The organism is Vibrio sp. Vb0349 (genome assembly GCF_033338975.1).
In genome coordinates, this window is the sequence record NZ_JAWOTS010000004.1 from 227,630 (window position 1) to 285,300 (window position 57,671).

General features: G+C 44.3%; 38 protein-coding genes and 1 tRNA gene (2 of these 39 running past the window's edge). 25 read left to right on the plus strand and 14 right to left on the minus strand.

Features of this window, described 5'->3' with window-relative positions; all coding sequences use genetic code 11:
* A protein-coding gene (locus R7Q47_RS07415) for a slipin family protein (protein WP_005373196.1) crosses the window boundary here: on the minus strand, positions 1–224 show its 5' end (the start). Its footprint begins 559 nt before the window's first position; 224 of the gene's 783 nt are visible here — the first part of the coding sequence; it begins with the start codon at positions 222–224; its stop codon lies off the left edge, out of view.
* Positions 225–234: 10 nt separating this feature from the next.
* Positions 235–1,611 (minus strand): NfeD family protein, encoded by a 1,377-nt coding sequence (locus R7Q47_RS07420; RefSeq protein WP_262627203.1) that lies wholly within the window; start codon positions 1,609–1,611, stop codon positions 235–237.
* 486 nt (positions 1,612–2,097) lie between these two features.
* Between R7Q47_RS07420 and R7Q47_RS07425 the strand changes: the two genes are divergently transcribed.
* The 3 genes from R7Q47_RS07425 to R7Q47_RS07435 all read left to right on the plus strand — a co-directional run bounded on the left by R7Q47_RS07425 (position 2,098) and on the right by R7Q47_RS07435 (position 5,983).
* On the plus strand, positions 2,098–3,066 hold the full coding sequence (locus R7Q47_RS07425) for a cytochrome-c peroxidase (RefSeq protein ID WP_017820324.1): 969 nt from the start codon (positions 2,098–2,100) through the stop codon (positions 3,064–3,066).
* Positions 3,059–5,416, plus strand: coding sequence for an ATP-binding protein (locus tag R7Q47_RS07430; RefSeq protein ID WP_262627202.1), 2,358 nt, complete (start codon positions 3,059–3,061; stop codon positions 5,414–5,416). Before R7Q47_RS07425 ends, R7Q47_RS07430 begins: the two co-directional genes overlap by 8 nt.
* A 99-nt stretch (positions 5,417–5,515) precedes the next feature.
* Positions 5,516–5,983: an OsmC family protein gene (locus R7Q47_RS07435; protein ID WP_025767882.1), complete on the plus strand. Its 468-nt coding sequence runs from the start codon at positions 5,516–5,518 to the stop codon at positions 5,981–5,983.
* Positions 5,984–6,058: 75 nt separating this feature from the next.
* Here the strand turns inward: R7Q47_RS07435 and gdhA are convergent, their stop codons facing one another.
* On the minus strand, positions 6,059–7,411 hold the full coding sequence (gene gdhA / locus R7Q47_RS07440; RefSeq protein WP_104980582.1) for an NADP-specific glutamate dehydrogenase: 1,353 nt from the start codon (positions 7,409–7,411) through the stop codon (positions 6,059–6,061).
* Positions 7,412–7,716: 305 nt separating this feature from the next.
* On the opposite strand from gdhA, the gene R7Q47_RS07445 reads away from it, so the two are divergent.
* Positions 7,717–8,727, plus strand: a complete 1,011-nt coding sequence (locus tag R7Q47_RS07445) for a DUF2804 domain-containing protein (RefSeq protein ID WP_053307607.1) — start codon at positions 7,717–7,719, stop codon at positions 8,725–8,727.
* A 7-nt stretch (positions 8,728–8,734) separates the two neighbouring features.
* The gene (locus R7Q47_RS07450; protein WP_025998538.1) at positions 8,735–9,592 is read left to right on the plus strand and encodes a sterol desaturase family protein; all 858 of its coding nucleotides are present in this window, start codon (positions 8,735–8,737) and stop codon (positions 9,590–9,592) included.
* A 16-nt stretch (positions 9,593–9,608) separates the two neighbouring features.
* On the opposite strand, the gene R7Q47_RS07455 is transcribed toward R7Q47_RS07450, so the two are convergent.
* A tRNA-Gly gene (locus R7Q47_RS07455) sits at positions 9,609–9,683 on the minus strand.
* A gap of 371 nt (positions 9,684–10,054) precedes the next feature.
* Between R7Q47_RS07455 and R7Q47_RS07460 the strand changes: the two genes are divergently transcribed.
* The 3 genes from R7Q47_RS07460 (at position 10,055) to R7Q47_RS07470 (ending at position 11,829) form a co-directional block, all read left to right on the plus strand.
* A complete protein-coding gene (locus R7Q47_RS07460) occupies positions 10,055–10,573 on the plus strand; it encodes a DUF4136 domain-containing protein (protein ID WP_053304498.1) in 519 nt (172 codons plus the stop codon).
* Between the two features lie 87 nt (positions 10,574–10,660).
* The gene (locus tag R7Q47_RS07465) at positions 10,661–11,098 is read left to right on the plus strand and encodes a hypothetical protein (RefSeq protein ID WP_241670003.1); all 438 of its coding nucleotides are present in this window, start codon (positions 10,661–10,663) and stop codon (positions 11,096–11,098) included.
* A 50-nt stretch (positions 11,099–11,148) separates the two neighbouring features.
* Positions 11,149–11,829, plus strand: coding sequence for a DedA family protein (locus R7Q47_RS07470; protein WP_115386592.1), 681 nt, complete (start codon positions 11,149–11,151; stop codon positions 11,827–11,829).
* 124 nt (positions 11,830–11,953) lie between these two features.
* Here the strand turns inward: R7Q47_RS07470 and R7Q47_RS07475 are convergent, their stop codons facing one another.
* The 3 genes from R7Q47_RS07475 to R7Q47_RS07485 form a co-directional block, all read right to left on the minus strand.
* Positions 11,954–12,277, minus strand: a complete 324-nt coding sequence (locus tag R7Q47_RS07475) for a hypothetical protein (protein ID WP_005373158.1) — start codon at positions 12,275–12,277, stop codon at positions 11,954–11,956.
* Positions 12,278–12,363: 86 nt separating this feature from the next.
* Entirely contained in the window at positions 12,364–12,822 is a 459-nt protein-coding gene (locus tag R7Q47_RS07480; RefSeq protein ID WP_017633653.1) for a hypothetical protein, read from the minus strand.
* Positions 12,823–13,150: 328 nt separating this feature from the next.
* Positions 13,151–13,792 carry a murein L,D-transpeptidase catalytic domain family protein gene (locus R7Q47_RS07485; RefSeq protein WP_017633652.1) on the minus strand — a complete coding sequence of 214 codons (642 nt, stop codon included), beginning with the start codon at positions 13,790–13,792 and terminating at the stop codon, positions 13,151–13,153.
* An 863-nt stretch (positions 13,793–14,655) separates the two neighbouring features.
* On the opposite strand from R7Q47_RS07485, the gene R7Q47_RS07490 reads away from it, so the two are divergent.
* Positions 14,656–15,231 carry an imm11 family protein gene (locus tag R7Q47_RS07490; protein WP_154204297.1) on the plus strand — a complete coding sequence of 192 codons (576 nt, stop codon included), beginning with the start codon at positions 14,656–14,658 and terminating at the stop codon, positions 15,229–15,231.
* 139 nt (positions 15,232–15,370) lie between these two features.
* Here the strand turns inward: R7Q47_RS07490 and R7Q47_RS07495 are convergent, their stop codons facing one another.
* The gene (locus R7Q47_RS07495) at positions 15,371–17,731 is read right to left on the minus strand and encodes an EAL domain-containing protein (RefSeq protein ID WP_154204298.1); all 2,361 of its coding nucleotides are present in this window, start codon (positions 17,729–17,731) and stop codon (positions 15,371–15,373) included.
* A gap of 473 nt (positions 17,732–18,204) precedes the next feature.
* Between R7Q47_RS07495 and rbsD the strand changes: the two genes are divergently transcribed.
* From rbsD to vctC, 13 genes are all read left to right on the plus strand, one after another.
* Positions 18,205–18,624 carry a D-ribose pyranase gene (gene rbsD, locus R7Q47_RS07500; RefSeq protein ID WP_005382620.1) on the plus strand — a complete coding sequence of 140 codons (420 nt, stop codon included), beginning with the start codon at positions 18,205–18,207 and terminating at the stop codon, positions 18,622–18,624.
* Between the two features lie 23 nt (positions 18,625–18,647).
* On the plus strand, positions 18,648–20,153 hold the full coding sequence (gene rbsA, locus R7Q47_RS07505) for a ribose ABC transporter ATP-binding protein RbsA (RefSeq protein ID WP_318088841.1): 1,506 nt from the start codon (positions 18,648–18,650) through the stop codon (positions 20,151–20,153).
* Positions 20,150–21,133 (plus strand): ribose ABC transporter permease, encoded by a 984-nt coding sequence (gene rbsC, locus R7Q47_RS07510; protein WP_005382618.1) that lies wholly within the window; start codon positions 20,150–20,152, stop codon positions 21,131–21,133. The genes rbsA and rbsC overlap by 4 nt, the downstream gene beginning before the upstream one ends.
* 87 nt (positions 21,134–21,220) lie before the next feature.
* Positions 21,221–22,099, plus strand: coding sequence for a ribose ABC transporter substrate-binding protein RbsB (gene rbsB / locus R7Q47_RS07515; RefSeq protein WP_005373143.1), 879 nt, complete (start codon positions 21,221–21,223; stop codon positions 22,097–22,099).
* 223 nt (positions 22,100–22,322) lie between these two features.
* Entirely contained in the window at positions 22,323–23,240 is a 918-nt protein-coding gene (gene rbsK, locus R7Q47_RS07520; protein ID WP_149192074.1) for a ribokinase, read from the plus strand.
* A 35-nt stretch (positions 23,241–23,275) separates the two neighbouring features.
* Positions 23,276–24,298, plus strand: a complete 1,023-nt coding sequence (locus R7Q47_RS07525; protein ID WP_222712103.1) for a substrate-binding domain-containing protein — start codon at positions 23,276–23,278, stop codon at positions 24,296–24,298.
* 499 nt (positions 24,299–24,797) lie between these two features.
* Positions 24,798–25,529 (plus strand): nicotinamide riboside transporter PnuC, encoded by a 732-nt coding sequence (gene pnuC, locus R7Q47_RS07530; RefSeq protein WP_025767870.1) that lies wholly within the window; start codon positions 24,798–24,800, stop codon positions 25,527–25,529.
* Between the two features lie 10 nt (positions 25,530–25,539).
* Positions 25,540–26,271: a nucleoside phosphorylase gene (locus tag R7Q47_RS07535; protein ID WP_213904449.1), complete on the plus strand. Its 732-nt coding sequence runs from the start codon at positions 25,540–25,542 to the stop codon at positions 26,269–26,271.
* A gap of 134 nt (positions 26,272–26,405) precedes the next feature.
* Positions 26,406–27,086: a Crp/Fnr family transcriptional regulator gene (locus R7Q47_RS07540; protein ID WP_213904450.1), complete on the plus strand. Its 681-nt coding sequence runs from the start codon at positions 26,406–26,408 to the stop codon at positions 27,084–27,086.
* A gap of 163 nt (positions 27,087–27,249) precedes the next feature.
* Positions 27,250–28,158, plus strand: coding sequence for a siderophore ABC transporter substrate-binding protein (locus R7Q47_RS07545; RefSeq protein ID WP_213904451.1), 909 nt, complete (start codon positions 27,250–27,252; stop codon positions 28,156–28,158).
* 22 nt (positions 28,159–28,180) lie between these two features.
* Positions 28,181–29,116, plus strand: coding sequence for an iron chelate uptake ABC transporter permease subunit VctD (vctD, locus tag R7Q47_RS07550; protein WP_130546284.1), 936 nt, complete (start codon positions 28,181–28,183; stop codon positions 29,114–29,116).
* Positions 29,109–30,059: an iron chelate uptake ABC transporter permease subunit VctG gene (gene vctG / locus R7Q47_RS07555; RefSeq protein WP_005376631.1), complete on the plus strand. Its 951-nt coding sequence runs from the start codon at positions 29,109–29,111 to the stop codon at positions 30,057–30,059. The genes vctD and vctG overlap by 8 nt, the downstream gene beginning before the upstream one ends.
* Before the next feature lie 2 nt (positions 30,060–30,061).
* Positions 30,062–30,817, plus strand: coding sequence for an iron chelate ABC transporter ATP-binding protein VctC (gene vctC / locus R7Q47_RS07560; RefSeq protein ID WP_017635379.1), 756 nt, complete (start codon positions 30,062–30,064; stop codon positions 30,815–30,817).
* A 42-nt stretch (positions 30,818–30,859) separates the two neighbouring features.
* Here vctC and cueR read toward each other — a convergent pair whose 3' ends face one another.
* Together cueR and R7Q47_RS07570 are read right to left on the minus strand one after the other, a co-directional pair.
* Complete coding sequence (cueR, locus tag R7Q47_RS07565; RefSeq protein ID WP_005376627.1) at positions 30,860–31,246, minus strand: Cu(I)-responsive transcriptional regulator; 387 nt, start codon at positions 31,244–31,246, stop codon at positions 30,860–30,862.
* Between the two features lie 87 nt (positions 31,247–31,333).
* Positions 31,334–32,302 (minus strand): helix-turn-helix domain-containing protein, encoded by a 969-nt coding sequence (locus R7Q47_RS07570; RefSeq protein WP_005376626.1) that lies wholly within the window; start codon positions 32,300–32,302, stop codon positions 31,334–31,336.
* Between the two features lie 116 nt (positions 32,303–32,418).
* Between R7Q47_RS07570 and R7Q47_RS07575 the strand changes: the two genes are divergently transcribed.
* Both R7Q47_RS07575 and R7Q47_RS07580 read left to right on the plus strand, forming a co-directional pair.
* The gene (locus tag R7Q47_RS07575; RefSeq protein WP_318088848.1) at positions 32,419–34,425 is read left to right on the plus strand and encodes a TonB-dependent siderophore receptor; all 2,007 of its coding nucleotides are present in this window, start codon (positions 32,419–32,421) and stop codon (positions 34,423–34,425) included.
* A gap of 41 nt (positions 34,426–34,466) precedes the next feature.
* Entirely contained in the window at positions 34,467–34,748 is a 282-nt protein-coding gene (locus R7Q47_RS07580) for a DUF2218 domain-containing protein (RefSeq protein WP_005376622.1), read from the plus strand.
* 88 nt (positions 34,749–34,836) lie between these two features.
* Here R7Q47_RS07580 and R7Q47_RS07585 read toward each other — a convergent pair whose 3' ends face one another.
* A complete protein-coding gene (locus R7Q47_RS07585; protein WP_130546280.1) occupies positions 34,837–35,088 on the minus strand; it encodes a YgjV family protein in 252 nt (83 codons plus the stop codon).
* 861 nt (positions 35,089–35,949) lie between these two features.
* Here R7Q47_RS07585 and R7Q47_RS07590 point away from each other — a divergent pair.
* Entirely contained in the window at positions 35,950–54,570 is an 18,621-nt protein-coding gene (locus R7Q47_RS07590) for a retention module-containing protein (protein WP_318088851.1), read from the plus strand.
* Between the two features lie 184 nt (positions 54,571–54,754).
* Here the strand turns inward: R7Q47_RS07590 and R7Q47_RS07595 are convergent, their stop codons facing one another.
* The 3 genes from R7Q47_RS07595 to yccS all read right to left on the minus strand — a co-directional run.
* Positions 54,755–55,057 carry a hypothetical protein gene (locus R7Q47_RS07595; protein WP_248486392.1) on the minus strand — a complete coding sequence of 101 codons (303 nt, stop codon included), beginning with the start codon at positions 55,055–55,057 and terminating at the stop codon, positions 54,755–54,757.
* A gap of 80 nt (positions 55,058–55,137) precedes the next feature.
* Positions 55,138–55,368, minus strand: a complete 231-nt coding sequence (locus R7Q47_RS07600; RefSeq protein ID WP_248486594.1) for a hypothetical protein — start codon at positions 55,366–55,368, stop codon at positions 55,138–55,140.
* Between the two features lie 189 nt (positions 55,369–55,557).
* A protein-coding gene (gene yccS / locus R7Q47_RS07605) for a YccS family putative transporter (protein WP_005376573.1) crosses the window boundary here: on the minus strand, positions 55,558–57,671 show its 3' portion. 40 nt of this gene lie beyond the right edge of the window; only the last 2,114 of its 2,154 coding nucleotides appear in the window; the start codon falls outside the window, past its right edge; its stop codon occupies positions 55,558–55,560.

The following is a 57,671-nucleotide window of genomic DNA, read 5'->3' on the forward strand; positions in this document are numbered from 1 at the left end:
GTAATTAAATCTTGTGTCGGCACATCCAAAACGACAGTACGTAAATCAACCCTCACCATTTGCTGAATAAATGGGATAAGGATGATCAAACCAGGTCCTTTGACTTCTTGAAATCGACCAAGAAAGAACACAACCCCACGTTCGTATTCTCTCAAAACCTTGAACATTTGGGTCGCTAGTGCGAACAGCAGCACCACGATCACCGCAACGGTATAGAGCATCATAAAGCGCCTCCTATTTATTTTGGCGGTCATCAGGCATCACAGTTAAGGTCAGCCCTTTAACATTAACAATGGTGACGTGATCACCTTGTTTGAATTGTTGATGGTCTTTGGCTTTAGCTCGCCATAACGCACCGTTGAGTTGAACGCGTCCTTCGCCATCGATAAAGTCATCGCTTACCACGGCGACCTTCCCAGGGTATGTTTCTAAACCCGTCGTTACACGCCGGCGACGAATTTTGAGCAGCAGGCCGACGGTCAGCACGATTAGAGCCACGGAAAATATGGCAATACCAAAAATCAAAGGAAGGGCGATCTGGAATCCTGGTAACTCACTGTCCATGAGAAATATCGAACCGAGTACAAAGGCGACAACGCCGCCTAAGCCCAAAATACCAAAGCTCGGGCTGAATGCTTCCGCTATCATTAGTGCAATACCGAGTAACAGCAGACCAAGACCTGCGTAGTTGACGGGCATCATTTGTAGTGCGTACATGGCCAGAAGCAGACAAATCCCACCTAGCACACCGGGTAAGCCAATTCCTGGGTTGTAAAATTCAAGAAGTAAACCGTAGATGCCGATGAGCATTAGAATGTAGGCAACGTTTGGATTGGTGATAACGGCTAGCATTTCTGCTCGCCAATCGGGTGTTCTTTCAATCCATACGGGATTTTCCAGTGACAATGTCGCATCACGATTGTTAACTTTAACAGTTTGTCCATTAATGGCTTTGACTAAATCCTCTAGTGAGTTGGCTATATAATCAATAACGTTTAATTCCAATGCCTCTGTGGCGTCCAAACTCGCTGCTTCGCTCACTGCTTTCTCTGCCCACTCTGCATTTCGGCCATGAAGCTTTGCTAAGCCTTTAATATAGGCTCTAGCATCATTAATCACCTTTTTCTCCATTGCGGTTTTCGCGGGAACTTTCTCTGAACCTTCGTTGGTTCCTTCTGACGTTTCTTCCGCGTTTTGATCTTTGCCATCATCCGATGAAGGGGGCTGAGGGGCACCACCTAACGCGACGGGCGTTGCCGCGCCAAGGTTGGTGGCTTCAGCCATTGCGGCAACGTGGCTGGCGAGTAAAATGTATGTCCCTGCGCTAGCCGCTCTAGATCCTGACGGGCCAACCCAAGTCGCAATTGGAGTGGAGGAGGTGGTAATCGCGTGAATAATATCTCTCATTGCACTGTCTAAGCCGCCTGGTGTGTCCATCTCTAAGATCACTAAACTGACACCGTTTAGTTGAGCTTCTTCTATTTCACGAGATAAATAGTCGCTAGTAGCAGGCCCTATAGCGCCTTTGACAGGAACAATCCAAACGGTATTCGCCAGTGCTTGACTGGCCATCAAGAGTAAAGGTAAGAACCATATCCATAGTCGTTTCATGCAGTCCTCCTTGTGTGGTCACAGGGACTTTTTGAAATCCTAATTCAAGTATATCCAAATAACTTAGAGATGCTTGAGTATAGGTTCTAATGAATAAGTTGCCGAGGCTAATTAGGAGACTACTTTTTTATATATAAACGCTGTGTGAGATAGTAAACTAAAGCAAATTATTGGTAATTGTGATGTTTATGTTTATTGTTCAGCGTTTGATTAAGTTGGCCGTTATCTGTGCCGTATTCTTTACTATTTTCGATCTGATCTCGTATGGAGAGGTGACTTGGTTTCAACGGTTTTTGGCTTTTCTACACTAAACTCAGATTTCAATACGTTAGCTACTCATAAGGCGATCGATTTCTTCCTATTCGCCTTATTACTCCCTCTTCAACCAAAGCAATACTTAACTCGTTTTTTCAACTTCCTGTCGGTGGAAAAAACGCCAAAATGCAACTAAATTCATATCAATGACAAGTTTAAGGTATGTAGTTGATGAGGCAATTCAGCGCAATCGCACTAGCTGTTGTAACACTCATTTTGAGCCAAACAACAACCGCAAGAAACGCGAAGATGTTAGGTGATATCTCCCTAGTTCAGCCCATACAGGGTGATCCTAATGTGGATATTAAGCTAGCGAGAATTGGCTGGCATCTCTTCCGCGATCCTCAATTATCGTCAAATGGTAATGTCAGCTGCGCGACATGCCACAATCTGCAAACCAATGGCGCTGAAAATACACCAGTCTCTACGGGGGTGAAAGGTGATGGAATTAGAAATTCTATAACAGTGTTTAATGCAGCGTTAAATTATCGTTTTTTATGGGATGGTACGGAAAACACCTTGATGGCTCAGATTGATGGTCCAATCCATAATCCAATGGAAATGGACTCAAACTGGCAAACAATAGAGCAATATGTAAAAGAGAGTGAACATTATCAAGCGCTATTTAATCGTGACGGTGAATTGCCGATTAACGTTCATAATATCAAGTCCGCTATTGTGGAGTTTGTTGAAGGGCTGCAGACGCCTGGCGCACCATTCGATGCTTACTTATTGGGTTACACGCATGTATTGAGTGAACAGCAAATCAGAGGTTGGAAAACATTTCAGACTTCAGGTTGTGTGCAGTGTCATCAGGGCAAAAATATCGGCGGAGCGATGATCCAAAGGTTCGCCTATTTCAAGGATAAGCCAGTAGTAGAGGACTCGGGCAGGCAACTCGTTACGATAGAAGATGAAGAGCGATTCTATTTTAGAGTAGCCAGTTTACGCAATGTCGCGCTAACGAGTCCTTATTTTCATAATGGGCAAGTCGATAAGTTATCCGACGCGATACAAATCATGGCTAAAACCCAGCTCGGTATAACGATGAACGATGAGAATGTCGCGGACATTGAAGCATTCTTGCAGTCGTTGACAGCACCTAGACCCATAATTTTAGAGGTGTTGGAAAATGAATAAATTCAAACTGATCAACTTTTGCTTTTTTATTGGGATACTGACGTGCTGCACACTGGCGTATATGTCGTATATGAATTCAAAAAACGCTCAAGAATTTCATGCAGGGCTAATGAATATCGGACATGAGTTGATTGAAGAGCGTGATGTTATCGTGAACCGATATGCCGTTGAAGATAGGAAAAACTATGAGTTAACAACATCTTTAGTAGAGATAGAAATCGCAGCACAGGCACTGTTGGAATCATCAAAGGCATCAGTTTGGTTTCCCGTGACACCCAATCGTATAAAAGTTAGGGATACGCTTGAACAGTTTAAGGAGCGAGTGCTTCAAACAACGTTGAAGCTTGATATGTTAATTGGTGTTCAGGTAGAAAATCGGTATGCATTACTCATGTTGTTCAATTTATATCAGCAAGATGTTTCTACCGAGCGCGGCCAATCATTGGGTGGCAGTCGTTATTTTGAATTTCTCAACCAGTTGCTTCTAACACAAACTGAAGTTGAGAGTGAAAAGGAAGCGAACTTCCTTAAACGGCTTCAAACGAGTGATAAAAGAATTGAATTGCTGACGAATGAACTGCTTGATCACACTTATATTGAGTTTGTCGAAAGCTCAGAGCATCGGTTACTCAATATTGCTCAAAGTGAGGCGCGTTTTACGTGGTTGTTTGTATTTATCGCGGTGATGTTTCTAGTTAGCGCGTTTGTTTATCAGTCACATCACCGAATGCATAACTTAAAACAGTTGAATCTTGAAATTGAAGAGGCGAGAAACAAAGCCGAGCGAGCGGCAAAAGCGAAATCAAATTTTCTCGCTGCAATGAGTCACGAACTAAGGACGCCGATGAATGGTGTACTAGGGCTTTCTCAAATGATTGCAGAAGAGACCAAAGAGCCGACGACGAAAGAGCATATTAGGGTTATTCTTGATTCTGGCCAGCATCTGATGACTATCCTCAACGATATTTTGGATTTTTCTAAAGTTGAAGAAAACAAACTGGAATTTGAGCAAGCTAAGTTTAAGCTCGATCAAGTGCTTTCTCCGGTGTGTAGCGCAATAAAACCACTTGTTGATGAAAAAAATATCGAGTTAATCTTGGAAAACGAGGTTTCTGAATATACTGAATTTACTGGGGATTGTGCGCGTTTACGACAGATCTTATTTAATCTCGCCGGTAACGCGGTGAAGTTTACCAATGAAGGGCATGTGCTGGTTAGAACCGAGTTAGATGAATCGAATCAGTTGTTGGTCATGCGCGTGAGCGACACCGGTATTGGTATTGCGCCAGACAAGCACGAGCATATTTTTAACTCGTTTGAGCAAGCAGACTCATCAACGACTCGAAGGTTCGGCGGAACAGGGCTTGGGTTAGCCATCGTCAAAAAACTAACCGATTTGATGGGTGGCCATATTACTCTGAAGAGTATAGAAGGTGTTGGAAGTCAATTTATCGTTGAGTTGCCGATTCCTTGGGTAGAATCTGCTCCGAAAAAGCAGCAAGAAGCACCGAAACCTCGCGCAAAATCACACCATTTAAAGATACTACTTGCTGATGATAACCGTGTGAATGCCATTGTGGCAAAGGGGTTTTGCGAAAAGCTTGGGCATGAAGTGGATGTTGCAGAAAATGGATTAATCGCGGTTAAAAAGGCGAAAGAGAACGAGTACGACCTGATCTTGATGGACAACCATATGCCCGAGATGAATGGCGTTGAGGCGACACGCGTTATCCGACAAGAGTTAGGTATCAAGACATTACTCTTTGCGTACACGGCAGACGTATTTCGTGAAGCCCATGATAGCTTTATTGAAGTAGGAGCAGACCATGTGCTTACAAAACCGCTACAGCATGAGAGCTTTTCAGACGCTCTCAAACAGTTTGCCGCCAGACTCGAACCGAAACAGAATCCGCCACTAACGAGTGACAGCAATGTGCTTCAGTTGCAACGTAAGCCAATCGAGAACTTAAGGTTAACAGAGGAAGAACTCTCCCGCTCAGGCATGTTTGCTTCTTTACGAGATGAGCCAGAAGCGCTCGACGAGCTGCTAAAAAGCATTATTGTCGATTTTGAGACATCTGTTGATGAGCTTATTGAATACTTTATGGCTGAAGACTTTGTTTCATTAGAGCTGACGTTGCACAAAACGAAAGGGATGGCACTGAACCTAAGTTTACCTATTTTGGCGAGCCAAACGGAGGCCCTGGAAACTCAACTTAAAGCCAACCAAAGTCCCGAGATTGAGCAGTTGCAGATGCTGATCAATCGGTTACAGGTCAACATCCATCAGTCTCATAGACTTTTGGATGATATCCAGAAGAACAATGCCGATCCTCAACATATTTTATAGTCCCTGTGAGTGCGATGCTTTCCTTAACTCATTTTGTTGTGGTTTACTGTGGCAAGGACGGATAGTGTTGATTCGTCGTCGGAAAATCAGGGAGTTAGAATGAGTAAGCATTCCGCTTTAATCAAATGGCATCGTAAAGCTGGCGAAGAGTTTAAGGATAATAAGTATAGTAGGGCACACATTTGGCAATTTGATGGAGGGTTGCAAGTCCCAGCATCTCCATCTCCCCACGTAGTACCATTACCACTATCCGTAGAAGAAAACGTTGATCCAGAAGAAGCGTTTGTCGCGGCACTTTCTAGTTGTCATATGCTCGTTTTCCTGTCTATTGCAGCAAAGCGGCGTTACGTTGTGGACAGTTACTTCGATGAAGCGGTAGGGGAGCTTGAAAAAGGCGAAAACGGAAAAGAGTGGGTATCAAAGGTAACGTTAAACCCTAAGATAACATTTTCAGGTGAAAAACAACCGACACCATCTCAATTAGAAAAACTGCACCACATGGCCCATGAGAATTGCTTTATCGCCAACTCCGTTAAAACAGAAGTGACAACGCTTATTGCGAATTAAGTGGAGCTCTTTATCAAAAGCGCGGCCTATTACAGAGTTATATTAAGCCAGCAGTCATCCTGCTGGCTCGTTCATCTAGACGACACCTTGCTCAATCATTGCATCAGCGACTTTTCTAAAGCCTGCAATGTTGGCGCCTAAAACTAAATTTCCAGGTTGGCCAAACTCTTTACTGGTTTCGTTTGCATTGATGAAAATATTTTTCATGATGGTTTGCAACTGACTATCCACTTGTTCAAAAGTCCAGTTTTGCATGCTGGCGTTTTGCGCCATTTCAAGTTGACTGGTTGCAACACCGCCTGCATTGGCTGCTTTGGCAGGCCCATAAGCTATGTCTGAGTCCACGATAATATTGGCAGCATCACGGGTGGTTGGCATGTTCGCCCCTTCACTAATCAAAATACATCCGTTTTCGATAAGAGCCAGTGCGTCGTCTGACGTTAATTCATTTTGAGTCGCACAAGGGAAGGCAGCATCAGCCTGATATCGCCAAACAGCATGTCCTTCATTAGGATAGTCGCCCTCTGGTGTGTATTCTGCTTCAGGGTAAGTTTCTAAATATTCTTCTAAGCTTGCTCTTTTCACTTCTTTCAGTTGTTTGAGGAGCTTAAGATCAATACCGTGCTCATGATAGATCGTACCTCGAGAGTCGCTGCATGTAACCGGCGTTGCTCCCATATGGTACAGTTTTTCAATGGCGTAGATAGCCACGTTGCCAGCACCAGAAACGAGGCAAGTTTTCCCTTTCAATGAATCGTTGCGGTCGTTGAGCATGCATTCTGCAAAATAGACGGCGCCATATCCTGTCGCTTCTTTTCTGGCGAGTGATCCACCCCAAAGAAGACTCTTGCCTGTAAGCACACCTTCGTAGCGCCCCGTCAATCGTTTGTATTGACCAAACATATAGCCAATTTCGCGCGCCCCGACACCGATATCGCCTGCGGGCACATCGGTGACAGGACCGATGTGACGGTACAACTCGTTCATAAATGATTGGCAAAATCGCATGATCTCGCCGTCGGATTTTCCTTTAGGATCGAAGTTTGAACCGCCTTTGCCGCCACCGATAGGAAGGCCAGTCAGTGCGTTTTTAAAGATTTGCTCAAAGCCGAGAAATTTTATGATGCTCGCATTGACTGAGTGATGGAATCTCAATCCTCCTTTGTACGGCCCCAAAGCAGAGTTGAATTCAACTCGATAACCTTTGTTTACTTGTACATTTCCAGCATCATCAACCCAAGGAACTCGAAACATGATTTGACGTTCTGGCTCGACGATCCTTTGGATAATCGCTTGGTCCTTATATTTATTATTGCCTTCTATTACCGGCGCGAGAGAAGTTAATACTTCTTCTACCGCTTGGTAAAATTCTTTTTGCGCAGGGCTACTGTGTTGCAACGCAACAATAGTATCGTGTATGTATGACATAGATTTCTTCCTTGATGTGAATAAGCAATCAGTTTATATGAATGTATTTCCATTAAATAGTGATTTTGACCAAGATTCAATGGTTGTAGTGGTCTTTCCTGCGGATGAGAATGTGCAGCTTCTAACCCAGGCAGTGTTGGTTGAGATAGGTAGGGCGAGCTAAGTAAGCGGGTGGTTGAGTGATCAGTTTCACATATAACAAGCAGAAATCACTTTAGTCGATGTTGTTGTGCAGTTACGCAAATTGTTTATGTTAACGTCATGTTAAAGTTTTTGTGTGTGATAACTTGTGAAAAGACAACTATATGGATGAGCTTAAGGTTCTGAACTCGTTTATTCAGCAGAATGGCCTACCAGCGTTTGGCCACCTTGATGGAATTCCAACATCGTTACAGCTAGATAAATTTACTTACCTCGATGAGATGGATAAGCCAGTGTCTAAGTGGCGCCGTTACCGCGATTATAAGCAGTTTCAGTTCGTCAATTTGGTCACACCTGATTACGTCATTGGAGTAGCGATTGCTGATATACGGTATTTAGCATCCGGCTTTTGCTACCTGTTTGATATTAAAAAGAATAAGTTGATTGAGCAACAATGGTTGAAACCTTTTAATATAGGTTATCAAACTCAGCCTTCCAGTTGGTGCAGTCTTGCCCATCTTGCTAACAAAAGAGTTCAGTTTTCTATTAAGGATGGTATTTGGCACGTCCACTTTGTGACAGAGTCAGTCAATGCGGATCTCTATTTACGTCCAGAAAATATGAGTTTGCCATTAATGTTGTGTACGCCAACAGGTTATGCGGGTTGGACATATACTCAGAAGCACAATGCGTTAGCAGTAGACGGTAACTTGTTCATATTAGGAAAAGAGCAAGATCTTTCAGAGGTGGCTGCTGGTTACGATTTTTCCGCTGGGTACATGCGGCGAGAAACAAGTTGGCGCTGGGCGAGTATCAATTGCTTTGAGGATGACAGGCGTCTGGGGTTGAACTTGGCAGCTGGCGTTAATGAAACTGGCTATTGCGAAAATGTATTGTGGATTAATGGTCAGCGTCACTTTTTGCAACCTGTGCAGTTTCAGTTTTCACGAAGTGATGAAGGGCAAAAGTGGCATATTACGTCGGAAGATAAACGAGTTAACTTACAGTTCACGCCTTTGAATCGACGCTCAGAGAAGAAAAATTTTTGGCTTCTCAAAAGTAACTTTCGTCAGTACATCGGTTATTTCTCTGGCTATCTTATCGATGGAAATGGCATCAAACATCAGTTAGAAGAAGTTATGGGTCTTACTGAAGATCACTATGCAAAATGGTAGAAACACAATGGATTGGACGCAATTGATGGACCGCCCAGAATTACTTCTGATGATTCTGGCTCCAGTTTTCTTTTTCTGCATGCTTGCCGAATATTGGTTCGGACAAAGAAGGGGACGCTTGCCTGAAAGCGCGACGTATTACTTCCCTGAAGTAGCGTGTAATTTTGTTCTTGCGGGCTTACACCAAGCGACAGACATACTCACGGGTTTACTGATTGCTCAGTTGTATTTGTGGTGGTTTGATTGGCGTTTGTTTGATATCGAAATGAGCGTCTCAGCTTTTCTTTTACTTGTTGTCCTGCAAGATTTTTTCTATTACTGGTTTCATCGGGCTAGCCATCGTATTCGTTGGATGTGGGCCGCGCACGTTGTTCATCACAGTTCGGAAAGAATGAACTTCAGTACCGCATTTCGTCAAAGTTTAATGTATCCGCTAGCGGGGATGTGGATTTTTTGGTTGCCCTTGGTGATTATTGGTTTTGAGCCAAAATGGGTTGTCTTCGTTGTGTTGTTTAATCTGGGCTTACAGTTTTTTGTTCACACCCAATCAATTCGTTCGCTCGGGCCGCTAGAGTGGGTATTTAACACGCCGTCTCATCATCGCGTTCATCATGGTGTGAACCGTCAGTACATCGACAAAAATTATGCGGGTGTATTAATTATTTGGGATCGAATGTTCGGAACGTTTGAACCAGAGGTGGAAACGGTTCGATATGGGGTTTCTAAACCTGTAAACAGCTTTAATCCCATCCGCGTGACGTTTGCAGAATGGAAAGACATGTTTCATGACGTAACTCGACCAAACTTATCATGGAAACAACGCTGCCGCCGTTTGTTCGCTCCGCCATCGGATTTTTATGAGTAAATTGAGATAAAGAGATTGGAGCGGGCAGCGGGAATCGAACCCGCATCATCAGCTTGGAAGGCTGAGGTAATAGCCATTATACGATGCCCGCGCATCGATAGGACTCAGTTAATATGCCACACTGGACGAAAAAGAAAAGTCTTTTCTCATCAAATGTTTGTCAGTTGCCTAAAAAAGTAGCGGACTGATGTTAAAGTGTTCATTGTCTCTGGTTTTTTGTGGCACTCGCGATTCCGCTACTAAGCCTAGGGGCTTCCAATTAGGTCGTAAACACCGAATTCTTAGGTGTTTAGATGTTGATGATATTCAAGATTTTCTGTGTAAAGGTTAATCTCGTTTATTGAACAGTCACGTTTCATGGTCAAGACTAGATATTGAAATGATTACTTTTTACTGTTGATGCGTATGTATAACACAGGGTAATTCTGCTGAAACAGTCAGCTTAACCAAAGGAGATTTAACATGATGAGAGGTTTGATATTAGGGCTGGTGGTGATGCTGGTATCTGCTTGTACTACCGTTACAACCGATGTAGATAAACAAGCCGACTTTTCAGCTTACAGAACGTTTGACTTCGGTGCTCAGGCGGAAGCTCCTACCAGTATTGATGGTCGACGTATTGAGCAAGGGCTTGCTGAACAGCTTGAGGGTAAGGGTTTAAACAAGGTAAATAGCGGCGGTGACCTTTACGTACATCATGATATCGTAGAAGAATCCGAGCTTGTTTCTTCAGGATCGTCGGTGAGCTTTGGCTATGGCTGGAATAGCTTTGGTGTGATCACTTCAAGCCCGGAAAGATATAAAGAACGTAAGTATGGGAAGTTGGTGGTTGAACTGGTTGATGCAAAGGCTAATCAAGTCGTTTGGAAAGGCGTTTCAAGTCGTAAACTGTCTGAGTCAATGAGCTCTGAGAAAAGAGAATCTCTCATCCAAGAAGAAATCGCGAAGATGTTTGAAAGCTACCCTTACGGTGAAAAATAATTAGTATTCTTAACGATTAAGAATACTAATTGCCAATAGTTACGCACAGGGTTAAAAGAACTTATTATTTTAGTTTTGGTTACCTTTGTGCGTACGATTCTGATTGCTTTACTCGGACTACTTTTCTGCTTGTTGGCTCCGAGCATGAGCCTGGCGCACTCACACCCAAATTTTCTTTCCTTTCATAACCAGAATATCGCTGTTGACGCTAAGTCGAAGCACTTTTCAGAACATCCTGTCTCTCCAATACAACAAGACTATCCGAGTTTAAACAGCCGGAATATATTGAGGGTTATCCATGCTAAGGAAATGAGCTCGAACGACGATGTAGAACCCGAATGGTTTGAAATGCTTGATGTAGCATGGTGGGCGCATCGCTCGGCAATTTACTCGATGAAGCGGCTAAAACGCATCGGTAATGAGGCTTTAGGTTGTTGTATTGAAAGTATTTTTACTCACTCTAAATACAGAATCGGCGTGAGAAAAGAGTCGAATTTCATATACCGCTTTATACATGCTCGCTAACACATTCCATGTTTTTGCAACTTTTGGTTAATTATGCTTAGGAGCGGTTTATGTTTGATTCGATCATTCAGGTCTTGAGTGCTTTTTGGCATCAAGATTTCACGGCGTTAATGGCGCCAGGCAGTGCAGGTTTGGTTTATTTTGTTGTTGCTGTGATTATCTTTTTGGAAAGTGGTTTTATTCCTGCTGCACCTTTCCCATGCGACAGTGTCGTCGTATTATCCGGTACGCTGGCGGCGGTTGGCGTCCTTGACCCAATTATGATCATGTTGGTAATAGCTGTTAGTGCGGGGTTGGGAAGTTGGGCGGCTTATTTACAAGGCAAGTGGCTAAATCGCTTACCTAAGGTCCAAGGCTGGGTGAGTGCGGTTCCTCAAAAGCGTTTGGAACAAGTCGACGTATTACTCAGTAAACATGGATTGGTTGCGCTTTTGTGCGCGCGGTTTATTCCGGTTGTTCGTTCCCTATTGCCATTAATGATGGGGTTGCGAGTGAAACGTATTAGTAAATTCCATTACTTTGCGTGGCTGAGTGCGATTTTATGGACGCTGATATTATGCGGTTTTGGTTCATTACTTCCTTTGCTACCGGAAAATATGAGCAAAGCAATCACAATGCTATTAATGGCGGCACCAATAATTACTCTTGTGATTGGAGTGCTTAGTTTCTTGTTTGTTAAAGCACGTCGAGCGTTCTGTAAACCCAAGGATGTGTCTGAGTTTTCTCAGTAAGTTTACTTGATTTGCACTTTTAAGCTTGTATGCAGATTAGACATCTAATCGACAGGTTTTTATCAGTAAAAAGAAAGGCGCATACATTGCGCCTTTCTTTTTGAGTGTCGTTAGGGTTTCGAATTTAATAGCCAATGCTATATAAGTATTCGCCAACTTCTTTGCACTGAGACTTGTAGATGTTCTCTACTTCAGACTCATTCTTATCTGCTGCTTTAAATTCAAGTTCGGCAGACGATAGCTGGTCAAAGCTGTAGTCTCTCTCAGACATTAAGTAGTGTCTGAACATCGCTCTGTGTTCCGGAACTGCAATACGTGCGTTAGAAACGTTGGCACACTCTAACAGAGTGTCGTTACTCATTTCTTCTGGCTTAGTTTCTGTGTTTGCTAAGGTTGAGCCCGCTGCAAATAGTAATGCTAGTGCGATGGTTGTAGCGATTCTTGTCATTATATGGACCTCAAATTGGTTCTAGTAACAATGAGCATATTGGTTCTTATCGTTACATTTTCGTGTTCTCTGTATGTCATAAAAAGTTAAACAACAGAGAAGGCGTTGCGACCATGAGTAAAGACGTACATTAAGTTCGCTTCCTTTCTTCCTGAGAGGCGATAAAGAGAGCGTTGACTCATGAGTCCGCCATAACTGTCTAGAGGTAAGCGAGATGCTTGTTTTGCCAACTCCAGTAGTGGTGGAGAAGAGAAAGCAATAAGTAAAAAATAATCAGGAGTAAAATCTGATGATAAAACGCCATCAGTAGCTGATGTTCGGCGACAGGAGACAAGCCCGAACAACTCGCGCTTTATATGTAGGTAGTAACTTTCTGAACCCCAAGAGCTCAGAGAAGCTGAGGCATGAAAATCAGTGTGTGCTAGCTCAAAATCGTCTTGTTGAGAGAGTTTAAGTAGGCGCTCGGAAGTGTAATGTTTGGTGTGGTGCCACTCATGCGCATATGAAGCTGTGATGAGCCCTGAAAGCAGGGACAAAGAAAGCATCAATAATATACGGTGTAGATAACGCAAGAAGTAACCCTAAACATATAAAGCCACAGTTACCCACCATGATTAAGGAATCTTAGTGGAACTATGATAACGATGAAAGCCAGTGTCTGATGAACTCAGCGTATACTAACGAGATGGAAGGGGGATGAACAGAGTTTTCTGATCGCACTTAGGTATATCAGCGAATAACACAATAATTTTTCGCTTTCGAGTAAGCGAAAATGGAAAGAGAGTCGTTGCACAAGGACGATTAAGCTAACAGGATTATTACTGGGGAAGAAATAGAATCTTCTTTTTCTTCCCCATATTCGTCGCATCGATATTATGCGCTTGCGTAAATAACGCTGCCGCCTTTTATGGTGTCAATGATCTCGCGAGACAACTTCTCTGGCAAAGCAGGGCAACCCCAGCTGCGTCCGAGGTATCCATTCTTCTTGATGAAGGAAGGGTTTGCGTAATCGGCACCGTGCACGACAATGTAACGCTCGCGAGCTTTGTCGTTTAATCCAGAGCTTAGCCCATCTAATCGAAGTGAATAGCCATTTGAGCCGTAGTAAGTGGTATCAGTCAAAAAAGTGCCCAATGATGTTTTTCGCGAGTTCACGACATTTGAAAACTGTGTCGCTGTTTTCTTTCCGCTGTTCACGCCGTGAGAAACATACGTATTGTAGATTAGCTTCTTTTTATCTAAATCAACCACATAAAAACGCTTTTCAGTTGATGGTTTACTATAGTCGATGATCGTTAGTACCGACTTCTTTCTATCGGGTGTCTTCTGATAAGCGATGTAAGCGTCACTGAACAACTTAAAGTCTACTATGCCATCTAGCTTGGCTTGTTTAAACACATGTTCAACTTGCTTTGGTCGTAAATGATCCCTGGGTTCGTTATCTGATTGTTTTGCAAAAGCAAAAGGTGATACAGACAACAGCGCACATGTAAATAATATAATTAATTTTTTCATCTTGGCTAAATAAAACTCTATGGTGTTACAAATTTACCGATTGCTTCATGCATTCGTTAAAACAACATGCACATCAATATAATTCTATTCCCAATGTTTCTTATTGCACGCTTAGGTGCTTGATATTGGGTTGACGATAAGTTTTCGAGTTAAAAACTAACTGATTGAAACTTATATAAAATATGAAGTTTAACGATGGTTTCTATAAACTTCGGCGTAAATAATATCTGATATATGTAATTAATAAAACTGTGTTTAAGGATATTTGTGAAGTTGCTAATTTATAAAAACGGCGTTTTATTTTTCGTACTTTAGAAACTCTTTTTATTTCAATGTGTTTTCTTTTTCTACACTTTATCCAATACCTCAAAAGTTTGTGACTTAACTCGTAACAAATCGTAACGCCGAATCGTTATGTGTATAAGTGCATTTATAATGTATGAATAAACAACAGGGTGGTAAGAAAAGGCAGTAAAACAGCGGTGAATCGGTTGTTTTTAATTCACGATTGACAAAGCTAAGTCTAAGTCGTTCAAAAATTTAACTTGTGAATGTATCATTTAAGTGAGAGTGATGAGCTCAACAAAAGTGAAGTGACGCGTGCTACTGTTTATTTTCTAATTTATTCGATTACATAAGGAAGGGTACATAGTAAAAATTGAAAAAATAATTCTATCGTGTGGATTAAAATATATAAATAATAAAACTTCGAAATTAAAAGATAAGAACGCCAGATCTTAATTCATTAAATTTTTGAACATGAAATTAAACTCTATCTATTATGCTTGGTTTGGTTTGGTTTGGTTTGGTGTGAAAGCGCTCATCTCATTAAGAAAAGCGCTAGAATTTATTTAAGGACGGTTATGACAGCATTTAATAAAGTGTTTATTGTCTCTCCCAATGTTAATGATTTTGCAATGTTGCAAGAGTCGCCATTGGAAATGTCTCTTCAAGTAACGGCAAGCAAACCTATCCAACTCTATGGAGAGTCTGTTAAAGCCAGTTGGAAAAGTATTGATATTGAATGGTTAGACGTTAAGGGTGAAAAGCCATTACCCAGGCCTGATATTGCAGCATGGGGATCTTTTACTCTTGCTGTATCCGCTTCTATTGCGGATAAGCTCGATGTGTTGAGCGAGAATGTCGAATTTTTACCATTAAATTTACAAGGAAAGCCTTGGCGAGCATTAAACATTGTCACTCAAATTGATGCCATTGATACCTCTGCTACCGAGTATAATCTTCGTCATGGTAAGCTAAGTCGTGCTAGACCGTTTAAGAAACTCGTTTTGAATAGAGAAGCCGTTAATGAATCTGACTTGTTCAGAGTAAAAGGTGCTGGGCTCAGAACGTTTTGCACGGACAAAAAAGGTGGCTTGTACGATAGCGTCAAAGCGCTGAATTTGACCGGTTTGGATTTCAAGGAAGTGCTGGTTTAAAAACGAATAAATAGTAATTTACTCAACTAAAGTCATAGATATAGGTATGGGGGAACAAAAGCTGAGCATCTATCAATGAAGCTCATATACAACTAAATACAGCCGCCACAGCTGTGACTGCTGTACTTCTCCCCTTAACTTATGTTCTTGAAACCCTAATTGAGCTGACCATGGACGCATCAAATCGACTGTCGTCATTTGCCGATTGCCACCACAAGCTCAATTGTTCTTTAGTCATTGGTTTGCCAAATAAATAGCCTTGCATATAGTCGCAGCGGTATGCCGATAGCCATTCATGCATCATATTGTGTTCAATACCTTCTGCTGTAACCGTTTTATTTTGGGCATGGCATAGCTCAATAATAGGTTTGATCACATGGCCGTTGTTAGTGTTCATCAATGTAACGAGGAACTCTCGGTCAAATTTGATTTTTTGAACCGGATACTGAACGAGCTGAGTTAACGATGTGTAACCAGAACCAAAGTCATCAATTGCAAGACGGTAGCCACGTTTTGATAGCTCATCAAGTAGAGCCGTGCCTTGTTGTTCTGCGGCAAAGGTTTCGGTTATTTCTATCTCAATACATTCTGGTTTAACACTGTGCAGTGTCGCTTGTTCATGGATGTAGTTTGCCATTTCTATCGAGTTTAGCTCTGCTGATGAAAGATTGACCGAAAGAACAATATCCTTACCGAAAATATTCCTTAATTGATGGTATTCCGCCGTTGCATTGGCGAAAACCCAGCGGTCAATTTTATCAAATAATCCGGCTTGCTCTGCAATTGGAATAAACTCCTTTGGAGGGATAGGGCCGATACCTTCGGCTTCCCAGCGCAACAAGACTTCTAACCCCTCAATTTCGTTGCTTCGATTGTTCATATAGGGTTGAAAAACAAGGTGAAATTCTTCCTCTACATTGCTTTTTCGGAGCGCACGTTCAAGCTGACTTCGTCTTTGAGACTCAATATTGAGAGCGGCTGAATAATAGGCGTATTGATTTTTCCCTGCCCGTTTTGCTTGATACATAGCCGCATCGGCACTGGAGAGTAACTTCGCGATGTCAGTACCGTCTTGAGGATATTGTGCAATACCTACGCTTGCCGTAACGGGAAATGAATTACTCCAAGATGAACTGAGATTACTAATCGGTTTTAGTAACTCTGATGCAAGCAAATCAGGCAAGCGTTTTACCTCTTGATTTGAGCTCAGCAAAATTGCAAATTCGTCACCAGATAACCTGGCGGCAAAGCAGGGGCTGTTGTAATCGTGCGAGAACTTTTGACAAGCATTCTTGATGTGTGATGAGAACACTTTTAATAAGTTATCTCCCAATTCATGCCCGTATTTATCATTCACGTATTTAAAGTTATCAAGATCGACGTAAACAACCCACAGAAACTGCGAAGGGGAGATAAGTTCACGAGTGGCAAGCTCATGAAAACGATGGCGATTGGCGAGTTGCGTCAGGTGATCCGTTTCAGCTAGGCGTTTTGTCTTTTTATAGATGACATTAAGTTCCTCATACATATCAAAAAAGCGTGCAGAGAGGCGCCCTATTTCATCGTTTGTTTCTAGCTTTTCAATATTGTCACGTTGATTAGATTCAAGTTCGTTCAGCTGCTTATCAAGTCGAGAGACAGGGCGCAACACATAGCGGTACAACACCAAAATGATTAATGTGATAGTGAAAAACGCCGCTACGCCAAAGGAGAAAGCAAGTTCTAGCCACACTTTATCGACTTTATTCCACATTAAATATTCGGCAGGAGAAAGCACGGCATAAAAGTGCGGCAGCAGCTCAATGGTTTGAGCGAGAGGAATATCAAGATAAATGGGTTTGTCGGCGAAAGTAATCACGCTGTGCGTGTCAAACTCGATTTCATGCTTAATCTCGTTAAAGGCTTCAAGTGATACGGAAACTACCACAAAAAACACATTTTTTGAGTCAAAGCTCAAAGGGTGAGTCCCCGTTCTTTTGTCGACGACCTCATATTGAAGAAGAATGCTTTGTCCACTGGAGTTATAAATAAAGCCAGTGTGACTGAAAGCCTCTCTCTCATTGAAACTTCGTGATATGTACTCTAACACCTTTGGGTCGACCACGCCCGATGATTCGTAATATTTGTTTTCTGTGTAGTAGAGAAGGTTTTGTTTGCCGTCGAGGATCGCCATGCTCGCATCGCCTTTGTAACCATGGCTCAATACTTCAGCGGTCTCGTCTAATCGGTTAAACAAGACTCGTTCACGATAGGGGTTGTTATGATTAACCAAATAGTCTTGTAATACATCACTTTTACTGAGCGTATAGGCATAACTATTAAGAAAAATATTCGCTTGTCGAAACTGCCCGGCGAGCTTTTCCATTTGCAACTGAATATAGCTGTCTTCCCGCTTGATGAGCGTCACTTTTTGAATGCTATAAATAATATAGCTAGATACTAACGCGCTTAATAAGATCACTGGCGCGACAAGCAAAATGACTCTATTGCTTAACTTCATTATGGTTCTTAGTTTCCGTTTGTGTCCCTACAAACGTCGCGTACCAGGTAAGGTACTGAACGGATGATGTGTTTTGGCAAATTGTAACCAGATTGTAAGGTGAGCGTTCTCCAAAATCAGGCAGCTATCTAAGAATTGTGATGACGTGAAAGGTTTCGAGCTTATTAACTAGAGGTTTTCTCAGTAGTTGGACGTCTCTTTTCCTTCCTCCCTGTATAAAACCTAACCGTAATGACAGGGAAATACCGTCATCGAAACGTTTCGATGATAAAGTGTGACTCAAGTGCACTTTTCCTATTCAATGACAATTGAATTACAGATCATTCTCACACCTTATCGATCTCACACTGGTCAAATTGCGATGACGAATTATTATTTCATCGAAACGTTTCGATGAGTTTTCTGTTAATAACGAAAACACTTTAAAACAGGCGCTCATGGTTGTATGAACGTGTAACCGAAAGGTCGATGAGATGAAAAAAAGTACCCTAATTAACTCAGATATTTCTTACTTGGTGGCGACGCTAGGCCACACCGACGAGATCACGATATGTGATGCTGGTCTACCAATCCCAGAGCATGTTCAGCGAATCGATTTGGCGCTAACGCATGGGGTACCAAGTTTTCTTGATACTGTTCGCGTAATTCTATCTGAGTCCCAAATCGAAGGGGTCATCATTGCGGAAGAGTTCTCTGATGCAAGCCCAGTTTTGCATGAAGCGTTGCTCAACGAACTGAGCAAAGAGAGTGAAGAAACGGGCAAATCTATTGAGGTGAGCTACGTGTCACATGAAGCGTTTAAAGCACGCACGGCCCAAAGTCGCGCTATCGTAAGAACGGGCGAATGCTCGCCATATGCGAACGTTATTTTCCAAGCGGGCGTGGTTTTTTAAGCCAGAGATATTGAGGACAGATTATGACTCAAGCCATTCTACAACTAAGCGAAATTGAGAAGGCGTTTCCGGGCGTAAAAGCACTCGACAAAGCAAGCCTGAATGTTTATCCAGGCCGTGTTATGGCGCTGATGGGTGAAAATGGAGCAGGCAAGTCAACGTTAATGAAGGTGTTGACAGGCATTTACCACATGGATGCGGGGAGCATTCAATATCAAGGTCAGCCGGCGGCCTTTAAAGGTCCACGCGATTCACAGGAAGCTGGTATTAGCATTATTCACCAAGAGCTGAACCTGATTCCTGAACTGACGATTGCCGAAAATATTTACTTGGGACGAGAGTTCACCGGCTCCTTAGGGCGTATCCAGTGGGGCAAAATGTATGACGAAGCTGACAAGCTTTTAAAACGTCTCAATGTAAAGCATTCATCAAAAACATTGCTTGGCGATTTAAGCCTTGGTGAACAACAAATGGTGGAAATTGCAAAGGCACTTTCGTTTGAGTCTAAAGTCATCATTATGGATGAGCCAACGGACGCATTGACCGATACGGAAACGGAATCACTATTTAAAGTGATTAATGAGCTTCGCGAGCAAGGATGCGGCATCGTATACATTTCGCATCGTCTTAAAGAAATCTTTGAAATCTGTGATGATATTACGGTGCTTCGTGATGGTAAGTTTATCGGTGAGTGCAAGGTGTCCGACACTGATGAAGATGGCCTAATTGAAATGATGGTTGGCCGAAAATTAGAAGAGCAATATCCACGTATTGATGTACAACATGGCGAAACCTGTCTTGAAGTCATTGGTTTGACTGGGTCTGGCGTTCAGGATGTGAGCTTTACTCTCAAGCGCGGTGAGATTCTCGGAATTTCTGGCTTGATGGGCGCAGGCCGCACTGAACTCATGAAAGTCATTTACGGCGCATTACCTAGTGAGCATGGTGTTATCAATCTTGATAACAAAACTATTAACCCGGTTAGCCCGCAAGATGGCTTGGCAAATGGTATCGTTTACATCTCTGAAGATCGCAAAGGCGATGGTTTGGTTTTAGGTCTTTCGGTTAAGGAGAACATGTCACTTTGTTCGCTAAACCAGCTGACCAAAGGCTTCCAGATTCAACACAGCGACGAAGTGATTGCTGTGGAAGATTTTATTAAGTTATTCAACATTAAAACCCCAACGCGAGATCAAATCATCGGCAACTTATCTGGTGGTAACCAGCAAAAAGTTGCGATAGCGAAAGGGTTAATGACGAAACCTAAAGTTCTGATTCTGGATGAGCCGACACGTGGTGTTGATGTCGGAGCAAAAAAAGAGATTTATCAGCTCATCAACAAGTTTAAGGCCGAAGGTATGAGCATCATCTTGGTTTCTTCCGAGATGCCTGAAGTGCTCGGCATGAGCGACCGTATTTTAGTGATGCATGAAGGTCGTATCACTGGCGAATTCGATGCGAAAGAAGCCGATCAAGAAAAATTACTCGCCTGTGCCGTGGGCAAAGAGATCAATGAGGAAGCAGCATGAGTACGAATACCATGAGCAAACCAACCGAAACTGGCAACAAGAAGTTGTTCACAAAAGAGTGGCTGATTGAGCAAAAATCACTGATAGCTTTGATCTTTCTGATCGTTGTTGTGTCATTTTTGAACCCGAACTTTTTTACGGTCGACAACATTCTCAACATTCTTCGTCAAACCTCCGTGAATGCCATTATCGCAGTGGGTATGACATTAGTTATTTTAACAGCAGGCATCGACTTAAGTGTTGGTTCGGTATTGGCATTGTGTGGTGCCTTTGCGGCAAGCATGATTGCGCTTGAGGTTCCGGTGCTGGTGGCGGTTCCCACTGCTTTAGTCGCGGGCGCAGCGTTAGGTGCGATCAGCGGTATCATTATTGCGAAGGGTAAGGTGCAGGCATTTATCGCTACGCTGGTTACCATGACGTTACTACGTGGTGTGACCATGGTGTACACCGAAGGTCGACCAATCTCGACAGGCTTTACTGACACCGCGGATGCGTTCGCATGGTTTGGTACTGGCTACGCGCTAGGCATTCCAGTTCCTGTTTGGTTAATGGTGGTTGTGTTCGCTGCGGCTTGGTATTTACTTAACCACACGCGCTTTGGTCGCTATGTTTACGCACTAGGCGGCAATGAGTCTGCGACTCGCCTATCAGGTATCAATGTAGACCGAGTGAAGATTGGTGTCTACGCCATCTGCGGTATGTTAGCAGCGCTTGCAGGCATTATTGTAACGTCTCGTCTTTCTTCGGCGCAGCCAACAGCAGGTATGGGCTACGAGCTAGACGCTATCGCAGCGGTTGTTCTTGGCGGTACCAGCTTGATGGGCGGTAAAGGTCGTATCATGGGTACTTTGATTGGTGCGCTGATCATCGGTTTCTTGAACAATGCACTTAACCTACTTGATGTTTCTTCCTACTACCAAATGATTGCAAAAGCAGTGGTTATCTTGCTGGCGGTATTGGTAGACAACAAAAACAAGTAATTCATAACAATCTGTATATATAAAACAGTGAATACAAACCGAGTCAGGGGACGTGTACTGGCTCACCCTACACAAAGGACTAGAACGATGAAAAAACTTGCAACTCTTATCTCTGCTGCACTTCTTTCTTCAACCGTATCGGTAGCGGCGCAAGCTCAAGATACCATGGCGATTGTGGTTTCGACGCTAAACAACCCGTTCTTCGTAACGATGAAAGACGGTGCGGAAGCAAAAGCGAAAGAATTGGGGTACGACTTAATTGTACTGGACTCGCAAAATGACCCGAGTAAAGAACTGTCGAACATCGAGGATTTAAGTATTCGCGGCGTAAAAGCAATTCTTATCAACCCAACGGATTCTGATGCAGTGTCTAATGCAATTCGTATGGCGAACCGTTCTAAGATCCCTGTGTTGACATTAGACCGTGGAGCAAGCCGTGGTGAAGTTGTGAGTCACATCGCGTCGGACAACGTAATAGGTGGTGAAATGGCAGGCCACTACATCATGGAAAAAGTCGGCGAAAAAGCAAAAGTCATTCAACTTGAAGGTATTGCGGGCACATCGGCAGCGCGTGAGCGCGGTGAAGGCTTTATGAATGCCGTGAAGGGCAGCGATATGGATCTTCTTGCTAGCCAACCAGCTGACTTTGACCGCACAAAAGGTCTAAACGTAATGGAAAACCTGCTAGCGGCTAACCCGGATGTACAAGCGGTATTTGCACAGAATGATGAAATGGCGCTAGGTGCACTTCGCGCAGTTCAAGCTTCTGGCAAAGATGTCGTTATCGTTGGTTTTGATGGTACGGAAGACGGCATTGCAGCAGTTAACCGTGGCAAACTAGCGGCAACTATTGCTCAGCAACCAGACCTTATCGGTGCTTTAGGTGTTGAAACGGCTGACAAAGTTTTGAAAGGTGAAGAAGTAGAAGAGTACATCCCAGTACCACTAAAAGTAGTCACTAAGTAAGTTTCAAGTTCCAATAAATCATCCTAATTTTTGCTCTCTCCTCCGTTTATACCTGTCGTTTAGGAGGTGAGGGCAAACTTACCCAAAATACTGCAAAGTGTGGGGTATAGATGCCTTTGGCTTTTTATCGAGACTCCTTCGTCAGGAAGAGAAGTTAAAGTCATTTAATGTATTTTCCTAAACAGTTTTTAAAAAGGGTTCATTCAGAACCGAGGATAACCGTATGAATAAGTTAGTGGTGTTAGGTAGTGTAAACGCTGACCATGTTCTTCAAGTGCCTTCTTTCCCTCGCCCAGGCGAGACGCTGCATGGTCGCAACTATCAAGTTATCCCAGGTGGAAAAGGTGCCAACCAAGCCGTCGCGGCGGCGCGATTAAATGCAGACATCGGTTTTATCGCTTGTGTGGGCGACGACTCATTCGGCATTAACATTCGCGAAAACTTCAAAATGGACGGCATCGATATCACTGGTGTGAAGATGCAGCCAAATTGCCCGACAGGTATCGCGATGATTCAAGTGTCGGACAGTGGTGAGAACAGCATTTGCATTTCAGCTGAAGCGAACGCCAAACTGACAGCAGAAGCGATTGAGCCAGATTTAGAGCGTATTCGCCAAGCAGATTACTTGCTAATGCAATTGGAAACGCCGATGTGCGGCATTGAGAAAGCTGCGCGTGTAGCGAAAGATGCCAAAACCAATGTCATTTTGAATCCTGCGCCAGCTCGTGAATTGTCAGATGAATTACTGTCTTACATTGACGTGATTACGCCAAATGAAACGGAAGCTGAAGTTCTGACAGGTATTACTGTAACAGACAACGAAAGCGCGCAAGAAGCGGCGAATGTGCTACATGGTAAAGGTATAGAAATTGTCATGATCACACTCGGTGCAAAAGGCGTTTGGCTAAGCCAAAACGGTCGAGGCGAAATCATCTCGGGTTTCCGCGTTGAAGCGACGGATACTACCGCTGCGGGCGATACATTTAATGGGGCATTCGTCACTGGTCTCCTAGAAGATTTACCTTTAGAATCAGCGATTAAGTTTGCACATGCGGCGGCTGCAATTTCTGTGACCCGCTTTGGCGCGCAAACGTCGATTCCAACCCGCGAAGAGGTGGACGCGTTTCTCGCTGAACAATAAGGCGCACAACGCCTCATTAAAATAGGAGTAGTAACATGGCGACGATGAAAGACATCGCAAAACTGGCAGGGGTTTCCACTTCAACAGTGAGCCATGTTATTAACAAGACGCGTTTTGTGAGCGAAGAGATCTCTGAACGCGTTAACAATGCCGCAAAAGAGCTTAACTACTACGCGCCCTCTGCGTTGGCGCGTAGCCTCAAAGTCAATCGTACCAAAACCATTGGTATGCTCGTGACAACCTCAACCAACCCATTCTTTGGCGAAGTCGTAAAAGGCGTCGAACGCAGCTGCTACCAAAAAGGCTACAGCCTCATTTTATGTAACACCGAGGGTGATAACGAACGTATGCGTCAATCCATTAATACGCTATTGCAAAAGCGTGTCGATGGTTTGATCTTGATGTGCTCGTCGCTAGAAGGAGAGCGTATCGATGTATTTGAGCGTTACCCAGATATCCCAGTTGTGGTAATGGACTGGGGGCCGATGCTATTTACAAGCGATAAAATCCAAGACAACTCACTTCGTGGCGGTTACTTAGCGGCGAAATACTTAATTGATTGCGGCCATACCGAAATTGGGTGCATCACTGGCCCTTTGATTAAACACCAAGCGCAAATGCGATACGAAGGTTATAAGCGAGCAATGAACGAAGCTGGCTTGGAATTTAATGCCAATTGGATCATTGAGTCTGACTTCGAATGTGAGGGTGGGTATCAAGCGTTCAAAAAAATGGCTCAGCGTGGCGCATTACCCAGCTCGATTTTCGTCTCTAACGATATGATGGCGATGGGTGTGATTAACGCCGCAAATGAGCTCGGTATTAAAGTGCCGGACGACCTATCCATTATTGGTTACGATGACATCCATATCGCGAAATTTATGTCGCCATCGCTAACTACCATTCATCAGCCTAAGTACCGTTTGGGGCAGGCTGCCGTTGAGACTCTTGTCCGAAAGTTGGATGAAAAATCAACAGAGGCACAGGTCGTACAATTAGAGCCGACTCTAGTGGAACGAAAAAGCGTCAAGAGGTTAAAGTCAAACGTCACTGAATGACGTGTGATGTTGAGCTAAAAAATTAAAAAAGTCGTTTCTCTTTATACGATAAAGCCTTACTATCGTCGTTGATTATAAATAAAACTATTAATTGTTGTCTGGCGGATTAGTTAAATGTTATCAAAAGGTTACGCTAAGTTGTCTGTAAAACACCCTTGGTTTCACCGAGTTAATGTTATTACAGTTGTATTGATTTTTTTTGTGAGCTGCTATCAGCTACTGGTTAATGAAGCATTTGAGTACGCAATTGGCTTTATTATTACACTTTTGGCGTCAGCTTTATTTGCATCAGCTTCTGCATTCAAAAAACGCTATCTAGGCTTGGATTCATAGGCACGTCTATTTCCAACATCGTTCAATAGCATCATTTATTGCTTTCAAGTAAACATTGAACTGAATTATGATCGAGTGCATCAAGAGGAGGACAAATGTCCTCCTTTTTGTTGGGGATCACGCTCTAATATAAGCGTATTCCAAACAAAATAATAAAGGACATGTTATGGACCTCTTTGCCTTACTCGATATTAATAATACTCTCGTTAACATTCCGATCGGCGACGGCTACGCAATGAGTTGGATCGAAGCTTTCGGTACAGTTTTTGGACTGCTTTGCATTTGGTTTGCCAGCCAAGAAAAAACCATCAACTACTTATTCGGTTTGCTGAATGTCACGCTTTTTGCCGTTATCTTTTTTCAAATTCAGTTATACGGATTATTGCTTCTTCAATTGTTTTTCTTCTGTGCGAACATTTACGGCTGGTATGCGTGGACCCGTCCAAACGCACAAGGTGAAACGCTGGAAGTTCGCTGGTTAAATAAACAGAAACTTATTACTACTGCCTCTATTAGCGTTGCATGTATCGCATTATTAACGATCTATATCGACCCATTTTTCTTTGCGCTAGCAAACATTGCTGTTGATAGCTTGAATCTCTTTGGTGCTGGCTTGGCTGAACCGGTGCTTGAACCTGACGCGTTTCCGTTCTGGGATGCAACCATGACAGTACTTTCTGTTGTTGCACAAATTCTGATGACACGTAAATACGTCGAAAACTGGATTCTATGGGTCGTGATTAACATTATCAGTGTGGGTATCTACGCGACGCAAGGTGTTTACGCAATGTCTGTTCAGTACGCGATTCTTATGTTCATCGCTGCCAATGGCACGCGTGAATGGGCTCGTAGCGCTAAGCGCAATGGCGATAAAACCTTAGCGCACGCTGCTGCGTAAGGAACGAAGAATGGCCAAACAACCTCATATCGGAGTGGATGAAACACAAATCGCTCCCTTCGTTATTGTATGCGGCGAGCCAGATCGAGCGAATCGTATCGCGGCATTATTTGATGATGCAGAAATGGTGTCGGAAAACCGCGAGTACCGTGTGTTTACCGGCAACTACAAAGGCAAGCCTGTTTCAGTATGTAGTACAGGTATAGGTGCGCCATCGATGATCATCGCAGTGGAAGAGCTAAAACAGTGCAGTGTGACTCATGTGGTACGCGTTGGATCGGCGGGGGCAATGCAATCAGGCATTCATCTTGGCGAGTTGATCATTGCCGAAGGCGCGGTAAGAGATGAGGGCGGCTCTAAAGCGTATGTCGATTCGTCTTATCCAGCCTACGCAAGCTTTTCACTGTTAAAGGAAGTTGAGCGTTACTTGTCGATGCAAAAAGTGCATTATCATTTTGGTGTGGTGCGTTCTCACGACAGTTTCTATACCGATGACGAAGATGCAATATGCCAACATTGGAACAAAAAAGGCATCTTAGGTGCCGATATGGAAACCTCTGCGCTGTTTACGGTCGGTCGACTACGAGGCCTTCATGTGGCTTCGATATTAAACAACGTGGTGCTGTATCAACAAGATGTGAAAGAAGGTGTTGGTCAGTACGTTGATGAAGCCAAAGTAATGATGCAAGGTGAGAAGAGCGCCGCGATTACGGCATTAGAAGCCTTGGTTGCTCAGCGTTAGCCAGTCTTTATCTCAGTAAGTCACATAAACAGAATAGATGTAAAGCGACAGGTCACTGTCGCTTTTTTATTTGGAGTTACGGGGTACAATCCACCTTAAATAGTTGTCCGTAACTTTTTCTGAGAGAGCAGAAAATGAAAATCAGCCCTTATCCGACTGGTCGCTTCAAAACATACCTTGAAGAAAAGAGTGCCACCTTTCGCGATTTGATTTATCAATGCCAAATAAATTCGCGTTACTTTGATGCTGGGGAAGCAATTCTCCGCCAAGGTGAGCAACTTCAGTACTTGTATGTTGTGCCAGTAGGTCGAGTCTCGATGAACATATTGGCCGCAAATGGACGACGTTTTCAATTAGGGGAAGCTAACTGCGACTATCATATTTATGGTGAAATGGAGTTCTTCACTCGGACTCCTTGTCAATGGAATGTGATAGCAGATGAACATATGCAGGTTGATGTTATCTGTATCCAAAAACTAACCGAAGCACTGCAAAATTATCCCCAAATGATGGTGTTCTTCGCTTCAGCATTGGCTGAGGATTATCAAGACTCCATGGATATCTACACTAGTCGTTTGTTGCATCCCATTACTTACAACATTGCCTATGATCTTCTCGTCCGTAATCAGACGGATAAGCTCCTTGGTGGCTTTGATAAAGTGAACCAAGAGGCTGAGCGGTTTGGCACCTCAGGCCGAGTCTATCGACGTGCAGTTAAGGACTTGATTGAAAAGGGATTGATTACAAAAACGGACAACGGTTTGGAGATTATTGATGAGCTGGCACTCAAAGCGTTTATTGAAGCGCATGAATGATACGCCCAGGTATTGAAACTGATGGGTTTTATAAGTCTTTGATATATCTAAGTCTTGAGTAAACGTAACTAATGTAAAGTACCTTAAATTTTGTTGAATGCATTAAAGAGTAGCGTTATATTGCGAACGCGTATGATAATAGATCTCATTAAGGCTTAACAAAATGAAAAAATTCGTCGGTGCGGCTATGCTGTCGTTATTTACTGTTTCTCCTTCTTTCGCTGCTAAAGTTGTGATTGACCACTACATGGGTCAAACAGAGCTAGAACAATCCCCAGAGCGTGTGGTTGTGATTGGCTTTGGCCCGCTAGATGCGCTGGACAACTTTGGTATCGATCCTGTTGCAGTATCTAACTCGTCTAATCTTCCTAGTTACCTTTCAAAATACAGCAAAGATAACTACACCTCTGCGGGTAGTTTGTTTGAACCTGATTTTGAAACCATCTACATGCAAAAACCGGATTTGATTTTGGTTGGTCCGCGAGCGTCTGCGAAATATGAAGAGCTGAGTGAAATTGCCCCTACAGTTGTTTTTGCGGCGGAAGAGAACCAAGGCTATTGGGAAGGCACGCAAGCGCAATGGCGCAATATTGGTAAGATCTTCAATATCGAAGAAAAAGTAGAGCAGAAAATTGAAGCGCTAGATGCTCAATTCAAAGCAATCCGTGACTACAACCAATCGAACAAAAATGATGCACTAACGATTTTGAGCATGGGTGACAACATCAGCGCGTTTGGTGCCCAGTCGCGATTTGGCGTCATTTATAACGACTTTGGCTTCTTGGAAACGGTTGAGCACGTGAAAACGGGCACTCACGGAGATGTCATTTCTTATGAGTTTATTCGTGAAGCTAACCCGAAAAATATTCTCGTGGTTGACCGAAATTCTCTGACAGGTACGCCGGATAACGATATTCGTAAATCCATGGATAACGACTTAGTCAAAGCGACCGCAGCATATAAAAATCACAAAATCACTTATTTAGATGTGGACGCGTGGTATTTGTCGATGTCTGGTGTGACAGCAACAGAAAAAATGGTCAGTGAGATAAAGCAAACCGTTGAACTGTAATCCAAGATAGCAGAGGTTAACTTTGAAGAAGTTATTGCTAACCCTTGTGGTTTTAAGCACGGTTTCGTTATTTGTTGGGGTGGCAAACATGACGCCCCAACAACTCTTTTCAGGTGATGAGAAAGCATTAGAGCTTTTCTTTACCAGCCGTATACCACGTTTATTTGCCATACTGCTTGCTGGTGCTGGCTTGAGTATTGCGGGTCTTGTCATGCAGCAAATCAGCCAGAACCGATTTGCTGCACCTTCTACAACTGGTACGATCGAATGTGCCATGCTGGGCTACGTACTGAGCGTGGTTTTCTTTGGTAACGACAATCACCTTTGGCTCGTATTCGGCATCTCGGTATTTGGGACGCTAGCGTTTGTTTTCTTTATTCAGCGCATTCAATTTAAGAGCGTGGTTTTTGTGCCTCTTGTCGGGATTATTTTCGGCAATGTCATCCAATCCATGACTACGTTTATCGCTTACAAATATGATGCACTTCAAAGTCTGAATGCTTGGACAGTAGCAAACTTCGCCAACATCTTGCGTGGTGATTTTGAACTGCTGTACATCGCGGTACCAATGGTTATCCTCAGCTATCTTTTTGCCGCAAGGATCTCTGCCGTAGGTATCGGAAAAGATTTCGCGATAAACTTGGGTTTAAATTATCAGCAGGTTGTGACGATTGGCGTGCTATTGGTATCCATCATGTCAGCAAGTGTCGTGATGATTGTTGGCCAGTTGCCATTCTTAGGGCTGATTGTGCCTAATCTCGTGAGTCACTTTTATGGCGATAACCTCAAAAAGAACATTCCGCTTACGGCCATGTATGGGGCCATTTTAGTGTTGTGTTGCGACTTGGTGAGTCGTTTAATTATTTTCCCTCATGAAATGCCAATCTCTATCGTGATTAGCATATTGGGTGGCATGGTATTCATCGCTATGTTGTTGCGAGGTAAGCAACATGCGTGATTCAACGAAAATCCTGCTGCTAGGTGGCATTGCGATTCTTTTCGCGTGTTTGTTTATTGGTATTGGGCTAACGGCTGACAACTACCAATATTTTTTGTCTCGTAGAGTTCCTAAAGTATTGGCGATAGTGCTAGCGGGTGTGGCCATTGCTCAGTCTTCACTTGTATTTCAAACCATTACGCACAACCGAATTTTAACGCCAAGTATCATGGGTTTTGATGCGCTGTATGTGTTAACCCAAATTTTGATCGTGTTGATTTTTGGTGGGTTGAGTACCTTAGTTCTTAACTTGTACGTCAATTTCGCGATTGCAGTAATTGTAATGGTGTCGTTTTCGCTACTGCTGTTTGGGTTTTACTTTTCAAAAGGAAGCAAGAACTTGATTACGTTGCTATTGGTCGGCTTGATCTTTGGTCAGCTATTTTCCAATGCGGCGTCATTCTTTTCTTTGCTGATGGACCCAAACACATATGCAATTGTTCAGTCGAAACTGTACGCCAGTTTCAATAATGTCAAAGTGAACTTGGTTTACTTTAGTGCTCCGGCTTTGATGTTTGCATGTTGGTTGTTGTTTAGGATGCATCGCACTTTAGATGTGTTTTGGCTCGACCAAGACAATGCGAAAAGCTTGGGTGTTGATGTACCTAAAGTGACGAGAAATGTGTTTATTATCTCGGCGGTTTTGATTGCTATTTCTACGGCTTTGGTAGGGCCAATCATGTTCTTTGGTTTACTAGTGACCAACTTAAGCCGAGAAATGTTCCGAAGTTACCAACATAAAACGCTATTGGTCGGATGTTCGTTTCTATCCATCAGTTCACTACTTGCTGGGCAATGGATAATTGAAAACGTGTTCAGTTTTGAGACGACGTTGAGTGTCGTAATTAACTTTATCGGCGGTGCGTATTTCTTATACCTGCTGCTGAAAAACAAAGTTGTATAAATATGATAGTAATAGACAAATTAACGAAGGCTTTTGGTTCAAACAAAGTCGTAGACGAGGCCAATACTCAGTTTGAAAAGGGCAAGGTAACATCGATTATCGGTCCAAATGGCGCGGGAAAGAGCACGCTGTTATCTATGGCCTCGCGCTTAACGGAGCGAGATGGCGGTAGTGTTATCATTGATTGCAAGGAAATCGCGGAATGGGACACAAAAGAGCTAGCGAAAAAACTGGCAGTACTTCGCCAAGCTAACTCGATTACAATGCGGTTTACCGTAAAAGAGTTAGTCTCTTTTGGTCGTTTCCCATACTCTAAAGGAAATCTGACTAAAGAAGATCATGAGGTCATAGAACAAGCGATCGACTACTTAGATTTGCAAGATATTCAAGACAAATACTTGGATGAATTAAGTGGTGGTCAGCGACAGCTTGCATTTATTGCTATGGTGATTGCACAAGATACAGATTATGTCTTTCTTGATGAACCTCTTAATAACTTAGATATCAAACACTCTCTTCAGATCATGAAAGTTGTACAGCAGTTAGCCCATGACATGAATAAAGCCATGGTGGTCGTGATTCATGATATTAATTTCGCGGCGTGTTACTCAGATGTCATATTGGCGCTTAAGAAAGGCAAGGTTGTGGCGAGTGGTGCGGTTGAAGAGGTTATTCAAGCATCTACGCTAGAGGACATCTATGAAACGCCATTTAACATCATAGAGTTAAACGGTAAGCGCATGTGTACCTATCATTAAGCGAGCTAGTTCGTTTTTAACGAGATCAATAGATAGGCGGGCTTACTTGGTGAGCTCGTCTATGATTGGGCATCGGCTCTCTGCATCTCCAGGACAAGAAGAAACCCAACCTTCAAGTTGCGTTTTGATCTCCATGAGGTGTGCAATTTTTTCTTCAACCTCTCTCAGTTTGTCCATGGTTCTTGCTTTTACTTCGCTACTTTTGCGGTTGGGGTTATGAGCAAGTTGTACGAACTCTTTGCATTCTTGCAACGAAAAGCCTGCGCTTTTTGCGCGTGATACCAAGTTAAGCTCTTGAATATGATTATCTGAATATTCGCGATAGCCAGAGTCGCTACGCGCTGGTGGAGATATGATCCCTTTGTCTTCATATAATCGAATCGACTTAGATGAAAGCCCTGTGAGCTTCGCGACAGCACCAATATTCATGTTTAACCTCCATAACGTTTAAGGCGAGTATATACCGATGTTGTGGATAAGACACTCCTAAATAACAGTCAGTTACCTAGAGTCCCCTTACTCTTTAATCACTTCATGTGGTGGCACACCAAATGCCTTTTTGAAGGCATAAGTGAAGTTAGAAGGGTGGTGGTATCCGGCTTCATAGGCGGCTTCTGTTATCGTTACTAGGCCACGTTCCAAATGTTGCCTAGCAATCTCAAGACGTCGAAAACGAATGTAGCCGTTTATGGTCATATTAAGTGATTGTTTAAATCGGCGCTGCAGGTTTGAAACACTCATTGAGAATTGGCTCGCCAACTTTTCCAAGCGTAGTTCTTGATCAAGGTGAGTTTCAATATAGCTGACAATATCCTCAATCCGACCATCAATGTGTCGTTCAATACTGCTGTTTTTAGCACTGAAATTCTTAGGAATTTGCTTGGTGGCTTGATGTAATATTTGATAGATCAAGCTTTCGACCTCTAGCTTCTCTTGGAACTCTTGCGGTGTTTCTCTATTTGTTAACGTGTCAGCCAGCTCGCATAGCGTCTGGTTAAGCTCCAACTGTTGAAACGCCTGATGAGAGTTAAAAAAGGCTCGATGACTACAATTTTGCTCAAGGCGGGCCTCTAGCCATTGGGGCTTAACCAATATGTTGATCTTATTAATGAGGTTATCTTTGAGCAGTGAACGACGAAAATTTGCAGGTTTGAGTAAGTTCACCACTACACCCTTAGGGCCGTCGCTCGCGTCTAAATCAAATTGCAAATCGTCGTAGCCAAACGAGAGTCTACCTTCTAAAAGAATAGTGACCAGCAGTGAGGCGTGTGCAGTAGAAACAATATTCGAATCAATAAGTTCTAGACAACGTCCACCATGAACAAAAATTTGATCATTATACTGATATGATAGGAACTTACCTTCGGCCAGTTGAGTTTGACAAGGTTGGCCTTGCGTGACAATCCATTGTTTCTCTGTCGCCTCTAGTCTTTGGGTTAAAGCTATCTTGGCAATTTTAGTTCGTTTTGTTGTGACTTCCTGCATTTGACACTTCCTCATAACACTTGTGCGATTTCGCATAACCAAATCGCCTTTGTATTTATAAAACTCATGCTTATTATACCTGAGAATTATTATCATTAATATTTAGGAATGAAGTTATGGAAAGCCCTGCTTGTTCACCTATCAAGCTTTCAAGCCTTTGCCTTGCAGTGGGAATGGCGCTATCAACCCCTGTTTTAGCTCAAGATACTGAGTCACATTTTGAAGAGGTCGTTGTATGGGGAACGAAAGTTTCCAGCAACACTGAGTCGATGTTTGCGGACGACATGTCACTGAAGCAAGCGGATCATATGTCTGATTTACTGCGCGATATTCCCGGTGTGGATGTTGGTGGAACACACTCTGTGAATCAACGTATTACGATTCGTGGTTTGAGCGAAACCGATTTGGACATTCGTCTTGACGGTGCTTCTCAGCATGCGAGCATGTTCCATCATATTGGTAACTTGACGTTGAACCCTGACATTCTCAAATCTGCGGACATTCAGGTAGGTAATAACTCTGTGACTCAAAACGGGTTAGGCGGTTCGGTCTACTTTGAAACGAAAGACGCTCGTGACTTACTTCGTTACGATGAAAAGTTTGGTGCGCGTGTTTATGGCGGCTATGCATCCAACGACAACCAACAAGGTTCGTTGACACTGTACGGACTTTTGTCCGAAAACATTGATGCGATGGTCTATGGCCATTACGTTACGCGTGATGATTTTGAAGATGGTGATGGCAATAAAACCTATGGTGCAGCAGGTGATGTTTACAACATTCTGGCTAAGCTAGGGTATGAACTAAATGACATCCATCGTTTTGAGCTCTCTTATGACATGTACCGAGACAGTGGAGATTACAGTCCGCGTCCTGATATGTCGGGTAGTGCAAATAATAGCCTGTCGAGCAAGTTACTTATCCCTACGGATTATGACCGCGATACCGTTACCTTGAGTTACGAGTTGCGAGGCGAACAACACCAAGGAAACGTCACTCTTTATAATACCGAGACAGAAATTAAACGTGACGAAACGGTGATGGCCCCTCGTTGGCCCTCGAACCGTTTATCAAAGAACACCGCCAAAAACCAAAACTTTGGTTTGAATGGCAAATTCCAGTCAGATGTTATGTTAGGTGAGTTTGATAATCGAGTCACTTATGGCTTCGACTACATGGATAAAACGTCTTCGAGTTACTACGGTAGTCGTAAGTTTATGGACGAATCGGCGATTTCAACCGCACTGTTTGTAGAAGATCAGTTCTTCTTCTCTGATGCCTTCTTTATTACTGCAGGTATGCGCTTTGATGATTACAAACGCAAAGCTGAGACAGGAACCAGTAATTATGATGATGTGACTTGGGCTCTAGCAGCAGAATGGGCGGTGACTCAAGATTGGACGTTGTTTGCGAGTGCACGCTCTCTATTTAAAGGTCCAGAGCTAATGGAAACCTTTATTGCTTACCAAGACGTTGCATTTTTAGAGGATGGGCTAAAGCCAGAAACGGGATTGAACACGCAGGGTGGTGTTCGCTTTGATAAAACCTTTGATAAGCATTTCTTTGGGGCGAATATTACGGTATTCCAAACGGAAATTGATGATTACATTGCAGACCAGTACCAAAACGCGACTCAAACTTACCTGATTTACAACTTAGGTGATGTTGAGATTAAAGGCTTTGAAGCAAGTGCTTCTTATGGTTACGACAAGTTTAACAGCAAACTTTCTTACTCTAAGTCGGACACCAAAAACAAGAATACTGGTGGTCCTGTTGCTGGGGGCAATGGGCGTAGCATTGATATGGGTGATAGCATTGCTCTAACTTTGGATTACCAGTCAGACGCTTTAGAAACGATCTTCGGGTGGAACTCAATGTTTGTTCTAGAGGAAGACAACGTCTTTGATGGTCAGCCAAAGAAAGCAAGTTATGATGTACATAATCTATACGCTCGATGGGTGCCGTCTGATATTGATGGACTGTCGGTGACCTTTGGTATTGATAATGTATTTGACGAGTTGTACAGCTCTCATGCGTCTCGTTCGGGTACTGCACGTGGCTTCACGCTTGATGACTACGAGCCGGGTCGCAACTTCAAGCTCTCTGCAGCTTATCAATTCTAACAAGGTTCTTCATAGGACGTTTCAAAGTAACGAGTAAGTTCATGATTAAAGAAAGCACCCGAATAGATAGTGAACACGCTGACAAATACTTAGTGACGCTTTGTCGGCATTTTGGACGAAAGGTTCCTGCTACTTGGAATGAAAATAGCGGTTTGGTGACATTTCCGACGGGAAAAGCGGAGTTTAACCTTTGTGCATCTAGCCTAACTATAACCTGTGAGGCGGATTCAGAAGAGAAACTGAATACGGTTAAGGCGATCATTTCATCGCATGTGGACATGTTTTCTCGTCGAGAAACATTAGCACTTAGCTGGGTTCGTTAGCGCTCGTTTAGGGATGCTGTGATAGAAATGGAATATTAAAAGCAAAAGCCCGCAATCTTATGATTTGCGGGCTTTTATTGTTTGAATGCTATTGCGCTTTCTCAGGCTCTAGGTTTTTTTTTTCCTGCTGCATTTTTGCTAGGAAGTAGATGTTAACGCAAGCAATAAAACCGTTAGTTAATACTACAGGCCAGGAATCAATCATTAGTCCGTAAGCGGTAAATAGCGCACAACCAATAAAGTTAAGGATACGAAGCTTAACAATATCTTTCATAGTTAGCGAAATAGCGACCATGATTGAAGCTGCATAACCTAAAATCTCAACCATATTCATGTCCATTTTTTGACCCTCTTAAAATCTGCCGAATTTTGTCGGTACCAATTCTTCTCATCTTGAGATTAATGAGGAAGCTCCATGCCTCGAATGGTCTTTTTTTGTTGTATGGACGCACTATATCAATGGAAAAACCGTGATAAAAGCCTCAAATCAAGGTTAAGAGAAGGTTAGCGATTACGCAAACGTTTAGGACTGGAATTACTGATAATTTTACTTATTGTGTTGATTGATAATAACGATGACATTAATAGCTCAAACACCATTGAAAGTAAGGGAATATTTACATATGATTGAAAATGATAATTATTTTCAAGTGCTGTGTTTATGTATTTTATTATTAGCTTGGTCGTGTTTTTTTTGCTGTATATCAGAACAAAACCGAACTCGTGGTGTGCGGGGATTCATATCGTAAGCCACATTTTTATCGTTGCATTTTGTCCTGCAATTTATGTTGTTCAATATTTAATCGTTACGTTTTTTTCGTCACCGATATTGATTAAGCTGTCATCACGCTCCGGTGTATACAACATTCTCATTGCTTTTCTTCCATTATTGATCGCAACCGGCAGTCTGGCGTTTAGCTGAATGATTTCATCTCTCTTCTTTTCTTAAAACAACTACACTTAATTAGAATAAGGTATCAATTTCATATAATTATTCGATATCTACGCGTCAGCACATGTGTCACATTTCTGTGACTACGAGTAAGTTTTACTTATGTTGCTCGGTAGTAGGGTATTTATCGATTGTTTAATGATTCAATACTTAGTTTAATCGCATAAAGGTGTGCAGTATGCCGCACTAAATTAATAAGAAATTATCTAAAAAGGTTAATGGGAAACGTAAGCCATTAGCGGAGGTCAGATGAGTACGCACACGGTACCGCAGAGCGCGATTGTAAATGCTGTCAAAGGTGAAGTTTTGGTTTTGGGCCTGGATGGAAACGTTAAGGTCATAAAAGCGGGGGATGAGTTAAGACCTGGCGAGATTATTATCACAGAAAATAATGCTTCTCTCGACGTACAGATAAATAATGAGCTTTATCTGGTCGATGCAAATTGTGTTGCTTGTCTTCCTGTGCCTTCTTCTGAATCACTAGAACCAGTATTGGTACAATCTCCAGTTAATGGCTTGGTGACTTTTGACCCAACGGCTATTGGAAGTGCTGACTTCGACGCCAACGATATTGCCGCTATCCAGCAAGCTATTTTAGACGGAGCTGACCCTACCGCTATCTTAGAAGCAACAGCTGCTGGCGCAGGTGCTGAAGGCTCGGCTAATGCTGGCTACGTGACGGTTGAATATAATAACCCGGAAGTACTCGCGTCTACTTTTTTTGAAACGTCTGCGACTCGCAGCGGAGAAGATGATCGCGACGAAGATGACGGTTTGAATGTCACGATCTTTGCTGATGGTGGGCAGTCACTGCAATCTAGCGTAACAGAAGGCTCAATTTCTCTATCTAGCTACCCGCAAACCATTTCTTCTAGTGTGCTGGTTGAAGCAGGGGATCTCGCACTTGATACTGCTTCATTTGTACCTGAAACGTCCTCATTAGAGTCTTTGTTAACCGAGTTAAATAGTGACATTACCTCTGGTGGTCAGCCAGTAGCGTTCGTTTACGACGAAGCGCAAAATGCCATTATCGGCACTCAAGGTGGTAACGAAGTGCTTCGTATCGAGATCGAAGCGACATCTTTAGGCCGTGATTTAGAGTTAGAGGTCGTTACCACGATTAGCCAGGGTATTGACCATGTGGCGTCCATCGCTGATGGCCAAGTATCTATCGTCGGTGATCAAATCAATATCGCTTTTGACATTACAGGCGCAGATATTGGTGGTAATAGCATTCAAGCGCCTATCGATTTTACGACAACCGTTATTGATGGCGATGATCCTGCGCCGCAGAACGTTACTTTTGAAAACGTTGAATCTTCTTCTACACCAATTACTGGCACTTTTGTTGATATTGGTAGTGATCAATTGGCAACGGTCACGTTTAATCAAGAAGGACTTAGTCAGTTCGATGGCCTACTGAGTGATAATCAGGCGACAGAAGCGGTACTCTCTGAAGACGGCAGTACTATCACCTTGTCCATTGCGGGCTCGAATGAAACCGTCTTAACCATCAGTTTGAATACTGATGGTACCTACCAATTTGAGCAATTTAAGCCGTTAGAACAAACAAATGGTGAAGATACGATTGAGCTCTCTTTGCCAACCACAATCGTCGATTTCGACCAAGATACGGCAAGCAACACCTTTACGATGACCATCCTCGATGGCGATAATCCAGTGATTGAGAACGTGACGGGATTGTCTTTAGACGAGGCGGGGGTTGACCAAGGTTCACAGGAAGGCGCGGCAGTAACAAGTGGTACTGGGTCGATCACGACAGCGGTCGGAAGTGACATCATTGATCACTATGAGTTGGAACCTACAGAGTTCAATGTTGGTGGAGAACTCCAATCTCAAGGGCAGGTTGTTCAACTAGAACTAGCGTCCGAGAGTAACGGCGTACGTACTTACGAAGGCTTCATCGAGCTGGATGGTGTGCGTATTACCGTATTTGATGTGGCGATTGATGCACCTGCATTGGGCGAATACCAATTCAACTTGTATGAACAACTTGACCATACGGGTGCTAACGATGACTCGCTCACTTTCTCACTGCCAGTTTACGCGGTAGATGCGGATGGTGACCGCTCCTCTATTACCGAAGGTTCGAACACACCAGAAGCTGCGCAAATTGTCATTCAAGTTCAAGATGACGTTCCTTCGATTGATGGCGTTGATGCGCTAGCCGTCGATGAAGACGATTTATCAAGCATTGGCTCCGATCAAAGCGACTCTGTGTTCGCGCAAGGTAGCTTCACGACGACTCAGGGCTCAGACCGTGTTGTAAGTTATCAATTAGAGAGCGGCACTGATCCACTCAATGGGTTGGAATCGCAGGGGCGATCTATCTCTCTGACGGAAACAACCAATTCAGATGGCAGCTTTACCTATTCTGCAACGGCAGAAGGGGACGCTATCTTCACCTTACAAGTTAACCCTGACGGTTCTTATTCATTTACCCTTGAAGGTCCAATCGATCATGCTGTGGGTAGCGATAGCTTAACTCTAGACTTCACTATTGTCGCAACGGACTTTGACGGTGACACCAGTTCACTTGTTCTACCGGTAACCATTGCCGATGATGTGCCAACCATTAATGACGTTGTCGCTCTTACCGTCGATGAAGATGACTTAAGTTTGGTAGGCTCTGACCAATCACAGTCAACGCTGGTCGAAGGTCAGTTTACGACAACTCAAGGTTCTGATGGCGTCGTACAGTATCAGTTGGATGTAAACGCTGATTCTTTAAATGGCCTGCAATCTCAAGGTCAAACCGTTTCCATTGCCGAAACGCAAAATGCAGATGGCAGTTACACCTACAGCGCAACGGCAAATGGCAGTGCAGTTTTCACATTAATTTTGAATACCGACGGCTCGTACAGTTTTGAGCTGCAAGGTCCAATTGACCATGCGGCAAATAGCGACAGCTTAACCCTTGATTTTAGAGTTATTGCTACTGATTTCGATGGTGACACAAGCCAAATCGTATTGCCTGTTACCATCGTGGATGATAAGCCGACCATTACCGACGTCGATGCGATTACCGTTGATGAAGATGATTTAGGCGCGATTGGCTCAGATCAGACTGACCCGATTTCAATCGATGGCAACTTCACCACCACACAAGGCTCTGACCGAGTGGTGAGCTATCAGCTCGATGCTTCTTCAACGCCAGTTGACGGCCTTACATCACAAGGCGTGGCAGTCACGCTAACTGAAACCGCAAATGGTGATGGCAGCTTTACTTACGAGGCGACAGCGGGTACTGAAGCGGTCTTTACGCTGACCGTGAATACTGATGGTAGCTATAACTTCACGCTTGAAGGTCCAATCGACCACGCGGTAGATAGCGACGAGTTGACACTGAACTTCCCAATCATCGCAACAGACTTTGATGGCGATACCACAAACGCCACGATCCCTGTGACGATCGTGGACGATAAGCCAGTGATTACTGACGTCGACGCAATCACGGTTGATGAAGATGATCTAGCGTCAATCGGTTCAGACCAAAGCAATCCAATTTCTATTGATGGTAACTTTACCACCACGCAAGGTTCAGACCGAGTGGTGAGCTATCAGTTAGATGGCTCATCAACACCAGTTGACGGTTTAACCTCGCAAGGTTTAGCGGTCACGCTAACAGAAACCGCAAACGGTGATGGTAGTTTCACTTATGAAGCGACTGCGGGTGGAAACCCAGTATTTACTCTGACAGTAGATACTGATGGCTCTTACAACTTCACACTTGAAGGGCCAATTGATCACGCGGTGGATAGTGACGAACTGACACTGAACTTCCCAATTATCGCAACCGACTTTGATGGCGATACCGTTATGGAAACCATTCCAGTCACGATTGTTGATGATGTACCGACCATCACAGCGGTGGATGCGTTAAGTGTCGATGAAGATGACCTTACCGGTGTGGGTTCCGACCCTGGCGGCGATCTGTTCGTTGAAGGCGCGTTTACTACCACACAAGGCTCTGACCGAGTGGTGAGCTATCAACTGGATTCAACCGCTGATCCTGTTGCGGGGCTAACCTCTCAAAGTGAGGCGATTATCTTGGTGGAAACCGCCAACGGTGATGGCAGCTTTACTTATGTGGCGACCGCAGACGGCAATCCGGTATTCACGTTAAACGTAGCAACAGATGGCACTTACGATTTTACGCTGCAAGGCCCGATTGACCATGCAGCTAACAGTGACAGCCTGACGATTGATTTCCCAATTATTGCCACCGATTTTGATGGTGATACGACTTCGGCAACCATTCCAGTCACGATTACGGATGATGAGCCAATCATCGATAATGTTGTGCCTCTGGCTGTAGACGAAGATGATTTATCAGGTATTGGCTCAGACCAAACTGACGCTGTGTTTGTTGAAGGCGCGTTCACCACTACCCAAGGTTCAGACCGTGTAGTGAGCTACCAACTTGATTCAACGGCTGATCCTGTCGCAGGTTTAACTTCTCACGGTGAGCCTGTTACCTTGGTAGAGACTGCGAATGCTGATGGTAGCTTCACTTACGTGGCTACCGCGGATGGCAATCCTGTCTTCACCATGAATGTGAATGCTGACGGTACATACAACTTCCGTCTGGAAGGGCCGGTCGATCACGCGTTAAACAGCGATGAATTAGTACTGAACTTCCCAATCATTGCTACAGACTTTGATGGCGATACGACGATTGCGACCATTCCAGTCACGATTACTGATGACGTTCCAACCATCGATAACGTTGTTCCACTCACGGTGGACGAAGATGACCTTGCCTCAATTGGCTCAGACCAGAACGATGATGCGTTTATGTCGGGCTCTTTCACCACAACTGAAGGCTCAGACAGCGTTGTTAAATACCAGCTCGATACAACCGCAGATCCAGTAGCAGGGTTGACCTCTCATGGTGAGCCTGTCGTGCTTGCTGAAACTGCTAACGGCGACGGCAGTTTTACTTACACAGCTACAGCAGATAGCAATGCCGTATTTGAATTGGTTGTGAAGCCAGATGGCAGCTACACCTTTACTCTGCAAGGTCCACTAGACCATGCGGTGAACAGCGACAGCCTGCAAATCGACTTCCCGATTATCGCAACAGACTTTGATGGCGACACCTCATCGGAGACGTTACCTGTCACTATCGTTGATGATAAACCAACCATCACTGACGTAGACGCAATCCGCGTGGATGAAAATGACTTAGCGACGATTGGCTCTGACGGCTCAGATCCAATTTCAATCGATGGTAACTTCACTACAACGCAAGGTTCTGATGGGGTAGTAAGCTACCAATTAGATACTGCTGCAACGCCAGTTGATGGTCTAACATCGCAAGGTGTGGCAGTGACGCTGATTGAAACCGCAAACGGCGACGGTAGCTACACTTATGAAGCGACAGCAGGAACTGAAGCAGTATTTACGCTGACCGTTAATACGGATGGTTCATACAACTTCACGCTGCAAGGTCCAATCGACCATGCGACGGGTAGTGATGAGCTGACACTGAACTTCCCAATCATCGCAACGGATTTTGATGGTGATACCACCACAGAAACGATCCCAGTCACCATTGTGGATGATAAGCCGACCATTACCGATGTCGATGCGATTACCGTTGATGAAGATGACCTAGGCACGATTGGTTCGGATCAGACTGACCCGATTTCAATCGATGGTAACTTCACCACCACACAAGGCTCTGACCGAGTAGTGAGCTATCAGCTTGATGCTTCAGCAACACCAGTGGCTGGACTCACATCACAAGGCGTGGCAGTCACACTGACGGAAACCGCAAATGGTGATGGCAGCTTTACTTACGAGGCGACAGCGGGGAGTGAAGCGGTCTTTACGCTGACCGTGAATACTGATGGTAGCTATAACTTCACGCTTGAAGGTCCAATCGACCACGCGGTAGATAGCGACGAGTTGACACTGAACTTCCCAATCATCGCAACAGACTTTGATGGCGATACCACAAACGCCACGATCCCTGTGACGATCGTGGACGATAAGCCAGTTATTACTGACGTCGACGCAATCACGGTTGATGAAGATGATCTAGCGTCAATTGGCTCAGACCAAAGCAACCCGATTTCTATTGATGGTAACTTCACTACCACACAAGGCTCTGACCGAGTAGTGAGCTACCAACTCGATGCTTCAGCAACACCGGTGGACGGTTTAACATCGCAAGGTGTAGCGGTAACGCTGACTGAAACCGCAAATGGTGATGGTAGTTTCACTTATGAAGCGACTGCGGGTGGCAACCCAGTATTTACTCTGACAGTAGATACTGATGGTTCTTATAACTTCACACTTGAAGGGCCAATTGATCACGCGGTTGATAGTGACGAGTTGACACTGAACTTCCCAATTATCGCAACCGACTTTGATGGCGACACCGTTACTGAAACCATTCCAGTTACGATTGTTGATGATGTACCGACCATCACAGCGGTGGATGCGTTAAGTGTCGATGAAGACGACCTTAGCGGTGTGGGCTCAGATCCAGGCGGCGATCTATTCGTAGAAGGGGCGTTTACGACCACTCAAGGCTCTGACCGAGTGGTGAGCTATCAACTGGATTCAACTGCTGATCCTGTTGCGGGCCTGACATCTCAAGGTGAGGCGATTACCTTGGTGGAAACCGAGAATGGCGACGGCAGCTTTACCTATGTGGCAACCGCAGATGGCAATCCAGTCTTCACGTTGAATGTAGCAACAGATGGTACGTACGACTTTACGCTGCAAGGCCCGATTGACCATGCCGCTAACAGCGACAGCCTGACGATTGATTTCCCAATTATTGCCACCGATTTTGATGGTGATACGACCACGGCAACCATTCCAGTCACCATTACGGATGATGCGCCAATCATCGATAATGTTGTGCCTCTGGCTGTAGACGAAGATGATTTATCAGGTATTGGCTCAGACCAAACTGACGCTGTGTTTGTTGAAGGCGCGTTCACCACTACCCAAGGTTCAGACCGTGTAGTGAGCTACCAACTTGATTCAACGGCTGATCCTGTCGCAGGTTTAACTTCTCACGGTGAGCCTGTTACCTTGGTAGAGACTGCGAATGCTGATGGTAGCTTCACTTACGTGGCTACCGCGGATGGCAATCCTGTCTTCACCATGAATGTGAATGCTGACGGTACATACAACTTCCGTCTGGAAGGCCCGGTTGATCACGCGCTAAACAGCGATGAATTAGTTCTGAACTTCCCAATCATTGCAACCGACTTTGATGGCGATACGACAACCGCGACTATTCCAGTCACGATTACTGATGACGTTCCAACCATCGATAACGTTGTCCCACTAACAGTAGACGAAGATGACCTTGCCTCAATAGGCTCAGACCAAAACGATGATGCGTTTATGTCGGGCTCTTTCACCACAACTGAAGGCTCAGACAGTGTTGTTAAATACCAGCTTGATGCAACCGCAAATCCAGTAGCAGGGTTGACCTCTCATGGTGAGCCTGTCGTGCTTGCTGAAACTGCTAACGGCGACGGTAGTTTTACTTACACTGCCACAGCAGATGGCAATGCCGTATTTGAATTGGTGGTGAAGCCAGATGGCAGCTACACCTTTACTCTGCAAGGTCCACTAGACCATGCGGTGAATAGCGACAGCCTGCAAATCGACTTCCCGATTATCGCAACAGATTTTGATGGAGATACCTCAGCAGAAACACTGCCTGTCACCATCGTTGACGATAAACCAACCATCACCGACGTAGACGCGATCCGCGTGGATGAAGATGACTTAGCGACAATTGGCTCTGACGGCTCAGATCCAATTTCAATCGACGGCAACTTTACTACAACGCAAGGCTCTGATGGGGTAGTGAGCTACCAATTGGATGCGGCTGCAACGCCAGTTGATGGCCTAACATCGCAAGGTGTGGCAGTGATGCTGACTGAAACCGCAAACGGCGACGGTAGCTACACTTATGAAGCGACAGCAGGAACTGAAGCCGTATTTACGCTAACAGTAAACACGGATGGCTCATACAACTTCACGCTTCAAGGGCCAATCGACCATGCGGTAGACAGTGATGAGCTGACGCTGAACTTCCCAATCATCGCAACGGATTTTGATGGTGATACCACCACAGAAACGATCCCAGTCACCATCGTGGATGATAAACCGACCATTACCGATGTTGATGCGATTACCGTTGATGAGGATGATTTAGGTACGATTGGCTCAGACCAAACTGACCCGATTTCAATCGATGGCAACTTCACCACCACACAAGGGTCGGACCGAGTGGTGAGCTATCAGCTCGATGCTTCTGCAACACCAGTAGCTGGACTCACATCACAAGGGGTGGCAGTCACGCTGACTGAAACCGCAAACGCTGATGGCAGCTTTACTTACGAAGCGACAGCGGGGACTGAAGCGGTCTTTACGCTGACAGTGAATACCGATGGCTCTTATAACTTCACGCTAGAAGGTCCAATCGACCACGCGGTAGATAGTGACGAGCTGACACTGAACTTCCCAATCATCGCGACAGACTTTGATGGCGATACCTCTGCTGAGACAATTCCTGTCAAGATCGTTGATGACAAGCCGACACTTGGTGGAATCGAAGCAACAAGTGTGCAAACGGTTGATGAGGATGATATCCCAACAGTCGGATCTGATGGTACACAGTCGAACAGCATTGCCGGTAACTTCATCGCGACTGATGGTTCTGATGGCATTGTCGAGTACAGCGTTTCTGACCTAACGACGCCAGTACAAGGCCTGACCTCTGGTGGTCAATCTCTGGTTATGGTTGAAGTATCAAACGCAGGTGGCGTTTCAGTTTACGAAGCTCGTATTGATGGCACGACGACACCAGTATTCCGTGTAACCCTCGATGCCTCCGATGACAGCTACACGTTCGATTTGCTCGCTCCTCTCGATCATCCAAATGCTGATGGACAAAATGAACTGATCATCAATTTACCGATAAACGCGACTGACTTTGATGGAGACGTGTCGAACAACATCACCTTACCAATTACGGTTGTGGATGATGTTCCGACCATTGATGGTTTGCTAGCAGGCAGCGAACAAACCGTTGATGAAGATGACCTACCAGCAGGTACGGATGCTGCAAGTGCAGAAGATACTGTTATTTCAGGTGCTTTTGATATCACCGAAGGTGCTGACCAAGTTGCTTCTATTCAGCTGAGTGACCTGACCACGCCTGTTGCGTCACTGACTTCAGATGGTGAAGCTATCACCTTAGTCCTGTCTTCTAGCGCAAACGGCGTGAACGTATACCAAGGTGTCGCTGGCAATCCTGCTGAAGTGGTGTTCGAACTGACGTTGGATGCAACGAACAACACCTACGAGTTCGATTTACAGAAGCCGCTTGATCATCCAGATGGTAATCAACAAAACGAGATTGTTATTAACTTCCCTGTGACGGCGACAGATAATGATGGTGATACTTCACCAGCCTTCACATTGCCAATTACCGTTGTGGACGATGTTCCAGTGGTTACCAATATTGAAAGTCTACGTGTCGACGAAGATGACTTACCTCTTGGTTCTGATGGCACTAAAGAGCCGTTAACGGTATCAGGTGAATTCGAAGTCACTAGCGCAGATGGTATTGATGCTTTCGAATTGGATCTGAGCTCAAATCCTATCCCGAATCTGAAATCGGGTGGAGAAGAGGTAACACTTTCTCAAGACGTTGGTGCTTCAACTGCTGACGCGCTTGTTTACGTGGGACAAACTCCGGGTGGAGTGACGGTCTTCACGTTGACACTTCATCAAGATGGTAAATACGACTTTGAGTTATCTGGTCAGTTAGATCACGCGGTTAACTCTGATGAGATTTTGTTGAATCTACCTGTGAAGATTACAGATGGCGACAACGATACTATCACTGCGACCTTGCCAGTGACGATCTTAGATGACAAGCCAATCATTGATGCTATTAGCTCTGGTAGTACCTTGTCTGTGGATGAGGATGATATTCCAAGCCAAGGTTCAGATGACACGCCAGAATCCAATATCATTGGTGGCAACTTTGACGTTACTGATGGTGCCGACTCTATCGTTAGCTTCCAGTTGGATAGCTTAACGTCGCCTGTTTCTGGACTTACCTCAGGTGGTCAACCGCTTGAGTTGGTTGAGTTTTCAAATTCAAACGGTGTGATTGAGTACCGAGCTTATGTACAAGGTACGACGGACACCGTCTTTAAACTGACGCTAAATGGTTCAGCAGACAGTTATGAATTTGAACTGTTGGGTGCACTTGATCATCCTGCGGGTAACGATGAAAACTCGTTAGTCATCAACTTCCCAGTCAACGCGACCGATTTTGACGGCGATGTGTCCAATAACATCACCTTGCCGATCACAGTAGTGGACGATGTTCCAGCGATTGTGAAAGTGACAGACTCAAGCCAACAAATCGTTGATGAAGATGATCTTGCTGGTGGCTCTGACACGACAAGTAGTGATTCAACGGTATTGAACGGCGGATTTGAGGTCGTTGCTGGTGCAGACAAGATTGTCAGCTACCAAGTTTCAGACCTCGATGCAGTCGTGTCTGGCTTAACGTCGAACGGCAGCAGCATCGAGTTGAATCTAGTAGGCACGAATGGTGGAGTAACCAGTTACGAAGCGGTTATTACTGGCACATCAACTAAGATCTTCACGCTGTCTCTTGATGCGAATAATGACAGCTACCAATTTGAGCTGTTGGGACCAATCGACCATGACGCTGTTCAAGGTGAAAACAACCTTGTCATTGATATTCCAATTACAGTAACAGACTTTGATGGTGACACGTCATCATCACTGAATCTTCCAATTACCGTAGTTGATGACATTCCCGAAATTAAATCAGCAGATGCTTTGGCTGTTGATGAGGATGACCTTGCCAACGGCTCTCAGGCAACCAACAAAGACAGCCTAGAAGCAACGGGCAATTTCGATACGGTGGAAGGGGCAGATACCGTTGTCTCTTATCAGCTGGATCTTACTTCTAACCCGATACCAGGAGTAACTTCAGGTGGTCTTGCGGTGGCGTTAGTTCAAACCGCGGTAAGTAACAACAACTTTACTTATCAAGGTCAAACACCTGATGGTACCTCAGTGTTCACGCTAGTTTTGAACGCTGACGGCTCTTACAAGTTTACGCTTGAGGGTGCGCTAGACCACTCAACCCAAGGCGAAGATACACTTATACTTGATCTCCCAGTCTTTGCGACAGATGTCGATGGCGATACGGCAGGTATTAACTTACCAGTGACGATTACCGATGATGTTCCAACCTTGTACGATGCATCTATTTCGCGTGTTGAAGGACAAGGCAGCCGCACGGTTCACTTATTCCAAGACCCTGTAGAGGGGGATGATGACCTTGGTGCTGACGGCGCACAAGTGACTTCATTCTCGGCTGATGATTCAGGCATTTACTTTAAGCAAAACGGTGTTGATTCTGATTCTGTCGATTTGAACGGCAGCGACCAAATCGTATTTGTTCACAAGGTTCTTGACGGAGTGGATACTGAAATCGGTCGTTTGGTTGTTCGAACCGATGGCAGTGTGTCATTCCGTCCGAATGACGATCTTGACCATACCGAAACCGACTCGATTGATTTCACCATCAACGTTGTTGCAACCGATGGTGATGGCGATATCGCAGATGCCGATGTGGATATCTCGATAAGAGACCGCAATGCGCAAATTGACACGTCTACCGTTACTGCGTTCGAAGACCAAGGGCGTGATGGTGTCGTTGTGGGCGTTGACTCTGCAAATACTCAGGACAACTTGTCGACGCTGGATGTTAGCCCTGCGAAAGTCGACTTGGTTATCAATTTACATGATATCGACCGTAACGAGAGCTTAGGTGACATCACTATTCGAGATGCTGATACTCACAACGGTACGTTCTACTACAGAGACGGCAGTGGCAACTACATTGAATTAACATCTGTGGGCAATACGGTTGTTCTCGACGCATCAAATGTTGAGCAGTCATTCAATGGTGAGCTTGTCTCGCTAGATAACTTGTACTTCGTACCAGATCGTCATACATCAACCGATGCTTCTGGTATCGATCCTCGTATCCGTGTGGAAATTCTTAACAATGGTACGCCAGATCATACGATTAATGGTCGTTTAGAAATTGAAGTTGCTGCCGTTGCAGATATTGCAACGTGGACGGCAAGCAGCGAATTTAACTACTCGGTTGATGAAGATGGAAACAATGTCGCACTTAACATCACGGCTGAAACCCAAGACACTAGTAACCCTGAAGGCATTGTGTACGAGCTTGTCTTTACACAAGGAGAAGGTAACGCAGAGTTAGTCTATTCAGATGGTAGTGCGATACCAAAATCCGGTGGTGTTTATCTGGTGGATGCAAGCCGAATTGATGAAGTTCAAGTTGATCCGATAGATAACTTCTCGGGCGAAATCAGAATTGATGTCACCGCTATTACGACGGAAAACAACAATCCACTGCTTGGGAAAGATACCGCTCGCTCAGAAACCGAAACCATCATTATTGATGTAAACCCAGTTGCGGATAAAGGTAGTTTTACTGTAAATCGAATTAATGTGTTTGAGGATAACGCTCGAACTCAAAATACGGTAGACCCTGTCACTGATCACGACCCACTCCAATTAAGTGAAGTGATCACCATGAAACCATCAGCGGACTTAGATGGTTCTGAAGCGTTATTTGTGCGCATTTCTAACTTCTCAATTGATGGGGTTACTTTGGTGTGGCTGGACTCAGCAAACCCAAGTCAGATAGTAGAAGTGACCGATTCAGGCGGCAATGTACTTTATTACGAAGTGCCAGAGTCTGAATTAGCGAACGTCGAAGTTCTTCCTCCGTTGCACAGCAATGATGACTTTACTTTCAATGTCGAAGGCATTGTGAAAGACACAGCATCATTGTCTACCGGTACGACAGAAGATGTGTTGTCACTGGGCAGTAAGACCGTCATCGTTGGTGTAAAAGGTGTTGCTGACATACCAGACACGGTATTAATTGACGCGGGGAACGTTTGGAACCGGTTCGTAGACGGAGATGTGGCCGGGATAGAGACGACTATCGAAGAGAATGGTGTTGTAAACCTTAACTTCTCGGTTGTATCTGGTGAAGTTGCCGATAGACCACAGGATGATTCAGAAGCCATTACTGTTATCCTGTCCAACATCCCCGACGGTGTTCGTGTCGTAGATTCAGACGGCTCAAGCGTTGACCTCACCTTTGTTGGCTATGATGGTAACGGTCAACCGATTTACGAAGCAAACATCACTGGGCTGAATTTTAATTCCGGTATTCAAATTATTCCGGAAGCCTCTTCAACTGAAAACATTGCGATTACAGGGACGATCATTGTTACCGAGAATGATGGTCATAGTCGTGTGATTGAAAGAGAGGTAAGGATCAAGGTCGAACCCGTTATTGACGCTCAAGATAACTACGTTGTTCGATCGGAGGGAGATGAAGATACGCGCTTTGACATCGATTGGAAACCGACGCTCGTACAAAGCCCTGATACCGATGAATTCTTTAGTGATGTAACCATCTCTGGATTTCCTCCAGGCAGCACGGTCTATGTAGATGGTGTGGCACAAACGCTTGTTTCTGGAACACTAACGCTTTCACCGCAAGCCGGTGAATCAGAGCAAGATTTTTCCGCTAAAATCTCTCAGAGTGGCTATGTTCAAGTCCAGTTGGAGCAGGATTCAAGTACTGACTTTGACTTGACCACGACCGTCACTGTGAAAGAGATTGACCATGAATATGTTGACGCTTCGAATCCCGGTGAAGGTATCGCTGAGAAAACCATCAATGGTACGGTGAATGTCCAAGTTAATCCAATCGTTGAGCCAGAGGATAAGACGGGGGCAATAGATGACCAAACCCGTCTGCTTGTCACTGAAAGTGGTGGTGGTGCTACCGATATCGTGAAGTCAGACGATCAAGGTAACATTGACTTTACGATCAACACTTCTATGGGGGGTGAATCTGGTGCTCATATCATTAAATATCAAGAGTTTGATGCGTCTTCAGATGAAGTGGTGACTCAACTTGTTGTTCAATTTCACAATGTGGACCCTGAGATCCTCAACCAATTGGTTATCGTCGGTGCACTAAATGAAGGCGGAGGTCGTTGGACAGTAACCAATGAAGATAACTTCTCAATTAAAGCGCCGTCTGGTCTTGATTTAACACCAAACGATGACAGCGACGATGGCGATAACGGTGGTCTCTCTCAAATTGGCTTAACCATTTACGCAGAAGTGAATGATTTGGGCGAAGATTTGGGCAACGAAAAAGATGCGACGGTCATGCGCCAAACGGATGTGACACTTGAATTTCCTACCGTTCTCACACCACAAATGAGTGTAGCGGCAGAGATTCAGGTGGCTGATGATGTCCAAATTCAAGCGTTGGAAGATAATTCTATCAACCTTGGTGCTCAGTTAACGTCGAAAGTTGATGCGATTAATGCAGATGGCGTGGAGGATGTCTTGACTATTATCGTCGATCCTTCAGCTCCTGGCATTCCTCCTGGTTTGGTGATCACGGGGACGGATATCGACTTTGTCAATGGCAAATACGTGTTCCAAGCCCATATCGATGCGAGTGGAAATATTACTGGCCTTGATGGTTTGACGATGCACTTGGCAGAAGATTACGCAGGTGATTTCGAATTACCAATTCGGTTCGTCACTAAAGACACTGAGTCCGGTGATGAAAAAGAAAATAATGTCCAGTTTCCAGTTCAGGTTTTACCGGTTGCAGACGTTCCGAGTTCAGCCGGGGATCAGCCGTTGGATAGCGATGTCACACCGAATGTAAAAGTAGATATCGTTGGTACTTTCGGCTTGGATGCAAACAAACAACCTGTAACTGATCTAAATAACGACGTTCCCACGGCGGATGGTGTTGGTTACGAAGATGGCTTAATCCAACTTAACTTGAGTGTTGATTTTGCCGATCAATTTAACAACACTCAAGGTGGTCGAGAAACACTAACGAACATCAAGTTAGAGCTTGATGACACAACATTAGGTGAGTTTGTTGATGCCAATGGTAACAGCTTAGGAACCAGTATTGAGTTTAATGAAGCTGAGATTTTAGCTGGTGCGCTTGACAATGTTCTGTTTAAGCCAAAAGAAAATTACCCCGTAGGTGGTGGCCAAAATACCGTCAAGATTAATATCGAGGGAGAAATTACTGATGAAGCTGTGTTTGATCAGTCTATCTTGAATAACTCTGGCGATAATATAGATGTAAGAACCTTCACTGACGATGTCACATTTGAAGTTACGCCAGTCGTTGATGACATTACCATTACAGGTGCCGATCCGACGCAGCCAATCACGGTGATTGGTGACGAAGATACTTTAATTTCGCTGAATCAATCGGGCTCTGGTGTTTCGATCAGCCTGAACGATAATGACGGTTCTGAGAGTTTCGTTTCACTCAAGTTAACGGGACTTCCTGATGACTTTATCGTTAAATCCAATTCCTCTGATTATGTTGTTAAGAATAACGGTGGGGGCGAATGGAGTATTCAACTAAAAGATCTCACTCAGACGTCCATTGACCTGAGTGACATCCAAATTAAACCGCCAAAACACTTTAGTGGCGAGGCTGAGATAGGTATTACGGTCTTCATTCAAGAGGAGTTGCTACAAGTACCAACGGAACGAAACAACAACTTTACGCTGATTGTTAATCCTATTGGTGATGATGTTGATGTGAATCCCGACACTTCGGCTGCAGGTAATGAGGGCGAAGACATTGTTATTAATGTAAATGCGTTAGTGGTTGATAACAAAGAGTCCATCGGAGATGGTGCAAACTACCAGGAAAATGATCCAGAGACGCTGAGAGTTGAGGTCTCAAATGTCCCTGGTGGGGCGAGCGTTTCATTACCTGATGGGACAGTATTTACTGACCAAGGCGGCGGCGTTTTTGTCTTAGAAATCAATGCTCAAGACTTGGATCAAGTGGTGTTTAATTCTGGTGATCGCAACGATAACTCATGGGATGGTTCGCTGCATTTCAAAGTGCAAGCCGTTGATACTGGGCTCGATGGCAGTCAAAGCTTGGGCTCCGCAGAGGAGTTTGATGTCACTGTTGATGTTGAAGCAGTGAACGATCGTCCAGAGTTCGTCAATACCGTGGATGTGGAAACACCAGAAGATACGCCAATGCTGCTTGATGGTTTCAGCATTACTGATATTGATGCCGTACTCGATGATCCGAATGCTGAATACGTACTCAATGTGAACGTCGACAGCGGTATCTTGGAGCTTAATCCAACGCTCATCGCTACTTACAACCTAACCGTGAGCGGTGATGGTACGGACTCCGTTGAACTGAAAGGCACAGTGGCCGATCTAAACAATGCCATTGCAGACGGTCTGATTGAGTTTAACCCAGAGCTGAACTTCTTTGGTGACGTTCAGGTGGACGTGACAGTCGATGACCAAGGTAATGAAGGTATCGTAATTGGTGGGGTAGATGACACCCTAAATACCAACAGCAGCAGCTTCAATATTGAAGTAACAGCGGTGAATGATACCCCAGAAACTACGCCAGTGACGCTACCGGATATTGAAGAAGACAGTGGTGTGTTCTCCATCTCTGAAGCGGATCTTATTGCGAATGCGACAGACGTAGAGAACGATAATCTCACGGTTAGCAATGTTCAGTTAACGGATCCGAATTCGGGCAGCATTACTTTCAACAGTGGCACGGGAGAGTGGGAATTTACCCCAGCACCAGATTACAACGGTCCAGTTGAAATCACGTACACCATTACAGATGATGGCACGACAAATGGTGCATCCGATCCTAAATCGGTTAACGGCAGCGCATCGTTCAACGTAACGGAAGTCAATGATGCTCCAACGACGTTTGAAGTGACACTTTCTGATATCGCAGAAGACAGTACGGCGGTTGATATTACCCAAGCTGATTTGTTGGCGAATGCGTCTGATATTGAAAACGACACCTTGATGGTGAGCAATGTCCAGTTGGTTGATCCAAGCAGCGGCACATTGGATTTCGACAACGTAACAGGTACATGGTCATTTACTCCTGCGCCTGGCTACAACGGCAAGGTCGATCTAACCTACGACATTACCGACAACGGTACAACGAACGGTGTTTCAGATCCTCAAACGGTGTCAGGAACGGCGACCTTCGAAGTCACTGAGGTGAACGATGCACCGGTAACATCAGAGGTAACGTTGAGTAGTACCGAAGAAGATGGTGGTTCGGTAACTATTACGGATACTGAGTTGCTGAGCAACGCAAGTGATCCTGAGTCAGACAACTTGACCGTCGATAATGTTGTGTTAGTGGATCCAGCTTCCGGCACGCTGACTCAAGTGAGTGCGACAGAGTGGACGTTTGAACCCGCAGCAGATTTCTTTGGTGACGTTAATTTCACTTATGAAATCACAGATGACGGAACCACTAACGGCGCTCCAGACCCAATTACAATCTCGGGCACAGCAGTGTTGAATGTTGAAGCTACCAATGACGCACCTGAAATCACTGCAACGTCGGTAACGGATACGATCAATGAAGCTGATGGCCAGAAAGTAACGGGTATTAGTGTGAGTGACGTCGACTTTGCGGGCGCACAAGCAAATGAAAGCATGACCGTGACTCTTACAGTTACCGAGGGCGACCTTCGTGTCGAGCCGCCAGCAGGTAGTGGTGTGACTGTTGGGGCGGGGATGGCTGGTGAAATCACCCTAATGGGCACACCAGATAATATTAACTCCGTTCTTGGAGCAACAGACGCTTCTGAGGGTGTATTTGTGGATGCAGGAGATGTCAACGCAGCTTCAATCACTTTATCGGTGAAAGTCGAAGACAACGGCGTGTACTTCGAAAATGCATCGGGTACCGCATTGGAAGCGAATCAAGACTTCACTATCAATGTGACACCTGTAGCTGATGCACCTACATTGAGTATCAATCCTCAGTTTAATTACATTCGTCAAATTGCGGCTAGCCAAACCGCGAGCAGTCAAGGTTTAGCGATTGTCGGAATCATGGCGGCGCTTACTGATATTGACGAGGTGCTGTCTTTGGAGCTAACGGGCGTACCAGCTAGTGCTGAGGTAACAAGTGGCGTTTCTCCATCAGGCATTAGCTTCGATGGTACCACTTGGACAGTACCAAGCGATGAAATTGATACGCTAGAAATTGTCGCAACAGATACTAACAGTGGTATTGATGTCGGTTCTTACGATATTTCGCTTACGGCGATATCAACGGAATCTAATGGCGATGAAGCGCAGTCTTCACCTGTCCAAATTAGTTTGGATGTGAGTAGTGATAGCGACGATATTGACCAGTCAACCGCAGTGGACGACAGCTATTTAGTCGGCGGAGACACAGGTACCAACTTGATTGGTGGAGACGGTGACGACGTTATTCTGGGTGGTGATGGTGATGACGTGCTTATCGGTGGCTTAGGCTCAGATATCTTAACGGGTGGAGACGGCAGCGATATCTTCAAGTGGACGGTAGATTCCGTTGATGAAGGGGCAGTGGATACCATTACTGACTTCACTGTTAACGAAGACAGTATCGATTTACGTGAAGTTATCTCTGATCTCAATAACTCAATGATCGACATGGATGATCTGCTTGGTCACATTTCGGCAGACTACGATGCATCGACGGAAAGTGTTTCTCTGAACATTACGACGGATGCAAATGTTCAGCAGACTATTGTCGTGGAAAACTTAGGTACTTCAATCGACTTCAACGGTCTCAGCTCCAACGAGATTGTAGAGTCATTGCTGAACAACGGTGTTATTGATAACGGATAAACCTGTATACAACACAAAAATGGGCGGCTCTGATAAGCCGCCCATTTTTTTCGGGAACGCTTGATTTTAAACAGGAGATATTTGAATCGAAATAGAAAGCAAGAACGAAGCAATGGGGTTATCTTGTTACGACGTTATAGTGATAGTTGGAAATTAAAATAGCGATAATTTGACGTTAAATCGCCTAAACGTGGATGTCTAGCAAGCTGCCAATGATTTCATTGTTTTTCTCTATGACAGACGTGCCAACTCGGTTATAACCAGCGGCTTGTGCGAGGTTGATGAGAGATTCAACTTTTTGAGAGGGAAGGCTAGGTGTTGAGGCTGTTATTGCGACATCCGCAACCGCAGCTAAATCGATGTTGTGATCAGAAAGCTCTTCTTTTACCTTACTTACATTATTGCTAATGCCATGTGCAGCTTTCTCGGTCATTTGTTGTGACATCTGAACGATGTGGTGTCCAGATTGAATTCCCGATACAGGCATATCACTACTCCCAACATTATGATAGTGAGAGCATAGGTGGAGTTTATAAAACGTTCAAGTGTTTTATATCAATGACTTGATTAGGCAAACAGTTTGGCAAGCATTTCTCTTTCTTCACCAGATAGAACCGGTTTTTGCGCTTTATTTAGTTTCACGCTGATCTCACCTTGTAATGACTTTAACTGACTTGCCGTTAAATCACTGAGCTTTTGTTTAAGTTCATTAAATTGTTGTGCGTTCATCTCAATACCTTCGTCGTGATTCGGTTTATCCATCGTTGCCCGAAATTCTTCATCCTTTGGATACAACATATTTATTCAACCAAAATAGATTAGAATTTGATCGATTGCTTTTTGTCCGAATATTGTCAAGGTGTGTTAAGTGATACGTCAGATTTTTCCTAAGAAGGTACATAATTACCCACTTTGGGGTAGGTGGAAACGTAAAAAGAAAAAGGGAAGCGATATAGCGCTTCCCTCTTACATATGGTTTGAATGTTACTAACTTACTCTGACGGCAAACTTGCTAGCAAGTGAATGAAGCTCTGGGAGCATGCGATAGATAAGATGGAGTTGTTGCAATACCATGCGGGCAGAGCTGTCGTCTTCATCGCGCCATTCGTTTAAGCGTTGCTCGAGTCCAGCATCATCAATATTAGATAGGTCACACTCCTCACAATGCTGGTGAAGCTGTTTATGAAGTACATCCAGATGCTGATGAATACAACGGTGAGCATCTAAAACGAGTTTATGAATTGACTCATCTTCGATGCGAGTTCTGTGCGCGCCTAATGCAGAAATATAGTTCAACATTGCGTGATTTAACGTTAGGAAGCGAAAACTTTCATCAACAGCTGCGCGATATTTGCCAGGCTCCGCCAGCATCGTACTAATCGCAGAAGAGAGTGAGGCATCATTATTGTGGGCCTGGCGGCGAGCGATACGGTAGCTCAAATTGTCTTTCTTGCCGATTCTATACTGACCAATGATCTGATCGAGATACTGCTTGTTCGCCTCTATCGCATCCGACATAACTTTGTGAAGCCTTCTCGACTGCCAGTCGGGCAAAATAACTAATACAGCTCCTACTGCAAGCACACACCCGATGAGGGTATCTGCTAGTCGAGGAAGGACAACTGCGTAACCTTCACCTAGTTGATTAAATAAGAAGAGGACGAGCAGTGTAATAAAACCAGTCGCGTACCCATAGTTGTTCATCCGGAAGGCGAAAAACATCACACCAGAGATAACGATAAATACTAACTGGCTTTCTTGAGAAGGGAAAAAAGTCAGCAATGGTACACCAATCAACAAACCAGCTAATGTACCTATTACTCGCGCCGTCAATTTTTGGCGAGTGGCACTGTAGTTCGGTTGGCATACGAATAAAGTGGTTAAGAGTATCCAGTAACCTCGGTCGATGTTGAATATTTGAATGATTCCATAGCCAATCGTTAAGGCAATTGACATACGTAATGCATGCCGAAACAGCATCGAATCTTTGTGTAAATTTGCTGATATACGCTGCCACATCGCTTTTAGCGTGTGTGGGTTGGTATCGGCGAGGGTATCTTCTTCGAGGCCTTCAACATCTGGGTTGTTAATGTTATTAAGTTGTTTTTCTACCGTCGCTAAGTTATTGAATAAATATGTTAACTGCATCAGCAGACGTTTCCAGTGCCCTTGCTTTTGTTCTTCTAGATAAGCAAGAGAGTTTTGTACTTCAGCTAATGCCAGAATAGATTGATCGGTATGGGAGTATTCATTTCCTAGCTGAATGGCTAGTGCAATATCACGACACGCTTGGGCTTGAGACTCCAAAAGATATTTAAAACGAAACAGCACATCAGAACGTTCAAATTCGGTCGCTAAATCCTGATAGCGATAATGGCTAGAACTGACGCGTTCGTGAATGTCTTGAGCGATGAAATAAATATTTAAAAATCGGTCACTAGGCCCATCAATGTGACCCCGTTTCGATCGGTTAAGTAATGTGGTTTTACAAGCGTTTAGTGCCGTAACCGTGGCAGCATTGCATTTTGCAGCTTCAATCCGCAGCGGTTGTGGCGTCAAGTTGGTCACAGGGTGAAAAAGCTTGGCTTTCGCATCAAGATAATTCGCCATTTGGAAGAACACATTGGCTAAGCTTTGTTGCACCGGTTGAAGAGGCCAAAATATCTGCCAAATCATGGACATGAAGTAATACCAGGCGGCACCAGTTAAAAGCAGTAGTGGCTGAAACCAAATGTTGGTGCTTTCATGTGCGCCAAGCATAGTATAAATAGCGATCAGCAACGAACCAAAAGCAATACTCGCGTACTTAGGACCTATCGCCCCAAGAATGATGAAGCCGAAGGTTGAGATAAATAATCCCAACGCAAAAGCCCAAGGGGTATCGAACAAGATTTCAATTGAAAAAGCAGCAAGCGCAAAACAGAGAAAGGTGAGAATCAGAGCCTTGATGCGTCCAGTGAAACTGTCATCACTTTCAGCCAAAGCAGCAGCAATAACGCCTAATATTAATGGCGTTATCAGCGTGTTTTGCTCGAAATACCAAGTTGGGATAACCACACCCAATAAGGTGATGAGGATAAGAACGCTGTAATTTATCGTCT

Bases quoted from the DNA above. Each gene is read 5' to 3' on its own strand.
- R7Q47_RS07420 (WP_262627203.1), bottom strand. From the start codon at position 1,611: ATGAAACGACTATGGATATGGTTCTTACCTTTACTCTTGATGGCCAGT.
- R7Q47_RS07425 (WP_017820324.1), top strand. From the start codon at position 2,098: ATGAGGCAATTCAGCGCAATCGCACTAGCTGTTGTAACACTCATTTTG.
- R7Q47_RS07430 (WP_262627202.1), top strand. From the start codon at position 3,059: ATGAATAAATTCAAACTGATCAACTTTTGCTTTTTTATTGGGATACTG.
- R7Q47_RS07435 (WP_025767882.1), top strand. From the start codon at position 5,516: ATGAGTAAGCATTCCGCTTTAATCAAATGGCATCGTAAAGCTGGCGAA.
- gdhA (WP_104980582.1), bottom strand. From the start codon at position 7,411: ATGTCATACATACACGATACTATTGTTGCGTTGCAACACAGTAGCCCT.
- R7Q47_RS07445 (WP_053307607.1), top strand. From the start codon at position 7,717: ATGGATGAGCTTAAGGTTCTGAACTCGTTTATTCAGCAGAATGGCCTA.
- R7Q47_RS07450 (WP_025998538.1), top strand. From the start codon at position 8,735: ATGGATTGGACGCAATTGATGGACCGCCCAGAATTACTTCTGATGATT.
- R7Q47_RS07460 (WP_053304498.1), top strand. From the start codon at position 10,055: ATGATGAGAGGTTTGATATTAGGGCTGGTGGTGATGCTGGTATCTGCT.
- R7Q47_RS07470 (WP_115386592.1), top strand. From the start codon at position 11,149: ATGTTTGATTCGATCATTCAGGTCTTGAGTGCTTTTTGGCATCAAGAT.
- R7Q47_RS07475 (WP_005373158.1), bottom strand. From the start codon at position 12,277: ATGACAAGAATCGCTACAACCATCGCACTAGCATTACTATTTGCAGCG.
- R7Q47_RS07480 (WP_017633653.1), bottom strand. From the start codon at position 12,822: ATGCTTTCTTTGTCCCTGCTTTCAGGGCTCATCACAGCTTCATATGCG.
- R7Q47_RS07485 (WP_017633652.1), bottom strand. From the start codon at position 13,792: ATGAAAAAATTAATTATATTATTTACATGTGCGCTGTTGTCTGTATCA.
- R7Q47_RS07490 (WP_154204297.1), top strand. From the start codon at position 14,656: ATGACAGCATTTAATAAAGTGTTTATTGTCTCTCCCAATGTTAATGAT.
- R7Q47_RS07495 (WP_154204298.1), bottom strand. From the start codon at position 17,731: ATGAAGTTAAGCAATAGAGTCATTTTGCTTGTCGCGCCAGTGATCTTA.
- rbsD (WP_005382620.1), top strand. From the start codon at position 18,205: ATGAAAAAAAGTACCCTAATTAACTCAGATATTTCTTACTTGGTGGCG.
- rbsA (WP_318088841.1), top strand. From the start codon at position 18,648: ATGACTCAAGCCATTCTACAACTAAGCGAAATTGAGAAGGCGTTTCCG.
- rbsC (WP_005382618.1), top strand. From the start codon at position 20,150: ATGAGTACGAATACCATGAGCAAACCAACCGAAACTGGCAACAAGAAG.
- rbsB (WP_005373143.1), top strand. From the start codon at position 21,221: ATGAAAAAACTTGCAACTCTTATCTCTGCTGCACTTCTTTCTTCAACC.
- rbsK (WP_149192074.1), top strand. From the start codon at position 22,323: ATGAATAAGTTAGTGGTGTTAGGTAGTGTAAACGCTGACCATGTTCTT.
- R7Q47_RS07525 (WP_222712103.1), top strand. From the start codon at position 23,276: ATGGCGACGATGAAAGACATCGCAAAACTGGCAGGGGTTTCCACTTCA.
- pnuC (WP_025767870.1), top strand. From the start codon at position 24,798: ATGGACCTCTTTGCCTTACTCGATATTAATAATACTCTCGTTAACATT.
- R7Q47_RS07535 (WP_213904449.1), top strand. From the start codon at position 25,540: ATGGCCAAACAACCTCATATCGGAGTGGATGAAACACAAATCGCTCCC.
- R7Q47_RS07540 (WP_213904450.1), top strand. From the start codon at position 26,406: ATGAAAATCAGCCCTTATCCGACTGGTCGCTTCAAAACATACCTTGAA.
- R7Q47_RS07545 (WP_213904451.1), top strand. From the start codon at position 27,250: ATGAAAAAATTCGTCGGTGCGGCTATGCTGTCGTTATTTACTGTTTCT.
- vctG (WP_005376631.1), top strand. From the start codon at position 29,109: ATGCGTGATTCAACGAAAATCCTGCTGCTAGGTGGCATTGCGATTCTT.
- vctC (WP_017635379.1), top strand. From the start codon at position 30,062: ATGATAGTAATAGACAAATTAACGAAGGCTTTTGGTTCAAACAAAGTC.
- cueR (WP_005376627.1), bottom strand. From the start codon at position 31,246: ATGAATATTGGTGCTGTCGCGAAGCTCACAGGGCTTTCATCTAAGTCG.
- R7Q47_RS07570 (WP_005376626.1), bottom strand. From the start codon at position 32,302: ATGCAGGAAGTCACAACAAAACGAACTAAAATTGCCAAGATAGCTTTA.
- R7Q47_RS07575 (WP_318088848.1), top strand. From the start codon at position 32,419: ATGGAAAGCCCTGCTTGTTCACCTATCAAGCTTTCAAGCCTTTGCCTT.
- R7Q47_RS07580 (WP_005376622.1), top strand. From the start codon at position 34,467: ATGATTAAAGAAAGCACCCGAATAGATAGTGAACACGCTGACAAATAC.
- R7Q47_RS07585 (WP_130546280.1), bottom strand. From the start codon at position 35,088: ATGGACATGAATATGGTTGAGATTTTAGGTTATGCAGCTTCAATCATG.
- R7Q47_RS07590 (WP_318088851.1), top strand. From the start codon at position 35,950: ATGAGTACGCACACGGTACCGCAGAGCGCGATTGTAAATGCTGTCAAA.
- R7Q47_RS07595 (WP_248486392.1), bottom strand. From the start codon at position 55,057: ATGCCTGTATCGGGAATTCAATCTGGACACCACATCGTTCAGATGTCA.
- R7Q47_RS07600 (WP_248486594.1), bottom strand. From the start codon at position 55,368: ATGTTGTATCCAAAGGATGAAGAATTTCGGGCAACGATGGATAAACCG.